This is a genomic window from Nocardiopsis suaedae, from assembly GCF_027706745.1.
GTDB lineage: Bacteria > Actinomycetota > Actinomycetes > Streptosporangiales > Streptosporangiaceae > Nocardiopsis_A > Nocardiopsis_A suaedae.
Genome location: NZ_JAQFWP010000015.1, coordinates 57,672 through 113,781, shown reverse-complemented (window position 1 = coordinate 113,781; position 56,110 = coordinate 57,672). Strand labels below are relative to the sequence as shown.

Genomic DNA, 56,110 nt, shown 5'->3' with positions numbered 1-56,110 from the left:
ACGGGACACCGTCGAGCGACCGCCTCACCGGCTGGTCGGGGGCGGACGCGGTGGTGGCCGACCCCGGCGAACTCACCACCCCCGGCCGCCCGGGGTAGGGACCTACGGCCCACCCCGCACCACCCCGAGACCCTGTCGGCCGCCCGCCGCGGACGGGTGGGATGGAAGGTGAACGGAGGCACCCGCTCTCCGAACGAGAGGGACGGCGGACATGGACGCACGAATCCCGGCAGGGACGGCCCCGCACATCGTGGTCGGCTATGACGGCACGCGCCCTGCGGCGTTCGCGCTGGAATGGGCCGTCCGCGAAGCCCGCCTGCGCGACTGCGACCTCTGGGCGGTCCGGGTACTGGACAACGGGAACGCCCCGCACGCGCCGTACGCCGGCGCGCACGCGCTCCCCCGCACCGGTCCGGCCGAGCGCGAGCTGGAGCACGTCGTGGAGCGGGCCCGGCGCACCTGGCCCCGGGTGCACCACGCCGTCCGCCGCGACGACCTGGCCGCGCGCGGCCTCGCGCGCGCCGCCGAAGGGGCCCAGCTCCTGGTCCTGGGCACGCGCGGCCCCAGCGGCCCCGGCGCTCCCCCGCTCGGGCCCACCGCGTCGGCCTGCCTGCGCATCGCCCCGTGCCCGGTCGTCTTCGTCGGCCTGGAGCGGGCGCCGTGGGCTCAGGACGGCGCCTTTGACGACGCCCCGGCGCGGCGGACGGCCGAGCCGGTCGGCTCCGCGGGCGGAGGTGCGAGATGACTCCCCAGGCCCCCTCGACACGGCCGAACCCGCCGTCGGAGGCCTCCGCCCTCGACGCGGCGGTGCGCGCGGCCGACCAGGCCCCGTCGGTGTACGGGACCCGGCCGTGGACCGTGCGCCGCGTGGACGGCCGCATCACCCTCGGGACCGACCCGGACCGCCGCCTGGCCGTCTCCGACCCCGACGCCCGCCAGCAGGTCGTGAGCTGTGGAGCGGCCCTGTTCACCGCCGTGGCCGCGCTGCGCGCCCACGGGGTGCGGCCCTCCGTGCGGGAGCTGCCCGATCCCGACCGCCCCGGCCTGCTGGCCGAGGTCCGGGCGGCCGGAACCGTCGAGCCCACCGCCGAGGACCGGATGCTGTACGAGTCGGTCGGGCTCCGCCGCACCCACCGGGGCCCGTTCCCGGCGGACGTGGACGATGTGCGCACGGTGCGCGCGCTGGTCGCGGCGGCCGCCGCCGAGGGGGCCGTGCTCAGGCCGCTGGGCGACGAGCGTTTGACGCGCTCCCTGGCGGGGCTGGTCACCGCCGCCGAGTTCCTGCACCGCTGCGAACGTGACACCGGGGACGAGCTCGCGCGCTGGGTGCGCGCCCCGGACGCGGCCGACCCCGACGGGGTGCACGCGGAGGACTTCCCGCCCCCCGGCCGGGTCGCCGACGCGCTCTTCCCCGACCGCGACTACGGGCGCGGGCGGGTACGCGGCCTGCTCGACCCGCACGGCGACGTCGCCGGGACCGCCGCGCTGCTGACCACCGTCGGCGACGGGCGGGCCGACCGCCTGGCCGCCGGGCGCGCCCTGCAGCGGGTGCTGCTGACGGCCACCGCGGGCGGGGTGTCCTCGGCCTTCCACACCCAGCCGCTGGAGGAGCCGCACCTGCGCGCGTTCATCGGGGCGCGCATGTGCGACGGGGCGTACCCGCAGATGGTCCTGCGGCTGGGCCGCCGCCGGGAGGCGCGGCCCCACCGCCTGTTCGCGTCCGTGCAGGAAGGCGGGTGACCGTCCACGGGCCCACCTACGCACCGGGGCGCCCGGAGTAGAATCGGCGCTCGCGCACCGCCGTCCCGTCCCCGGAGCATCGGAAGGTGAGCCCATGGGCGAAGAGCTCCCCGGTCCCGAGCGCGCCCGCGTCCTGCTCCCCCGCCTGCACCTGGACGACCTGCTCTCGGAGCTGCAGTCGCGCATCGACACCGCGCTGCTCACCCGGGACCGCGTGCACTCCCTGCTCGACGCGGTGGTGACCATCGGCTCCGGGCTGGACCTGGAGGCGGTGCTGCGCCGCCTGGTGCAGGCCGCCATGGACCTGGTCGACGCGCGCTACGGGGCGCTGGGGGTGATCGGCCCCGACGGCGGGCTGACCCGGTTCCTGCCGCTGGGCCTGGGCGAGGAGGAGATCGCGCGGATCGAGCACTGGCCGCGCGGGCGGGGCATCCTCGGACTGCTCATCAAGGACCCGCGGCCGCTGCGGCTGCGGCGGATCGAGGACCACCCGGAGTCGCTCGGGTTCCCCAAGGGGCACCCGCCGATGCGGGGGTTCCTCGGGGTGCCGATCCGGGTGCGCGACGCGGTCTTCGGGAACCTGTACCTGACCGAGAAGGCCGGCGGCGGGGAGTTCGACGAGGACGACGAGGCGATCGTGGTGGCGCTGTCCACCGCGGCCGGGGTGGCCATCGAGAACGCCCGCCTGTACGAGGAGACCCGGCGGCGCGAGCTGCTGCTGGACGCCTCCGACGAGGTGACCACCCGGCTGCTGACCGGCACCGAGGCCGACGACGTGCTGGCGCTGATCGCCCGCCGCGCCCGCCGCATGTCCGGGTCGGTGCTGGCGGCGCTGGCCATCCCGCACCCGGACGGCGACGGCCTGGTGGTGGACACCGCCGACGGCGAGGGCGCCGAGCGGGTGCGGGGGCGGGCGGTGGAGCTCGACGACAGCCCCGCCGGCCGCGCCTACCGGGAGGGCGGCCCGGTGTCCCTGCCCGGTGCGGCGGAGGGCGGGTGCACGCTGCCGTTCCTGGAGGGCCTGGAGCTGGGGCCGGTGCTGCTGGCGCCGCTGGGCGGCAAGGACGCCGCGCGGGGCCTGCTGGTGCTGGCGCGGGCGGACGGGGAGGAGGCCTACGCCTCCACCACCGGGCACCTGCTGTCGGCGTTCGCGGGGCACGCGGCGGTGGCCTTGGAGCTGGCCGAGGCGCGGGTGGACGCCGAGCGGCTGAGCGTGCTGGAGGACCGCGACCGGATCGCCAAGGACCTGCACGACGTGATCATCCAGCGGCTGTTCGCCGTGGCGATGTCGCTGATGAGCACGGTGCGGCGGACCAACGACCCGGCGCAGGCCCAGCGGGTGCAGCGGGCGGTGGACGACCTGGACGACACCATCCGCCAGATCCGTTCGACGATCTTCGCCCTGCAGCACGCGGGCGGTGAGGACCGGAGGTGGCTGCGCACCCAGATCCTGGAGATCGCCAACGCGGCCGGGGAGTCGCTGGGGTTCACGCCGGGTCTGCGCCTGGAGGGGCCGATCGACAGCCGTGTGCCCGACGGCGTGGCCGAGCACGTGCTGGCGGTGCTGCAGGAGGCGCTGTCGAACATCGCCCGCCACGCGGGCGCCTCGCGGGCCGACATCCGGGTGCGGGTGGACGAGGACGCGGTGGAGGTGGACGTGGGCGACGACGGCTGCGGCGTCCCCGAGGGCGGGCGCCGGGGCGGCCTGCGCAACCTGAAGGACCGCGCGCAGGCCCTGGGCGGCGCGTTCGCGGTGGGGCCGGGGACGGGCGGCGGCACCCGCCTGCTGTGGACCGCCCCGCTGTCCGAGGAGGGGTGAGCGGCGGCCGCGGGCCCACACGCCCGGCGCCTCACCCCCGCGCGCCCGGCTCCCCCATGCGCAGGGGCACCGTCTCGGCGTAGCGGCCCCCGCCGTCGAGCACCTGGCCCATCAGCTTCATCGTGCGCAGCACGATCCTCCGGTCGGTCAGGCGCAGCCCCGGGAGGCGGGCCTCCAGGCGGCGCTCGACCTCGGGGAGGTCGGCGATCGCCCGCAGCCACACGACCAGCAGCGCGTTCTCCGAGCCCGCGACCGTGCTGCAGAACCGCAGCTCGGGCACGGTCTCCTCCAGGTCCGCCGCCGCCCGCTCCAGCTCCTCGTAGGCCACCGACCCCCACAGCACCGCGGCGGCGGGCCAGCCCAGCTCCCGTCGGGCCACGTCGCACCGCAGCCCCACCGCGCCGCCGCGCAGCAGCCGGTCCAGGCGCCGGGCGGCCGTGCTGGCGCTCACCCCCGCCGCGCGGCCCAGCGCGCCGTACGGCGCGCGCCCGTCCTCGGCCAGCGCCCCGATGATGGCCTGGTCCGCCTCGGTCACCGGCGGCGGCGCCCCCGGCCCCGGCACCGGACCCGCCATGGCCTGCAGGGCGCGGCGCTGTCCGGGGGCGAGCGCGTGCAGGTGCCACCGGCTGGCCTGGAAGGGGATCCTCGTGATCACGTGCGTCTCGTAGGCCACCACGTCGGGGAAGGACCCGATCCAGTCCAGCAGGTACCAGGACAGCTCCCGCGGGTGGCTGACGGTCAGCAGCAGCTGGTGCCGCCCGGCGGTGAACTGGATGCTGAGCGTGCCGGGGTCCTCGGCCAGCGCGCGCGACACCTCCGTGACCGTGCCGTTGCGGCAGGTCAGCTCCAGATAGGCCATGGGTTGGCGGGGCAGCGACGGCGCCGCCGGGAAGGCGGTGACCCGCGCCAGCCCGGCACCGGTCAGGCGGTCCCAGCGGCGGGCGAGCGTGGTGGCGTCGGCGCCCAGCACCGCGCCCAGCCGGGCCCAGGGCGCGCGCGGCGCGAGCTGCAGGGCGTTGATCAGCTGCAGATCGAACTCGTCGACCCCGCGGTCCCGCCCTTCGGCGTGATTGCCGGAATGCTGCATGGGTCCCCCTGGCGCGGCAGGAATCCTGCATTTCGGCCAGCTTAGCGCCGCCCGACTTAGGGTGTGAGCCCTCATCCGGCCGGTGAGCTGCATGTTCTCCCCCCAGTTGCGAGGTGGCCGATGTCGGAGAAGAAGGTCCCCCAGGCCCGGCCGCGCCTCGGTGCGCGCGTGCTGGACGCCGTGGAGCGCGCCGGGAACCGGCTGCCCGAACCGTTCCTGCTCTTCCTGCTGCTGTTCCTGGCCGTGGGCGCCGCTTCGGCGCTGATGGCGGCCCTGGGGACCACGGTGGACCTGCCCGACGGCGGGACCGAGCCGGTCCGGAGCCTGTTCAGCGCGGCGGGCCTGGCCTGGTTCACCACGTCCCTGGTCGAGAACTTCATCGGGTTCCCCCCGCTGGGGGTGGTACTGACCGTGCTGCTCGGGGTCGGTATCGCCCAGCGCTCGGGGCTGCTGACGGCGCTGGTGCGGCGGGCGTTCGGGCGGGCGCCCCGGTGGCTGCTGCCGTACGTGGTCGGCTTCATCGGGGTTTCGGCCAACATCATGAGCGACGCGTCGATGATCCTGGTCCCCTCGCTGGCGGCGCTGGTGTTCGCCGCGGCGGGGCGGCACCCGGTGGCCGGCCTGCTGGGCGGGTTCGCGGCCTCGACCGCGGGGTTCAGCGTGGGGCCGTTCATCACGGGCACCGACGCGCTGCTGAGCGGGATCACCACGGCCGCCGCCGAGCCGGTGGCGGCCCAGACCGCGCCGGTGACCGTGGTGTCGAACTACTTCATCTCGCTGTCCTGCGCGGTGCTGCTGGCCGGGGTGGCCGGGCTGCTCATCGACAAGGTGCTGGAACCGGCGCTGGAGCGGCGCGGGGTGCCGCGCACGCCGGTGGCCGCGGCGGCGCCCGGCGGGGGCGAGGGCGAGGGCGAGCGCGCCGACCTGCGCATGGACCCGGAGCTGTCGCCCGTCGAGCGGCGCGGCCTGCTGTGGGCCGGGGCCGCCCTGCTGGTCCTGGCCGCCGCCGTCCTCGCGGTGGTGCTGCCGGCGGACGCCCCGCTGCGCGGTGAGGGCGGGGCGTTCCTGCCGGAGTCGCCGCTGCTCGACTCGGTGGTGTTCCTGGTGTTCCTGGCCCTGGCCGTGCCGGGGGTCGTCTACGGGCGGGTGACGGGCGAGATCACCGGCGGCGGCGACGTGGCGCGGATGATGGGCGCGGCGGTCAAGGACATGTCCGGATTCATCGTGGTGGCGTTCGTGCTGGCGCAGTTCCTGGCGCTGTTCAACTGGAGCCGGGTGTCGGACTGGATCGCGGTGAGCGGCGCGGGCACGCTGGAGGGCTGGAACTTCACCGGCTACGGCGCGCTGCTCGCGTTCGTGGTCCTGGCCTGCCTGATCAACATCTTCGTCATCTCCGGCTCGGCGCAGTGGGCGGTGTTCGCGGCGGTGTTCGTGCCCCTGTTCGCGCTGCTGGGGTACGAGCCGGGGTTCGTCCAGGCGATGTTCCGCGTGGGCGACTCCTCCACCAACGCCATCAGCCCGCTGAACCCGTACATGGTGGTCATCCTGGGCTTCCTCCGGGCCTACGAGCCCAAGGCCGGGCTGGGCACCGTGATCGCGCGCTGCCTGCCGTTCTCCCTGGCGTTCCTGGTGCTGTGGACGGCGGTGCTGTCCCTCTTCTTCTTCACCGGGACGCCGGTGGGTCCCGGGATGGAGGCGCGCATCGACCCGTAGCGTCCCCCCCGGGCGCACTCGCCCACGCGTTCCCCGATCCCCACGACAACGGAGGTTCCGAGAGCATGCCCGAGCACGCGACCCCGCCGCCGCTTCCCGTCCGCTTCACCGGGGCGCGGTTGATCGACGGCACCGGAGCGGCGCCGGTCGAGGACGCCGTGGTGGCCACGGCCGCCGACGGCACCATCGCCTACGCGGGTCCGGCCGCGGGGGCACCCGCCCCCGCCCCGGGGCAGGAGGAGGTCGGCCTGGGCGGGCGCACGCTCCTGCCCGGCTTCTTCGACTGCCATGTGCACCTCGGCCTGGACAACCCGCGCGAGCTGGTGTGGAACCACCTGGACTCGCACGCCAGCCTCCAGGCGCTCGCGGCGGCCGACCGCATGCGGCGCACCCTGGAGGCGGGCGTGACCAGCGTCCGCGACCTCGGGGGGCTGGACGCCGGGTTCAAGGCGGCCCAGGAGCGCGGCCTGGCGGTGGGCCCCCGGCTGCAGGTGGCCCTGCGGCTGATCAGCGACACCGGCGGGCACGCCGACTTCACCCTGCCCAGCGGCATCGACCCGCACCGGCTGGCCCCCGGCGCGGGCGAGACCGCGGACGGGGTGCACGAGGCGCGGGTGGCCGTGCGGCGGCTGATGCGCGACGGCGCCGACGTGATCAAGGTGTGCGCGACGGGGGGCATCTCCAGCCCGTCGGACGGCCCCGAGGACGAGGGGCTGGGGCAGGAGGAGATCGCCGCGGTCGTGGCCGAGACCGGGCGCCGCGGCGGGCGCCCGGTGGCCGCGCACGCCCAGGGGGCGGCGGGCATCCGCAACGCCGTGCTGGGCGGGGTGTCCAGCGTCGAGCACGGCTACCTGGTGGACGACGAGGGCATCGACCTGATGCTGGAGCGGGGCACGTTCCTGGTGCCGACGCTGGCGACCTTCGACTTCGAGCACCGGCGCCACCTGATGACGGAGAAGGCCTACCGGGCGAAGCAGTGGCTGGCCGAGCGCACGTTCGACCGGATCCCCGAGGCGGTGCGCCGGGGCGTGAGGGTGGCGCTGGGCACCGACGCCGGTGTCAGCGAGCACGGGAGGAACCTGGCGGAGCTGGGGTTCCTGGTGCGGGTCGGGCTGTCGCCGATGGAGGCGATCGAGGCGGGCACGCGGTCCTCGGCCGAGCTGCTGGGCGTGGCCGACCGCCTGGGCACGGTGGAGGAGGGCAAGCTGGCCGACCTGGTGGTGTGCCAGGGGGACCCGCTGCGGGACGTGGGGGTGCTGGCCGAGCCGGACAACGTGGCCGTGGTGGTGCAGGGAGGACGGGTGGTGAAGGACATCCGCGCCTGAGGGGCCTCAGGTAACGGGGCGTCCCTGCTCAGAGCAGGGGCGCCCCGTTCTCGCGTGTCCGGCCGCCCAACTCCCTCACGGAAAGTCTTGTTTTCATCCGTGAGGATGCCCGAGAATCGGAATCACGGAAAGACGTCCATCTACCCGTGAGGTCACCCATGTCCGGTACCGGCTCCCCCGCACGCGTCCCCGTCCGCACCATCGGCGGACCGACCGCGCTCATCTCCTACGGCGGCCTGAAACTGCTCACCGACCCCACCTTCGACTCCCCCGGCGACCACCCCGTCGGCGACGGCATCGTGATCACCAAGACGGCGCCGCCCGCCGCCTCCCCCGCCGGAATCGGCCCCGTCGACGCGGTGCTGCTCTCCCACGACGAGCACCCCGACAACCTCGACCTGTCCGGCCGGGCACTGCTGGCCGACGTCCCACTGACGCTCACCACCCGCAGCGGAGCCGAGCGCCTGGCCGCCACCGCCCGCTCCGTTCGCGGCCTGGCCCCGTGGGAGGGCACCGAGGTGCCCCGTCCCGGGGGCGGGGCGGTGACCGTGACGGCGGTGCCCGCACTGCACGGCCCCGAGGGCGCGGAGGAGGTCCTCGGCGAGGTCATCGGCTTCGTACTCACCGGCGACGGCCTGCCGAAGGTCTACGTCAGCGGGGACAACGCGTCCTTGGACCTGGTCCGCGAGGTGGCCGGCCGGTTCGGTCCGGTGGACACCGCCGTCCTGTTCGCGGGCGCGGCGCGGGCCCCGATGTTCGACACCACCATCACCCTCGACAGCGCCCAGGCGGCGGAGGCCACCCGCATCCTGGGAGCCCGCCGGTCGGTCCCGGTGCACTTCGAGGGCTGGACCCACTTCTCCGAGGGCCGCGCGGAGCTGGAGAAGGCCTTCACCACCGCCGGCCTGAGCGAGCGGCTGCAGTTCGCCTGAGGCCGGGCGCGGGCGCGGGGCCGACCCCGCCCCCGCGCCTATCCGCGCCCCTCCTCCCCCGGGGCCCCGCCGAGGGCCGTCCAGGACCGGAGCAGCAGTTCCACCGCGTCGACCACGGCCTCGTCCCCCACCGCCCCCGGGTCCAGGACGCGCTGGATGAGCAGGCCGTCCTCCAGCGCGTGCGCGATCAGCGCCAGGAACGCCGGGTCCGCGGGGGCCGCCGCACCGCCGCGGTCCAGTTCGCGGCGGACCCCCTCGGCGAGGGCGCCGCGGGCCGCCTGCTCGCGCTCGGCCAGCAGCGGCCGGAGCTCGGGGGTGCGGATCGCGTGCAGCAGCAGCTCCATCCGCAGAGCCAGCCACGAGTCCAGGTTGCGCGCCCGGTCCCGGTTCCACGCGCGCAGGGCGTCGAACGCCTCGTCCCGCGTGGCGGCGCCCGCCGTCGCCTCCCGCACCTCCTCGGCCTCCCGGCGGGTGCGCTCGTTCAGGAGCTCGGCGACCAGCGCGTCCTTGCCCGCGAAGTTGCCGTAGAACGCCCCGCGCGAGTACCCGGCGCGCTCGGCGATCTGCTCGACCGACGCCCCGTTCACCCCGCGCTCGGCGAACAGCTCGGCGGCGGCCGCCAGCAGCCGCCCCCTCGTCCGCCGCCTGCTCTCCTGCCTGGTCAGCCGCTCGGCCACGGCGCTCCTCCCCCGTCCAACTCAAAAACACGTTTGTATTCGGATACGGATCTGTATTAGAAAACAGAAGTGTATCAACCAACGTCCGACGAAGGGGCGCACCGCCATGTCCACGCCGATCCACACGCGCACCGCGGCCGGGCTGGCCGCGGCGGTCGCCTCCGGAGAGCTCACCGCGCAGGAGGCCGTCGAAGCGCACCTGGAGCGCATCGCCGAGGCCGACCCCGCGGTCAATGCCGTGACCACGCCGCTCGCCGACCGCGCCCGTGCCGAGGCCGCGCAGGTCGACCGCCGCCGGGCGGCCGGTGAGCGGCTCGGGCCGCTGGCCGGGGTGCCGTTCACGGTGAAGGAGAACGTCCACGTCGCGGGGACCGCGACCACGTTCGGCGTGCCGCGCCTGCGGGACCTGGTCGCCCGCGAGGACGCTCCCCCGGTGCGGCGGCTGCGCGCGGCCGGGGCGGTGTGCGTCGGGCGCACGAACCTGCCCGACATGACACTGGGCGGAGTGCACACGCGCAGCACCCTGTACGGGGACACGGTCAACCCGTGGGACCCCGGCCGCACTCCCGGCGGGACCAGCGGGGGCGACGCGGTGGCGGTGGCCACCGGCATGGCGCCGCTCGGGCTGGGCAACGACTCCGGCGGGTCGGTACGGGTCCCGGCCGCGTTCTGCGGGGTGGCCGGGCTCAAGCCCGGCTACGGGCGCATCGCCTCGGACCACCGCGTCGGCGGCCGCGAACCGACCCTGGCCGCGCAGATGTTCCCGGTCGACGGTCCGATCGCGCGCTCCGTGGGCGACCTGCGCCTGGCCCTGTCGGTGCTGGCGGGACCGGACGCGGGCGACCCGCGCGCGCTGCCGGTGCCGCTGGAGGGGCCGCCGCTGCCCGGCCCGGTGCGGGTCGGGGTGGCCGCCGAGCCGTTCGGGCCGGGGACGACGGACCCGGCGGCCCATGCGGCGGTGGCGGCGGCCGCCGAGGCGCTCCAGGACGCGGGCTACGCGGTGCAGGACGCCGTTCCGCCGCAGCAGGACGAGGCGCTAGAGGCCTATGCGCGCCTGACCACGGCCGAGTTCGCGCTGGCGCGGCCGCAGATCGAGGAGCTGATGGGCGAGGAGGCCCGCCGCCACATCGCGTACTCGTCCGACCGGAACCCGCCGCCGGACCTGGCCGGGTACGTCCAGGCCGCCGCCGACCGGCTGGGGGCGCAGCGGGCGTGGGCCCGGTTCCAGGAGGAGGTGCCGCTGCTGCTGGGCCCCGTCTTCACGGGCCCGGTCCCCGCACCCGGCGAAGAGCTAGTGGACCCCGGGGCCCACGAGCGGGTGACCCGTGGTCTGGGGCTGTGCGCGGTGACGACCTGTGTCGGTGTGCCCGCGGTGGCCGTCCCGGTGGGCACGGCCGGCGGGCTGCCGCGCTCGGTGCAGGTGATCGGGCCGATGCACCGCGAGGACCTGTGCCTGGAGGCGGCCGAGGCCATCGAGCGGAGGTTCGGCGCACTGGCCCCGGTCGACCCGCGTGGGATTCGGCACACCCGTACCGCGGCCCCGCCCTGGTCGGGGACGACGGGTCCCGCGTGAGACGTGCCACCGGCCCCCGCCCCGGCACGGCCGGTACGGTGGGCGTTTTGCCGCGATTGCGCGGTGTCACCCGTTTCTGTCTCCGGCCGCCGCGCCGACGTCACCGGGCCCAGAGGCCGGGCCGTGCCCCGCCCCCGCCCGGGACGGATCCCCGAGGAGTGTCCTCCATCCCGAATGCCGACGAGCGACGTGCGCCCGTGCCCGGAAGGGGCCGGGTGGACGTCTGGGTCCTCACCGTCAGCGGCGGCCTGCTCACCGCCTTCGTCATCGCCGCCCTCACCGCGCCCACGGCCACCGGGGACGCGGTCGCCGCCGCGTTCACCTGGTCCGCCGGGGCGTTCGGCGCGTACTGGCAGGTGCTGCTCACGGCCACCGCCGCCGTCGCCGCCGTACTGGCCTTCTCCCGCTACGGCAGGGTGCGCATGGGCGGCACCGACGCCCCCGAGTTCGGCGCGTTCCGGTGGGTCGCCATGGTGCTGACCACGCTGCTCGCCGCGGGCGGCGTGTTCTGGGCGGCCGCCGAGCCGATCGCGCACTACACCGAGGCGCCGCCGCAGTACGCCGGAACCGTCGACGGCCCCATGGCCGCGGTCGCCACCGCGCTCGCCCAGAGCTTCACGCACTGGGGCCTGGCGGCGTGGGCGATCGGCGGGTCCCTGGCCACGCTGGTCATGATGCGCGGCGCGGAGAAGGGCATGCCCCTGCGCCCCCGCACCCTCCTCCACCCGGTCATGGGCGAGCGGGTCCGCACGCACTGGCTCGGCTCCGCCGTCGACATCGCGTGCGTGGCGGCGGTGGTCGCCGGGACCGTCGGGCCGCTCGGGTTCCTGGGCCTCCAGGTGTCCTACATGGCCGGGGCGCTCTTCGGCACGGCCGACTCCTACGCGGCGCAGGCCGGGATCATCCTGGGCCTCACCGCGGTCGCGCTGGTCTCGCTGCTCAGCGGCCTCTCGCGGGGCATCCAGCTGCTCAGCCGGATCAACGTGTGGGTGGCGCTGGCCCTGGTCCTGGCCATCGTGGCGCTGGGGTCCGCGGCCTACGTCGCCGACGCCTACCTGCAGGCGAGCGCGGTGTACGCGCGCGAATTCGCCACCATGGCGCTCTTCCGCGGGGACACCGAGTGGCTGGCCTACTGGACCGTGTTCTTCTTCGGCTGGTTCCTGGGCTACGCCCCGATGATGGCGATCTTCATCGCGCGCATCTCCCGGGGGCGCACGGTCCGGCAGATCTTCGTCGGCGCCACCGTGCTGCCCGCGCTGATCACGACGGTGTGGTTCAGCGCGCTCGGCGGGACCGGCCTGTACCTCGAACAGCAGGAGCCCGGCGCGGTGTCCGGACCCTATGCCGAGGACGGGCTCCCGGCGGCGGCGATGGCCGTCATCCAGGCCCTGCCCTACACGGTGGCGCTGGGCGTCGTCATGATCGTGGTCTCGCTGCTGTTCTTCGCCTCGACCCTGGACACCATGTCGTACACCATCGCGGCCGCGTCCATGCGCGGCGGCGAGCCGCTGCCATGGGTGCGGGCGTTCTGGTGCGTCGGCATGGGCCTCGCGGGCGCCGCCCTGCTCGGCGTCGGGGACGGCGGGGTGGACGCGCTGCAGTCCTTCATCGTGGTGGCCGCCGTCCCGGTGGGCCTGATCATGCTGCCGACCCTGTGGACCGCGCCGCGGCTGGTCCGCGAGATGGCCGCCGAACAGGGCATCACCGGGAACCGCTGACGCCCGGGGGCCTCCGGTCGGCGCGGATCCGTCCCGCGGGAACCGTCCGCCGGTCGGCGGCGTCGGAGACCACGGAACCATCCCCCAATGGAAAGGGCGTCGGCGAGCGCCATGGCCAAGCGCAGTTCCCGTGTCAAGAAGAAGCTCGGTCCCGGCGGGGCCGTCACCGTCTTCGGGATCATCGCCCTCATCCTGGGCGCGGTGATGCTCATCGTCGGGACGACCGACTACACCGACCACACCGAGCGGGCCGACGCCGTCGTCTCGGAGCGGCTGGTGGAGGTCACCTACGAGGACGAAGAGCGCGAGCCGGACGAGCGCCGCGAGGAGATCACCGTCTTCGTGGACTACACGGCCGAGGGCCAGGACCTCACCCGGGTCGAGCTGCAGGGCCTGAACGCCGACGACCACTACGAGGGGCAGGAGCTCGCGGTGGCCTACGCCCCCGGCGAGCCCGGCCACGTGGTCACCGTGCCCAGCACCGAGGAGGGCGCCTACGACGTGTTCCTCTACATCGGGATCGCCGCCCTGGTGCTGTCGGTGCCGCTGCTGGGCGCCGGGGCGCTCCTGATCGTCAAGCAGGTCAAGCGGGGCTCAGGGGCGGGCTCGCTCAAGGGTTGAGAAGGGGCACGGGAATGCCATGGCAGGACGCAGGTCCCCCCTCACGAAGAATTTCGGCAGCACCAACGTCTGGCTCGTCGCCTTCGGGGTCGCGCTGCTCATCGTGGGCGTCCGACAGGTCGCCGTGGGCACGACGGACTACACCGACCACACCGGACGGGCCGAGGCCGTCGTTTCGGAGCGGCTGGTCGAACGGGCCGACTTCGACGACCGGCGGGAACAGGAGATCACCGTCTTCGTCGCCTACACGGCGGAGGGGGAGGATTTCACCCGGGTCGAGCTGGAGGGCTTGAACTCCGACGACCCCTGGGAGGGAGACGAGCTGACGGTGGCCTACGCCCCCGGCGAGCCCGGCCACGTGGTCACCGTGCCCAGCACCGAAGAAGGTGCCCACGCCATGTCCCTCTACGGCGGTATCGCGGCCCTGGCCTTGTCGGTCCTGTTGTCGGGGGCGGGCGCGGCCCTCGGTTACCGGCACTTCCGGCGCCGCTCGGGGCGCCCGGATCCGCTCGGGGGATGAGGCGGGCCGGCCCGCCTCAGCCCTGGGCGCCGCCGCTCAAGCCCCGTCGATCACCGGGCGAAGGCGGGCCGCGAACGCCTCCGGGTCGCCGTCCTCGGCGAAGCCCGTATGCCCGCCGGGGAACAGGACCGGCTCCGTCCCGAGCAGCCCCGCCAGGGCGCGCGTGGTCCGGTCGCACAGCTCCCCGGCCGAGTCCTCCCCGATGCCGGGCACCACGTTCACCCCGCCCGAGCGCAGGGCCTCGGCGTCGGGGCGCCACTCCGTCGTCGCCGGCAGGTCGTACAGGAAGAAGCGCCGCTCGTCGGCCACGTCCTGCGGGTCGCGCTCCCCTCCGAACATGTGCTCCAGCGCCCCTTCGGGCAGCCGGATGCCCGCGCTCTCCATGAACGCCGACCAGGCCCCGAGCACGTCGCCCGAACGGTAGATCCCCATCATGCGCTGGGTCGAGGCCCTGCGCTCCTCGCGGTCGTCGAGCAGTTCGCTCAGCGGCGGCTCGTGGGGGACGACGGTGCCCACGAGGTCGGGCCGGGCCTGGGCGAGCGCGAGCGCGGTCACCGCGCCGCCGCTGGACCCGAGGACCGCGGCCGGGCCGGAGCCGACGTGCTCCAGCAGCCGGGCGAGGTCGTCGGCGCGCGTCTCCACCGCCGCCGCCTCATCGGGGTCCTCCAGCACGCTGTTGCGGATGCCGCGCGGGTCGGCGGTGAGCACCGTGTGCCCGTCCGCCAGGTGGTCGGCGAGGAGGGCGAACGGCTCGGCGTTCATCGGCGAGCCGACCAGGGCCACCAGAGGCCCCTGTCCGCGCACCTCGTAGTACAGGCTCGCCCCCGGGACCTTGAGCGTCCCGGTGGTCGGCGTCGCTGCGGATGTCATCGCGTTCTCCTCGCTCTGGACACGGTCGGTCCGTCCGCATGCTTGGACCGGTCCCGGGCGCGGAATTCATCGGTCGCGGGCCGCCGGTGCCGCCGGACCAGCGCCGCCGACGCCCACACCGCCAGAAGGACCCCGGTCGCGGCCAGGAGGGCGTCCGGGACGGTGTTGACGATGCCCTGCGAGGGCCCAGGCGCCCGCCGCCACAGGTCCAGCGCGACCGCCCCGACCGGGACCAGGAGCAGAGCCGGGAACCGGCCCGCGTAGTAGGCGGCGACGGCGACCGCCACCGCTCCGGCGACCGCCGCCGGCAGCAGCGGGGACAGGACCAGGCCCAGAACGCTGCCCGGCAGGCTCGGCTCGGGCACGGGGGCGGGCGGCGGGGGGACGTCCATGGCCGACTCGAACGCCGCGGCGGCCCTGGCGTCGGCGGCCTGGGCGGCATGACCACCGATCCCGTAGGCGCCGAGCGCCGCCACGGCGAACCCGGCGCCCGCCGCCGCGGCCGGCAGCGGCGACCGCACCGCCCCGTACCCCAGCACGGCGTACCCGAGCACGAACGGGCCGAGGGACCACCCCACGTAGGTGTCCAAGAACGTGATGAGCGCGAAGAAGAGCCGCACGAGCAGCGCGGGCGGCTCCGAGCCGCCGTCGCCCCAGGCCGTCGACGGAACGCGGTCGGCGCCCACCGAGGCCAGGCCGATCGCGGCGGCGCCGGCGATCATGACCGTCAGGAGCAGCAGCAGACGACGGCGTTCCACGCGGAGACCTCCCGATGCGGCCGGTTGTCGACGCCAGTGTGCCGGACGTCCGGCGGGGCCGGGGCGGGCGCGTCATCCCCCGGCGTCGCGGCGGCTCGGCGCTCCGGCGCGCAGGCCGTCCATGACCAGGTCGAAGAGGCGTGCGATGCGCTCCTTGCGGTCCTCTCCGGCCCCGATGTGCCACAGCCCCGTGATGGCGAGCATGAAGTCCTCGGGGAGCACCCCGGGGCGGATGGTCCCGGCCTCGTCGTTGGCCCGCAGCAGCAGGGCGATGGCCTCGTTCAGCGGGCCGGGGCCGGGTTTGGCCAACCCTCCGGGCCCACCGAGCGCCTGGCTCAGCGCCTCCGCGAGCCCGGCCTTGGCCAGGGCGAAGCGGGCCAGGCGGTCCATCCACGCGCGCAGCGCCCGGTCCGGCGGCAGCTCCGCGAGCAGCTTCGGGGCCGCGTCGGCGACCTGCCGCATCTCGTGGCTGTAGACCTCCAGGACGAGGGCCCCGCGGCTGGGGAAGTTGCGGTAGAACGTGCCCTGCCCCACGCCCGCCTTCTTGGCGATCGCGCTCAGCGGGACGTCCGGCGACCGGGTCAGCTCCACCAGGGCCACGTCGAGGATGCGGTCGCGGTTGCGCTGCGCGTCCGAGCGCAGCGGCGTGCACCCGCCGCCCGCCCCGTCCGGATGGTCCATATCGCGTCCGCCCACTCCCCGGGAGGCCCAGCGGGCCGCCCTTGCCAAGCGGACAACTGTCCACTAGATTCGCCGTGTCCGGACAGCTGTCCGTTTACTCCTGTCCCCACTGTACCGGGGGGACGTTTCCGCATGAACGGCGGCATCCGGTCACCGATCCCGACCGCCACGACCACGCCCATCGCGGCGTTCCGCGCACCCGCCGCGCCCGCGCCCCGCAGCGCCGCGGCACACCCCCTGTCCGCGAAAGAGGCCGACCATGTCCCCAGCCACCTCCAGCACCGTCACACTGACGGTCAACGGCGAGAAGCACACCGTCGCCGTCGACCACCGCACCACGCTGCTCGACGCCCTGCGCGAGCGCCTCGGCCTCACCGGCACCAAGAAGGGGTGCGACCAGGGCCAGTGCGGCGCCTGCACGGTCCTGGCCGACGGCCGCCGCACCGTCTCCTGCCTCCAGCTCGCCGTGGCCGCCGAAGGGCAGGAGGTCACCACCATCGAGGGCGTGGCCGACGGCGACCGGCTGCACCCGGTCCAGCAGGCCTTCCTCGACCTCGACGGCTACCAGTGCGGCTACTGCACCCCGGGGCAGATCTGCTCGGCCGTCGCGGTCATCGAGGAGCACGCGGCGGGCTGGCCCAGCGCCGCGACCGGGGACGTGCGCCCCGACGCCGGGGCGCCCGAGCTCACCGCCGAGGAGATCGGCGAGCGGATGAGCGGCAACCTGTGCCGCTGCGGCGCCTACGCGTCCATCGTCCAGGCCGTCGCCGCGGCCGCCCGCACGCCCGGAACCGAGGCCGAGGAGGCCACCGCATGAAGGAGTTCGACTACCGCCGCGCCGACGGCGTCCCCGGCGCCCTCGCGCTGCACGGCGCCGCCCCGGAGGCGCGCTTCCTCGGCGGCGGGACCAACCTCGTCGACCTGATGAAGACCGGCATCGAGCGGCCCTCCCTCCTCGTCGACGTCCGCGCCCTGCCGCTGGACGGCATCGAGGCCACCGCCGACGGCGGGCTGCGCATCGGCGCGACCGCCACCAACAGCGACACCGCCGCCCACCCCGAGGTGCGCCGCCGCTACCCGGCGCTGTCCCAGGCCCTGCTGGCCGGGGCCTCCGGCCAGCTGCGCAACATGGCCACCGTCGGCGGGAACCTGCTGCAGCGCACCCGCTGCGGCTACTTCTCCGACGCCACCGGGCCGTGCAACAAGCGGGTGCCCGGCAGCGGGTGCCCCGCCATCGAGGGCGAGCACCGCAACCACGCCATCCTGGGCGCATCCGAGCACTGCGCGGCCACCCACCCTTCGGACATGGCCGTGGCGCTCGCCGCCTTCGACGCCGTCGTCGCCTACGAGACGGCCGAGGGGCCGGGCGAGACGCCGCTGGCCGACCTGTACCCGCCGGTGGGCGACACCCCGCACGTGGAGACCGCCCTGCCCGCGGGCGCGCTCATCACCTCCGTCACCCTGCCGCCCGCGCCCGTGGCCGCCGCCTCCCGCTACCGCAAGGTGCGCGAGCGGGCCTCGTTCGCCTTCGCGATCGGGTCGGTCGCCGCCGCGCTGGAGGTCCGGGACGGCACCGTCCAGGACGTGCGGCTGGCCTTCGGCGCGGTCGCGCACCGCCCCTGGCGGGCCCAGACGGCCGAGGAGGCCCTGGCCGGAGGCCCGGCGACGGCCGAGGCCTTCGCCGCCGCCGCGGACGCCGAGCTCGCCGCGGCCGAACCGCTGCCCGACAACGGATACAAGGTGCCGCTGATGCGCGACCTGGTCGTGTCCGTGCTGACCGAACTCGCCGAGGAGGCCGACGCATGACCGCCACCGCAGAAGGCAAGAGCGCCGTCGGCACCGCCCGCGTCCGCCTGGAGGGCCTGGACAAGGTCACCGGGGCGGCCGAGTACGCCGGAGAGGTCGACTTCGACGGGCTGGCCTACGGCCACCTGGTGCTGTCCACCATCGCCCGCGGGCGCATCCGTGCGGTGGACACCGACCCGGTGCTGACGATGCCCGGCGTCATCGACGTCTGGCACCACGGCAACGCGCCGCGCCTGAACACCGACTTCTCCAACATGCTCGGGCCGGTCGACCCGCTGCTGGCCCTGTTCCAGAACGACCGCGTGCCGCACGCGGGCTGGCCGGTGGCGCTGGTCGTCGCCGAGACGTCCGAACAGGCCCGGGAGGCCGCCGACGCCCTGGCGGTCGACTACGAGCCCGAGCCGCACGACACCGCGTTCCGCGGCGACCGCCCCGACGCCTACACGCCGGCCGGGCAGGAGGACCGGTCCAAGGGCGACATCGAGGCCGGGCTGGCCGCCTCCGCCGTGGTCGTGGACGCCGAGTACACCACGCCGGAGGAGTACCACAACTCGATGGAGCCGCACGCGGCCGTCGCCCGCTGGGAGGGGGGCCGCCTGGAGGTGGTCGACTCCAACCAGGGGACGCTGCTGGTGGCCGGCGACATCGCCCAGCTGTTCTCCCTGGACCCCGCCTCGGTGCGGATCCGGGCCGAGCACGTCGGCGGCGCCTTCGGCAACAAGGGGACCCGCCCGCACCTGGTGGCCGCGGTGATGGCCGCGACCGCCCTCCAGCGGCCGGTGCGGGTCGTCCTCACCCGCCGCCAGATGTTCTCACTGGTGGGCTACCGGCCCCCGACGGCCCAGCGGGTGCGGCTGGGCGCCGACCCGGACGGGCGGCTGCGTGCGCTCGACCACCAGGCGTGCAACCAGACCTCCACCACCAACGAGTACACCGAGCTGAGCGCGCTGCCCGCGCGGACGCTGTACGACGCCGACGCTCACCGCACCGCCCACCGGCTGCTGCGGCTGGACGTGCCGACGCCGACCTTCATGCGCGCGCCTGGCGAGGCGCCCGGCTCCTTCGCCCTGGAGTCCGCGCTGGACGAGCTCGCCGAGAAGTGCGGCGTCGACCCGATCGAGCTGCGCCTGCGCAACGAGCCCGAGGCGGGGCCGCTGTCCGGGCTGCCGTTCAGCAGCCGCAACCTGCGGGCCTGCCTGGAGGAGGGCGCCCACAGGTTCGGGTGGGACGACCGCGACCCGCGCCCGGGCGTGCGCCGTGAGGGGCGGTGGCTGCTCGGCACGGGGACGGCCGCGGCCACCTTCCCGTCGGGGGCGGTCCCGTCCACGGCGGCCGTCACGGCCGAGGCCGACGGGTCGTTCACCGTGGGGGTCAACGCCAGCGACGTCGGCACCGGGGCGCGCACCGCGATGGCGCTGGTCGCCGCGGAGGCGCTGGACACGGACCCGGAGAACGTGCGGATCCGGATCGCCGACAGCGACCTGGGACCGGCGATGATCGCCGGGGGGTCGATGGGCACCCGGTCCTGGGCGTGGGCGGTGTCCGCCGCCGCCCGCGAGCTGCGGGAGCGGCTGGTCCCGGGGGCGGAAGTGCCGCCGGAGGGCCTGACCGCCCGGTCCGACACCGGCGCGGCCATCGGCGCCCTGTCGGCGAAGGAGCGGTACTCCTTCGCCGCGCAGTTCGCCGAGGTGGCCGTCGACCCGGCCAGCGGCGAGGTGCGGGTGCGCCGCATGCTGGGCGCCTTCGCCACCGGGCGGATCGTCAACCCGCTGACGGCGCGCAGCCAGTTCCTCGGCGGGATGGTCTGGGGGCTGTCCATGGCGCTGCACGAGGAGGCCGCCCGGGACCGGGCCTCGGGCGCCGTCGTCGGCGGCGACCTGGCCGGGTACCACATCGCCGCCAACGCGGACGTGCCGCCCATGGAGGCGTTCTGGGTGGACGACCCGGACCCCGACGACCCGGTCGGCATCAAGGGCATCGGCGAGATCGGCATCGTCGGCGCCGCCGCGGCGATCGCCAACGCGGTGTGGCACGCGACGGGCGTCCGCCACCGGCACCTCCCGATCCGCCCCGACCGCGTCCTGGCGGGCGGCCGGGAGGCACCGGGGGCCTGACGGGCTCTCTGGCATCGGCGGGCGGGGGGCACACCCCGTCCGCCGACACATGTCCAGGGCCGCGGAGTAGGAGGCGCGAATCGGCGGGAACCCCCGCCGTTCCGAGGATTCCGCCGACCGGTATAGGCTCTCTCGCGCTGCAGAGGCCACAGGCGGCACCGCTACGGACATACCGGCGGTAGTCGGCCATGGAATCCGAAAGGACCGCATGCATCCCCCACGTGCAAGCAAGGGAGCTTGGTCGCTCGTCTTCGCAGGTTTCGCGGTCTCCATCGGCTTAGGCGGCGCGATCGGCTTGGGCGGGGACATGAGCATGATCACCATCCTCGACACCAGAGACGAACCTCTCGAGGGCACTGATGCGTATTTCGTGGTCGACCTGCTCATGAACCTGAGGCGCCCGGTCGAGTTCCTGGTGCCCACCGCCTTGGGGATCACCGCGATCGTCACCGCCATAGGGTCCCTGCGGGCGGAAGGGGCGTCCGCACAAGCGATTCTGGCCATTCTGCTCGCCGTGATCGGGCCGCTGGTCACCTTCGCGACGTTCATGATCCTCTGGGCGTACGGCACCCACAACGCGCTCATGGCAGGTGAGATGTGACCCCCCGCTACCCGGCGTACCCGCCCCCTCCCGCCCCGCCCGTCGCCGCCGACCGCGCCCGCATCCCGGGGATCGCGGGGCTCTGCGCGGCCGTCGCCCTGCTCATCGCGAACGCCGTCCTCACGAGTTTTCTCCTCGACCTCGCCGCCTACCTCTCGCTCGGGGTCGCCGCGCTGGTCCTGAGCGTCATGAGCTTCCGGAGCCCGGGGAACCGGGTGTGGGCCGGGTTCGCGTTCGTCGTCCTGATGGCGACGCCGGTCGTCGGCGGGATCGTCGACTACGCCGCGGTCATCGCCCAAATCGAATGAAGGCGGGCACCGGTGTCCTGAACCCGGGCTACGCACCGGCCTGTCGCGGGGCGGAGGCGGATCAGCCGCCCTCACGCCCGTTCAGGACGGCGAGGTAGTGGGGACTGTGGATCAGGCCGAGGATGTTCCCGAAGGGATCGACGACCGAAGCGGTGACGAAGCCCTCTCCTCTCGGCGTGACCGGCTGGTACTCCTCGGCGCCCAGGGACAGCAGCCGCTCGAAGGCCGCCTCGATGTCGTCGACGTGCCATGAGGTGACGGAGCCGCCGGGCGCCCGCGATGCACCGGTCGGCTCGAAACGGCGGTCGGTGATGCCCAGCTCGTCGCCGCGGTCCCCGATGCGGAACTCCACGTAGAGCGGGGGGCCTTCGAGCGGGCGGACGAAATAGGGTTCGATGCCGAACACCCGGGTGTACCACTCCGCCGCGGCCGGGACGTCATCGGCCCACAGGCCCATCTGGGCGATCCCGCGCGGAACCGCACGGTCGCGGGGATCGGCGGCCGGCCGGGACGGGGTGTCGTTCGTATCGGTCATGCGCCCACCCTGACACCGATCGAGGTCAGGACGCGTCCTCGTTCCGCACCGACGAGAGGGCCGGAGCGGGACCATGGTCACCGGTACTGTCCGGATGCGGCTGAAGGCCCTCCCCCGCCCCGAGCCCCGCCGTATTCTCGGCTTCCCTCAGACGGCCGCCGAACGGCGGCCCCTCGGCGCCCGAGGGGGAGCCGTGAGCGATACCGACCTGCTGTCCCTCCTGGTGGCCCTCAGCGTGCTGCTCCTCTCCGTGCACGCCCTGGGCACGCTGGCCGAACGGCTGCGACAGCCGCGCATGACGGGCGAGCTGGGAGGCGGGCTCATCCTCGGCCCCACCGTCCTCGGCGCCCTAGCGCCGCAGGCTCACGGGGCGCTGTTCCCGGACACCGGCCCGGTCGCCACCGCGTTCGGCGCGATCGAGCACTTGGGCATGCTCATGCTGATGTTCCTGGCCGGTGCCGAGGTGCGCCGGCTCCTGCCGAGGGAGAACCGGAGGGTCACCGCCTGGATCGTGGTGCTGGGCCTGGCCGTTCCCTTCGGCGTCGGCCTCGCGGCGCTCCAGGTCGTCGACCTGGGCGGCCTCGCCGGGCCCGCCGCCGACCCGGTCGCGCTCTCGCTCGTCGTGGCCAGCGCCATCGCCGTCACCAGCATCCCGGTCATCTCCCGGATCATGCTCGACCTGGGCATCCTGGGGACGTCCTTCGGCGGTGTCGTCCTCGCCTCGGCCGTCGCCGAGGACGTGGTCCTGTACGTGGTGATCGCCGTGGCCCTGGGGCTGGCCCACGCGCACGGCGACGGGCTGACGGGGCTGCCCGGCCTGCTGGGGATCGACTCGGTCCCGGCGATGTCGGCCTATTACGTCCTCACGACCGTGGCGCTGTTCGTGTGCATGCTGACGGTCGTGCCCCGGCTGGCCGCAGCGGCCCTGCACCGCGCCGGGAAACGGAGCGGCGGCCGGGCCCACACCCCCGGCGCGGCGGGGGTGACCGGGGTGCTCCTGGTGGTCGTGTGCGCCGCGGGGGCGTCCCTGCTGGGGGTGCAGCCGATGTTCGGCGCGTTCCTCGCCGGTGTGCTCGCCGCCCGGATCGAGGAGGCGTCGGGGGCGGCGATCGCCGGGGAGCTGCGCGCCTTCGCTCTGGCGTTCTTCATCCCCTTGTACTTCGGCTCCATCGGCCTGGGCCTGGACCTCGGCCGGGACCTGCTGCTCGGCTTCACCGTGCTCTTCATCGCCCTGGCGTGCGCGGTGAAGCTGGCGAGCGTGTACGCGGGTGCGCGCCTGGGCGGCGAGGCCCCGGGCGGTGCCCTGAACCTGGCCTTCGCGATGAACGCCAGGGGCGGGCCCGGGATCGCCCTGGCGTGGCTCGCCTATGAGGCGGGCATCGTGAACGCGCAGCTGTTCACCACGCTCATCGTGCTGGCCGTGGTGACCTCCGTGATGGCGGGCGCCTGGCTCCGCCGCGTCCTCGCCCGGGGCCGCCCGCTGCGCGAGACCAGTAGAACCGCCGGACCGTAGGGGCCTCACCCCGGCCCGCGATCACCACGGCGCAATTCAAGCCCCGCCCTCTGTCCGTGCAGGTAGCAGGGCATTTTGTGTGTCCATGGGAGGGTGGCCCCTACCGGCCAACATTCCAACCCATCCGTCAAGTGGCACCTCGGTCACCTAGAGCGACTGCTTGCGAGCCTGCCCACACCCGAGGCTTCCGCCGTTGAGAGCCCCAAGCAGCGTGAACGAACATCTCGCACCGCTCGTCAGCTCAAGCCTGCCCAGGTAGAAGAACTCCTCGCCGCGTATAAAGCCGGAGCCACCGTCTACCAGCTTGGCGATCGCTTCAGCATTGAGCGTCGCACCGTGAGCAACATCCTCAAGCGCCACGGCATCACCCCACGCTGGCGCCACCTCACCGACGAGCAAATCACCGAAGCCATCCAGTTCTACCGCGAAGGCTGGTCGCTCGCCAAGCTCGGGAAGCATTTTGGTGTCGCGAACAGCACCATCTGTGCCCAGCTCCTCAAGCACAACGTCCCTATGCGCCAGCGGCCGGGCTGGAAGAAGTAAGGTGCTTGCACTCATCTGGCATTGTATATAGCGCTATTGAAAGCCTGCCCGAGCTGTCGCCCCAGCTTGGGCAGGCTTCTTGTCCATCGCACTGCTTCACCCTCTGATACGACCATCGGTGAGAATACCGAAGACGTACGCCGACCCCTGGACAAGGTCTCGAGTCTGCCCTGGACCACTCAGTGGCATGAGTGCATTCGCCTTGACGAAGTCGTTGCGCGGGATGATGCGATTAGTTTTGTCGAGGTGCACCTGTCCGTGTTGCACGCTGAAGGCGAACGGGACACCAGTTTTGGTATAAAATACCTGACTTGCACATGCTTCGATGTTCCGCCAGACATCGTCAAAGGTTGCCATCGATCTACCCGTCTTCCGACCTGGTTTCTCGCAACACCGACCGCCAGTCGTCGCAACCAGTCATCCGACCAACCGTGTTGAGGAGCTCTCGCCGCCAGTGCTCTGCACGCTCCGGGTTCTTCTCTACGTCATCCCTGATGACAAAAAATTGCAGGCCCGTCACAAGGCAGTGCTGTCGTCCCTCACAGTAGGGAATCATCTGGTCCGGGAAGTCTGCCTCGGTCCTCTCGTCTAGCGGGCGCTCGCGCCAGGTGTTGACAGCGAGAATCCCCTTCGGCGCCTTCTCCGTCTCCTCGAGCGCGGTAGCGACCCACTTCTCGAGTTGCGCAGCATGTTTTTCGGCAGCGCTTTTCTTGATCCCCTTCACCTCAACGACAGCATCGCCCTCGGGGAAGGAGACCTTCCAGTCATCCCGCCCAGGAGCTGGTTCGGTGACCGCACCACCGAGGAGTTCAAGTACGCTCTTCACCTCAAGCTCAAGTGCGCGACCGGTCCCCAAGAAAAGCTGATCCTTGGCCTCGGCGAATTCCTTCTGTCGTTGCAAATCGGCTAGCTTGGCTCGCACCTTTTCAATCTGTTTCTGCTGCTTCACGATCTCAACACGAAGCCCCTCTTGCTCGTCCGTCGTATACCGCGCGATCCACTGCGGCCTGCTCATGCTTTTACTACCACTCAGCTGGCTGATCGCAGCCAGGAGGTCAGCCTGGAACTCCGGAGCCTGGGAAAGCCATCCTTCCTCGTCGCTATCTTCATCATCTTCATCGCCAGACTCATCGCGAAGGTCGATGGCTGGAATTAGAATCAGATAGCCGCCACCCTTTGAGCGTAGCATTGAAGAAACGACACGATCTGTACCCGCCACGTGCGCAACCGCCGCCCCAGGCGCATCTTTCACAAACGCATCATACGAGAGATGATTTTTGTACTTTTTGAGCAGATCTACGATCGGACCGGAACCGTCAAACTCGATCCTTGTTCCTGCTGCCGGGGAGAATTTAGTCTGCTCAAGCGGAAACGCCGAAAGTAGATTGAATGACTCCAAGTGTCGGGTGGTGACACGATTCTTCCCGGTGCCCGAGTAGCTGCGATTTCCAGTGTCGACATAGCACAACTGTGGCGGACGAACGATCATAACCAGTGTTCGCCCTGAGTTCAAGTATTCTATGAACTCGACTCGCCGTCGCCTAGCGTCTGATTGGATCCGAACAGAATCATGCTCGTCAAGCGAGGGACGCCCTCGATAGTACTCACCGAATATATGCAACGAGTAGGATCCAAGGCTACTTGCCGGATCCCAGATGACAACATCGTAGTCAAACGCGCTTATGTCACTTGAGAAGGTGGACCTATCAGCCTCGCCATAAACAGGGTCAAAATCCAAGGAGAGCAGTCGCATGACAAAAGTGTATCATTGAGATGATCTCAGTGAGTTTGTTTTTCGAGTTTGTACAGGACGAGGGCGGCCTTCACGAGGTCGCCGATCCTGGAGGGGCTCTTGGTGGTGCGGCGCAGCAAGCGCCAGCGCCCGACGAGCAGCGCGAACGCGCGCTCGCCGACGGCGCGCAGGCCGCGTAGCAGCAGGTTGGCGGCCCTGTTGTCGGCGCTGAAGCGGTCGGGGGCCACGTCCTTGGGGCGTTTGACGGGCACGTGCACACCGGTGCCGGCCCCTTCATAGCCCAGGTCAGCGAAGGTGGTCAGCCCCTGTTTCGCGGCCTTGCGCAGGAGGGGGAGGACGTGTAGGCGGGCGGCGGTGATGTCGGAGACCGATCCGGGCTCGGCTGGGGAGGACCACAGCGGTTTGCCCCGGTCGTCGGCCAGGAGCTGCACGTTGCCTCCGTGGTGGCATTTGTGGCCGCTGTACCAGAGGTCGGTTCCGGAGTCGTCGGGCTTGGGCAGCCGGCAGCGGTCGGATTCGAAGAGTTTCCCGTCCAGGATCACCGTCCTGCCCCGGCTGAGGGCCTGCTCGAGCACTTCGGCCAGCTCGGGCGCGTTTCGCGCCAGCACGTCGGTGCCTTCGCCGATGTAGCGGTAGGCGGTGGCCCTGGAGATGGTGTTGTCCCTGGCCAGGGCCTCGGCGATGGCCGCCTCGCGGAAGTGGCGCAGGACCAGGAGCGCCTGCTTGAAGCAGGTCAGGGCCCGGGCGCCTCGGCGGGTTCCGCGCTCGCGGCGCTCGGCGGCCAGGAGGCGGGAGACTTCCAGGACGAGTTCCCTGGGGACGTCGAGGATGGCATCATGGGTGACCACGTGGAGCCTTTCACGGTAGCCCGGCAGAGTGTCGTTACTTCGCCTTCTACCTGGGGCTCCACGTCTTTGTTCGGGGAACGAGGATAATTACCGGAGCGTCCGTCCTGCGTGTTTTGCGGCCTTCATTCCACATCTTAAGTCGCTGAGATCACCTCACTGTTGAGCTGGTACGAGTTCGCCCGGCGCTACAGCGCCCAGAAGTGGCCGCACATATCCGCAAAGCACCGGAGCAATCTCGCCTTCGCCTTGATGATGGCCACGCGTGGGCTGTTCATCTCTGAGGCGGGAAGGCCCGATGACGCCCTGCTCCACAAAGCGCTTCGCCGCTATGCCTTCAATGCGAAGGCCGGTCCACCGGACGGATGGCCCCCCGAGGTAGCCGCCGCGCTCGACTGGGCGGCGCGCAACACCCATGACGTGTCCCGACTGTCCTTGCCCCCGGTTGTCCGCGCGGCTGTCACCGCGGCGACCACGAAGCTGGATGGCAGCAAGTGTGCTCTCTCGACTCGTAGGCGCAACCACGACGCACTCAAGTCCGCCCTGGACTGGGCTGTCGCGGAAGGCCTACTCGATAGAAACCCTATCGAGCCGCTGGAGAGCGCCACGAAGCGCTCGATCCACCAGGTCGACCGGCGGTGCGTGGTGAACCCGCATCAGGCTCGGGCCTTACTGGAGGCAGTTCGGGCCTACGGCTATGAAGAGGACACGGCGAAGCACCAGGGAATGAAGTCCGATCCAGGCCTGGTCGCCTTCTTCGGAGTGATGTACTACTCCGGGCTCCGCCCCGAAGAAGCCGTCAACCTCCGCAAGCACAACCTGGCGCTACCCGCTCCCGTCAAGCAGGCAAAGGAGGAGACCGACGAGGTCACGCCTCTCTTCGACTGGGGGATGCTCCATCTGGAGCGGTCCACGCCCGATGCTGGCGGCGAGTGGACTGACAGTGGCCATGCCCACGATGAACAGCCCCTGAAGCAACGCGAAGAAGGAGAGGGAAGGTCGGTGCCGACCCCGCCGGCGTTGACCCGCCTGCTCTGGGAACATCTGGAGGCTTTCGGAACCGACTCCGAGGGGCGGCTGTTCACCGGCGTCAAGGGCGGGCCGCTTCCGACCATCACCTATCGCCGGGCCTGGCGATGGGCCTGCGGAAGGCCTTGAGTGAAAGCGAGGTCGCCTCTCCCCTGGCGAGCACTCCCTACGCCCTACGGCACACCTGTGTGTCGACGTGGCTCAATGCCGGTGTCTCCGAGACCCAGGTCGCGCAGTGGGCCAGCCACAGCGTGGCGGTGCTCAAGCGGGTCTACGCCAAGTGCATCGTCGGGGAGGAGGAGAGGGCCATGCAGAAGATCACCGAGGCCCTGCGCCGGAGCTGAACTTCAGCGCGTATTCAGCGCGGCCGACCACCGGCCTCCACCATCGTCCACCGACAACCACCGACGCACGACGAAGCCCCGTCACCTGTCCGTGCAGGTGGCGGGGCCTTTTCTGTGTTCGGGGGAGGGTGGGCGCAACAGGGCTCGAACCTGTGACCTTCCGGTTGTAAGCCGGATGCTCTGACCAACTGAGCTATGCGCCCTCGAACCGGCACCAGGCCGCTCGATCGTTTGAAATGGTACCGGGTCCCGCCGCCTCCTCGGGGCTGGGCGGCGGGTGTGCACCCCCGGGGCCTGGACCGGCCCGGCCTGGGGAGCACACCCGGGGCCGGCTCAGCGGAGCTCGGACAGGGCCTTGCGGTAGTCCTCCAGGTCGCGGGCCTGGGAGATCGGGTTGACGACCTTCCAGCGCACCACGCCCTCCTTGTCGATCAGGAAGGTGCCGCGCACCGCCACGCCCTTGTCCTCGTCGAACACGCCGTAGGCCTTGGCGACCCCGCCGTGCGGCCAGAAGTCCGACAGCAGCGGGTACTCCAGGTTCTCCTTGTCCGCCCAGGCGCGGTGGGCGAACATCGAGTCCACCGACACGCTGAGCAGCTCGACGTCCTCGCCCTGGAAGTCGGAGATGTTGTCGCGCAGCGAGCACAGCTCGCCCTCGCACACCCCCGAGAACGCGAGCGGGTAGAAGACCAGGACCACGTTCTTGCGGCCCTTGAAGTCGGACAGCTTGACCGTCTGCCCGTGCTGGTCCGAGAGCTCGAACTCGGGAGCCTGCTGCCCGGTCTCGATGGACATGCGCATGCCTTCCTAGGTGGCCGGTTCGGCGGCGGGGCGCCGACGGCCCGGCTCGGGCCGGGCGGCGCCCCGCGCGGCCAAGCCTAGGGCAGGCGGAAGGCGACCGGCACGGCGGTCCTCCCCGCCCGGGCACGGCGGTGGCTGCGGCCCGTCAGTGCTTCACCTTCGGCGTCACCAGCCGGGTCCCCGACCAGTCCGTCCCCGCGCTCACGGCGCTGGTCTGCGACAGCCCTGCGGTGGACGCCGCCTCCGCGACGTCGTTCGGCGGCACGTGGCCGTCGCGTCCCGCCTTGGGCGTCAGCACGAGGATGACCCCGCCCCCCTCGACCGAGCCGAGGACGTCCACCAGGACGTCGGTCAGGTCGTCCTCCTCGTCGCTGCGCCACCACAGCAGCGCGGCGTCGACGATGGCGTCGTCGTCCTCGTCGACGAGCTCCTCGCCGGTGACTTCGGCGATCGACGCGCGAAGCTGCTCGTCCACGTCGTCGTCAAAGCCGAACTCCTGCACCACCTGACCCGGCTTGAATCCGAGTCGGTCGGCCAGGCTACGGTCGCTTTGCGCCTGGCCCGCGGTCGCGCTCACGAAAGTCCTCCTCTGAGAATGTTCTCCTGCCGGCCCGCCCACCGGCCGCACCGCTTCCTCGCGGTCGCTCGCGGCCGGGTCGTTCCCGCTTGTTGCTGGCTAAGTTCACACGCTGGGGACCTCATCCGTCAACGCGTGCCCTGATGCCGCTGGCACCTACCATCCTGCTCACTCCTCCGAGCCCGTCAAGAAGGAGAGCCGCACCGTGCGCCGCGGGTTGTCCACGTTCAGGTCGACGACCGCCACCGACTGCCATGTGCCCAGGGCGGGGCGGCCGTCCAGGACCGGCAGCGTGGCGTAGGGCGCGATCATCGCCGGCATGACGTGCGAGCGCCCGTGCCCCGGTGAGCCGTGCCGGTGCCGCCACCGGTCGTCGGCCGGCAGCAGGTCGCGCAGGGCGGCCAGCAGGTCGTCGTCGGAGCCGGCGCCCAGCTCCATCACCGCGACCCCGGCCGTCGCGTGCGGCACGAAGACGTTCAGCAGCCCGTCCCCTCCGGCCTCGGAAGTGAAGGAGACGCACTCCGCGGTGATGTCGAAGACCCCTTCGGAGTCCCCGGTGCGCAGCTCCAGTGTTCTTGTCCGCATGCGGCAACGGTTACCCACCCGCACGGCGTGTCGAACCACTTCAGGGCCGATTCGCCCGCATCCGCCCCGACGCGCCGCCCCTTCGGCCCCGGCCCCGCGGGTCACCGGCGGCGTGACGGGCGGCCCAGGGGCGCGCCATACTCGGCTGCGAGGCCGCCGGGCGACGCGGCGGCGAGGATGAGAGGTGGACGTGGGAGCCGACCTCCGGCTGGGCCCGGTGCTGCGCAAGACGACGCCGACGACCGCGACGGTGTGGGTGGAGACCGGGGCGCCCGGCGAGGTGGCGGTCGCCGCGGGCGGGGCGCGGGCGCGGTCCCGCACGTTCACCGTGCACGGCCACCACTACGCCCTGTGCGAACTCCAGGGCCTCGCGCCGGGCACCAGCACGCCCTACACGGTGGAGGTGGACGGCGCGCGCGTCTGGCCCGACCCGGCGTCCGAACACCCGCCGAGCCTGGTGCGGACCCCGCCCGAGGGCCGTGAGGCGCCGGTGCGCCTGGCGTTCGGCTCCTGCCGCACCCCGATCGACCACTCCCCCGGCGCGGTGCGCCGCTACGGCTCCGACATGCTGCGCGCCTACGCGCGGCGGCTGGCCCGGCTGCGCCGGGACGGAGGCGACGAGGGGGACGAGGGGACGGACCGCGGAGGCGCGGGCGCGGCGGAGGAACCCGCGGCGCTGCTCCTCATCGGCGACCAGGTGTACGCCGACGAGCTCCAGCCCGGCATGAAGGAGTTCCTTGCGCGCCGACGCGCTCGGGAGGCCGGGGCCGGTGGCGGTGGCGGCGCCGCCACCGGCCCGGGGCCCGACGCGCACGCGCGCGCCGAGGCACGGCCGCCCGAGGACGAGGTGGTCTTCTTCGACGAGTACGCCGAGCTGTACCGGCGCTCGTGGAGCGACCCCGACGTGCGGTGGCTGCTGTCGACCGTGCCCACGCTCATGCTGTTCGACGACCACGACGTGCGGGACGACTGGAACACGTCGGGCGCCTGGCGCGCGGAGATGGACGCCTCGCCCTGGTGGCGCCACCGGGTCGTGTCGGGCCTGGGCTCGTACTGGGTGTACCAGCACCTGGGCAACCTGACGGCGGAGCAGCGGGCGGAGGACCCGCTCTACGGCGCGGTGCTGAAGGGGGAGGACGCCGCCGACGTGCTCGACGCGGCCGCTCTCGGCTGGCACGAGGAACCGCAGAGCAGGGTATGGAGCCACGAGCACCGTATGGGCCCTGCGCGCCTCCTGATGGTGGACACGCGTGCGGGCCGGGACGTGGCCGATGCGCAGCGCAGGGACATCCTGGGCGCCCCTGGGGCGGCCTGGCTCGACGAGCGCCTCACCGGGGACGCCGACCACCTGCTGGTCGCGTCCACCCTCCCTTTCCTCCTCCCCAAGGCGGTGCACCGGCTGGAGGCGTGGGACGAGGCGCTCGCGTCGGGGGCATGGGGCGAACGGCTGCGCGGACCCGCGGAGAAGCTGCGGCGCGCGCTGGACCTGGAGCACTGGGCGGCGTTCGGGCGCTCGTTCGCCTCGGTCTCCCGCGCGCTCGTGGAGGTGGCCTCCGGATCCCGGGGGAACCCGCCCGCGACGGCCCTGTTCCTGTCCGGGGACGTCCACTTCTCCTACCTGGCCCGCGCCCGGCCGTCACGGCGGGCCGCGCGCGAGGGCGCCCCCGGGGGCGGGACGCGCATCGCCCAGCTCGTGTCGTCGCCGCTGTGCAACCGGCTGCCGACGAAGTTCCGCTGGGCGGCGCGGCTGTCGGCGGCGGCGCCGACGGCGTGGGCGGGCTGGATCATGGCCCGCACGGCCGGGGTGCGCCCGCCGCTGCTGGAGTGGGGGCTGGACGAGGGGCCGTGGTTCGACAACGCCATCGCCGAACTCGCGCTCGACGGCCGCCGCGCCGAGGTGGTGTGGATCAAGGGGCGGGACGGCGCCTCCGGGGACCTGGCGGTCGACGAGGACGGGCCGTACACGCTGTAGGCGGACGCGAACCCGGCCGCACGAGGGGCGGTCGCCCCCGGCGGCGGGTCAGGGCACCTGGTAGTCGGCGTCGCGGGCGTCGGTGACGGCCATGTGGCCCGGGGCGTGGCCGATGGCGAACTCCGGCGCCGATGCGGCGACGGCCGCCTGCGGAGTGACCCCGCAGGCCCAGAAGACCGGCACCTCGCCCGGACGCACCTCCACCGGGTCGCCGTAGTCGGGGCGGGACAGGTCGGCGATGCCGAGCCCCGCCGGGTCGCCGACGTGCACGGGCGCTCCGTGGACGGCCGGGTAGCGGGAGGTGATCCGCACCGCGTCGGCCACGCGGTCGGCGGGGATCGGCCGCATGGACACCACCAGCGGCCCCGACAGCCGTCCGGCGGGGCGGCAGGGGCGCGAGGTGCGGTACATGGCGACGTTGGTCCCGGCCTCGATGTGCCGGACGGGAATGCCGACCTCCAGCAGCGGCGCCTCGAAGGTGAAGCTGCACCCGATGAGGAAGGACACCAGGTCCGGCCGCCAGTGTTCGGAGGCGTCGGCGGTCTCGGCCACGAGGCGGCCGTGCTCGTAGACGCGGTAGGCGGGCAGGTCGGTGCGCAGGTCCCCGTCGAAGAGCGGGGCGGCGGTGCGGCCGTCCTCGGCGACGTCGAGCACCGGGCAGGCCTTGGGGTTGCGCTGGGCGAAGAGGAGGAAGTCGAAGGCCCAGTCGCGGGGCAGCGCGATGAGGTTGGCCTGGGCGTACCCGGCGCTGACGCCGGAGGTGGGCACCCGCAGCCCGCCGCGGAACAGGGCCCGCGCCTGGTCGGGCGCCAGGGACGCCGCATCGTCGGGAAGGGTGGGTGTGGGCATGTCCTCTCCTCACATTGACGTCCTCCCGGGCCTGAAGGCCGGGGATTCCCTACCACCCGCAAGGTGCGGGTCTCGCCGGGTTCCTGCTTCGACCAGGACAGCGGGCCAGGCCCGTCTTACACCCTGTCCACAGGCGTTTCAGCTCTCCGCCCGTCCGGCGGCGAGCACGTTCCTAGCGGCGTTGACATCCCGGTCATGGCGGGCGCCGCATGAGCACGACCAGACGCGCACCTTCAACCCCTCCAGGCCCTTGGGCCCGGCCAACGACCCGCACTCCGAGCACATCTGCGTACTGGGGAAGAACCGGTCCGCCTTGGCGAAGGCGCGCCCGTAGCGTGCGGCCTTGTACTCCAACATGCGCACGAACGCCGAGAACCCCGCGTCCGCCCACGACTTGGCGGCATTGCCGCGCAGCAGACCCGCCAACGACAGGCCCTCGACATAGACCGCTTGGTTGTCGCGGATCAGCCGTGTCGAGAGCTTGTGTTGGAAGTCGGACCGCTGAGCGGCTACACGTGCGTGCACCCGCGCGACCTTCACACGGTGTCTGGCCCGGTTGTTCGACCCTTGGGCCTTGCGGGAGTGCGCGCGCTGCACGCGCCTGAGCTTGCGTTGGGCGCGCCGGAAGAACCTCGGTGAACAGACCTTCGTGCCGTCGTCGAGGATCGCGTAGGCCGACAGCCCGAGGTCGATCCCGACATCGCCGGTGCTCTCCGGCAGCGGCTCGTCGTCGGTCCCGACGACGAAGGATGCGAAGTACCGGCCGGCCGCGTCCTTGATCAGGGTGACCGACGACGGAGCGGAGGGCAGGTCCCGTGACCACCGCACCTTGAGAGCACCGACCTTGGGAAAGACCAGCTTTCCGTTGTGGATGCGCAACTCTTTGCCCGCGCACCGGACCGCTTGGCGGTTGTCCTTGCGGGACTTGAACCGGGGGTGCCCGAGCTTGCCTCCCTTGCGCGAGCCCGACCGGGACTCGCGCCAGTTCTTATAGGCGGTACCGAGGTCGCGCACGGACTGTTGCAGGACCGAGTGCGATACCTCGCCCGGCCACGCCCGCTCGGGTGTGCGCTTGGCTTCGGTGATCACCTTGCGCTGGATCTCGGCGTTCGAAGGGCGCCGCCCGGTCCGGTCTTTGACCTGTTCGGCGTAGCGCAGCCCGTCGTTGAACACCACCCGCGCGCACCCGAACAGCCGGGCGAGCGCTATGCGCTGTCCGGGGGTCGGGTACACACGGTACTGGTAGCGAAGCTGCATGGCGGTGGTGATCCTAGCGGGAGGGCCGGACATTCTTTGAAAGCGATCCACCCCCGGCCTGAAGGCCGGGGCACCCTCGCCAAGGACCTCGGTGGTTCGTTCCCGCCGCCCGGTTCGCCGACCACGGTCGGTGGGCGTTCTCCCACTCCGGCACGGCGGCGCCGACCGACCGCCGCGGCGTACTCCGGCGTACTGCGCCTCCCATGCGCCCTTCCAGCGGAGACCGGCGGACGCCGCCCCTCGGGGGTGAACACCGCCCTTGCACGGTGCGACCTCCCCCTCGCTTGGGTGTGCACCGGCGTCACGGCTGCGCGGCGAACGACAGCCTCGTGCCCGGGCGGGCCTGGGCCGCGCGGGGCAGGTCGGCCGAGCGCACCACCGCGATCACCGGGTAGCCGCCGGTCACCGGGTGGTCGGCCAGGAACAGCACCGGTTCGCCGTCCGGCGGGACCTGCAGCGACCCCGACACCATCCCCTCGGTCGGCAGTTCGCCCCCGACCGCCCGGGGCAGGGCCGGGCCCGCAAGGCGCATGCCCACCCGGTCGCTGCGGCCGGTGACCTCGAACTCCCCGCCCAGCAGGGACTCCACCGCCTCGGGGGCGAACCAGTCGTCGCGCGGACCGAGCACCACGCCCAGCTCCAGCCGGTCCCCGCCCACCGGCGGCTCGGGCACCGCGTCGAGCACGGGGAAGGCGCGCGGCGGCTCCCCCACCGCGAGCACGTCCCCCGCGCGCAGGGGTTCGGGCCCCAGCCCCGACAGCACGTCGGTGCTGCGCGAGCCGAGCACCGCGGGCACGTCCACGCCCCCGCGCACCGCGACGTAGCTGCGCAGCCCCCGCACGGGCGGGCCCAGGCGCAGCTCCTCCCCGTCCCGGAGGCGCAGCACTTCGGCGGTCGCGGCGCCACGGCCGCCGACCCGCACCGGGCACGGGGCGCCGGTGACCGCCACCGTCACCTCGCCGCGGGCCCGCAGCGCCAGGCCGCCCATGGTCGCCTCCAGGGCCGCCGCCCCCTCCGGGTTGGCCAGCAGCCGGTTGGCGCGGGCGTAGGAGGCGGCGTCCGCCGCCCCCGACGCGCCGACCCCCAGGGCCGCGTGGCCGTGCCGCCCCGCATCCTGCACCGTCGCCAGCGGCCCCGGCGCGAGCACCTCCAGTGCCCGGTCCGCCACGTGTCCTCCCCCTCCTCGTCGTCGTTGCCCGGCGCGCCCGCCGGTGGTCCGGCCGCTCCTCGCCGAGCCGTCGCCGGCCCTCCGCGCGCCCTCCCGGGCCGCCGCGTGGATCCGGCCGTGCCCCGGAGGCCTCCTGCGTCCCGCCGGGCGGTGTGCCGCGACGCCTCCGCCGGAGCGGAGGGGCCCCTCGGCACCCGATGCACGGTCCTATCAGGCCGCCGCCGTCCTGGCCGGTGTTCCCGACGGCACCCCCGCCCTGCTCAGACCTCGCGGAACCGGACCCGGGTGCCCGGGACCAGCAGGCCGGGCGGGTCGCGGTCCAGGTCCCACACGACCGCGTCGGTCCGCCCCAGCAGCCGCCACCCGCCCGGGGAGCTGCGCGGGTAGACGCCGCCGAACCCTCCGGCCAGCGCCACCGACCCGGCGGGAACGCGGGTGCGCGACTCGCCGCGGCGCGGCACGTCCAGCCGCCGGTCGTCGCCGACCAGGTAGCCGAACCCCGGCGCGAACCCGCCGAAGGCCACCGTCCAGCGGGCGGCGGTGTGCGCGCGCACCACCCCGCGCTCGGTCATTCCGGTGATCTCGGCGACCTCGCCCAGGTCCTCGCCGTCGTACTGGACCTCGATCTCCACCTCGCCGCCCTGCGGCAGGGCACCGGGCCGGGGGCGGAGCCGCCGCACCGCCTCGGCCGCGGCCCGCGCCCCGCCGGGGGCGTCCGGGGCGACGCGCAGGAGCACGGTGCGTGCGGCGGGCACGGTCTCGACCACGCCGGGGACGGGGTCCTCGCCGAGGGCCGCCTGCAGGGCCAGGGCCTCCCCCAGGTCGGCGACCTCGACGAGGACGCCGGAGTCACCGCAGGTCAGAACGCGCACGACGCCTCCCGGGGGAGGTGGGCTGCGGCGGGCACCGCCCGAAGGGGGCGCACGGCGGCTCGGTCACGCATTCCCGCTCCCGCCTTCCTCCCCTTCCGGCACGCCGCCCGCGAAGGGCGCGAGCTCCATGCCCTCGGCGCGCAGGGCTTTGGCCACCGCCCGGGCGGTCTCCACCGCACCGGGGGTGTCGCCGTGCACGCACAGCGACTCGGCCTCGATCCGCACCGGGGTGCCGTCGACGGCCGCGACCGGCTCGCCGCGCACGATGCGCACGCAGCGTTCGGCGATCTCGTCCGGGTCGTGCAGCACCGCCCCCTGTTCCCGGCGCGACACCAGCGTGCCGTCCGGTGTGTAGGCGCGGTCGGCGAAGGCCTCCCGCACCGGCCGCAGTCCGGCGTCCTCAGCCGCGCGCAGCCACGCCGAGCCGGGCAGGCCCAGCACCGGCAGGCCGGGGGCGGCGTCGCGGACCGCGGCGGCCACGGCGGCCGCCTGGGCCTCGTGGTGCACGATCGCGTTGTACAGCGCCCCGTGCGGCTTGACGTAGGCGACCCGCCCGCCCGAGGCGCGGGCGATGCCGTCCAGGGCGCCGATCTGGTACAGGACGTCGTCGGCCAGCTCCTCGGGCGCGGTGTCGATGAACCGGCGGCCGAACCCCGCCAGGTCCCGGTACCCCACCTGGGCGCCGATCGCGGCCCCGGTGCGCACCGCGCCGCGGCAGGCGCGGCGGAGCACGGTCGGGTCGCCGGCGTGGAAGCCGCAGGCGACGTTGGCGCTGGTGACGATGGTCAACAGGGCCTCGTCGTCACCGAGTTCCCAGCGGCCGAAGCTCTCGCCCAGGTCGGCGTTGAGGTCGATGCGCACGGGCGCTCCCTCCTCTTTGTCGTCGCGCTCGTCGTCGCGGTCGGGGTGGTGCGGAGCCAGGGCGGGGCGCCCAGGGGCGCCCCTGGACCCCGCTCCGCCGTGTCAGCCGGCCCAGAGGCCGGCGATGCCGGACAGCGCGTTCCAGCCCATGTACACGGTCAGCACCCACACCGCCGCGCCGAGGGCGAGCAGCCAGCGCGGGTAGCGGTAGCCGTGCAGCAGGTCGCCGGAACGGCGCCAGCCGACCCACAGCATCAGCGCCAGCCCCACGGGCAGGATCAGGCCGTTGATGGCGCCCGCCAGCACCAGCAGCGTGTCCGGGGCCTTGCCGAGCAGGAGGTAGACCGCGGCGGAGACGGCGATGAACGCGGCCACCACCCAGGTGCTGCGCCTCTCCAGCTTCTCGGAGAAGCCGGTGATGAAGGTGGCCGAGGTGTAGGAGGCGCCGATGACCGAGCTGATCGCCGCCGCCCACATGATCATGCCGAACAGGCGCAGGCCGACCTCGCCGGCGGCGTGCTGGAAGGCCGCGGCGGGCGGGTTGGCCGTGTCGGCGATGGCGGCGCCGCCGCTCACCACGCCCAGCACCGCCAGGAAGAGCAGGATGCGGACGACGCCGGTGACGACGATGCCGGTGACCGAGGCGCGGGAGATGGCGCGCACGTTCTCGCGTCCGGTGACCCCGGCGTCGATGAGGCGGTGCGCCCCGGCGTAGGTGATGTAGCCGCCGACGGTGCCGCCGATGATGGTCACGATGGCGGTGAACTCGTCGCCGCCGAGCGGACCGGGGGCCACGGCGCCGCGCAGCGCCTCGCCGACCGGCGGGGAGGAGGTGAAGGCCGCGTAGAGGGTCAGCGCGATCATCAGGACGCCGAGCACCACGATGATGCGGTCCATGGCCATCCCGGCGCGCTTGCTCAGGAAGAGGGCGATGGCGATGAGGGCGGAGACGGCGCCGCCGATGCGGGTGTCGATGCCCGCGAGCGCGTCGAGGCCCAGGGCGGTGCCGCCGATGTTGCCGACGTTGAAGACCAGGCCGCCGAAGACGATCAGCGCCGCGAGCGCGTATCCGGCGCCCGGGAGCACCTTGTCGGCGAGGGCGGGGGCGCGCTGGCCGGCCACGCCGATGACCCGCCACAGGTTCAGCTGCACGGCGATGTCGACGACGATCGAGACGAGGATGGCGAAGGCGAAGGCCGCGCCCATCGTCACGGTGAACTCGGTGGTCTGGGTGATGAAACCGGGTCCGACGGCGCTGGTGGCCATCAGGAACATGGCTCCCAGCAGGACACCGCGCCCGCGGCGGGCGGGGGTGGTCGTGGTGGTGCTCATGCGGTCCTCGCTCGTCTGGGGATCCCGCGGTGGGGGAAGGACTGGACCCCGCACGGTCGTCATGAGGATTGTTGAACAATTCACCGATCGCGCGGGCGGACGTCATCGTACCCCCGACGAGCGCTCCAGGCCACACCCCTTCGTGAACCCGGTCACCGCCGCCCCCGCACGCCCCGCGCCGCGGGCGTTCGCGGATTCCGACAGAATTGGGGGTGGGCCGGGGCCGCGGCGCCGGACCGGCCCCATGGACCGGGACGCGGAACGACCGAGGGAGCGGGGACCGAGGGTGGCGACGAGCGAGGGGCTGGAGGCGCTCTCCGGGCTGCGGGGTGCGCTGGAGCGGTCGAGCACCGCCGAGCGCGTGGCGGACGCGCTGCGCGAGCGGATCATCGACGGCGCGCTGGCCCCGGGCGCGCGGTTGTCGGAGGAGGCGCTCGGCCAGGCCCTGGGGGTCTCCCGGAACACGCTCCGCGAGGCCTTCCGGCTGCTCGGGCACGAACGGCTGCTGGTGCACCGGTTCAACCGCGGCGTGTTCGTCGCCGAACCGGAGCTGGCTGACGTGGTCGACCTGTACCGGGTGCGGCGCGCGCTCGAACTGGACGCGGTGCGCCGCGCCGACCGGTCCCCGAAGGGCGCGGTGGCCCGGGTGGGCGCCGCGGTCGAGGAGGGCGAGGCGGCCGCGGGGCGGGGCGACTGGTGGGGGGTGGGCACCGCCAACATGCGGTTCCACCAGGCGCTGGCGGCGCTGGCGGACAGCCCCCGCACCGACGAGGTGGTGCGGCGGCTGCTGGCGGAGCTGCGGCTGGTGTTCCACGCGATGGCGGCCCCGCGTGATTTCCACGTCCCCTACGTGGCACTGAACCGCCGGATCCACCGCCTGCTGGAGGAGGGGCGCCTGGAAGAGGCGGCGGAGGAGCTGTCCGACTACTTCGACGTCGCCGAACGCCAACTGGTCGAGGCGTTCTCGGAGGAGCCCGAGGGGGTCGGGGAGCCGGATCCCCGTTGATCTCGGGAAATACGACGCTCAAACCGCGCTCGTAGCGTCGTTTTTCCCGAGATCAACAACGGAGGGGCGGGACTTCGGACTCGGCCTAGGAACGCCGCCCGTACCCTCCCCCGCCCGGGGTCTGGACGACCAAGTGGTCGCCCGGCTCCATGCGCACCGACGCGCACCCCTCCAGCTCCTCCACGGTGCCGTCGGCGCGCTCCACCAGGTCGGCTCCGCACGCGCCCGGACCGCCGCCCGCCGCACCGTAGGGGGCGCGCCTGCGGTTGCCCGTGAGCGTGCTGACCGTCATCGGCTCCAGGAACACGATGCGCCGCACTCCCCCGTCGCCCCCGCGCCAGGCGCCCGCCCCGCCGCTCCCCTTCCGCACCGAGAACTCCTCCAGGCGCACGGGAAGCCGCATCTCCAGCACCTCGGGGTCGGTCAGCCGCGAATTGGTCATGTGCGTCTGCACCACCGACGCCCCGGCGAAACCGTCGCCCGCGCCGGACCCGGATCCCACCGTCTCGTAGTACTGGAACCGCTCGTTCCCGAAGGTGACGTTGTTCATCGTGCCCGCCCCCTCGGCCTGCACGCCCAGCGCCCCGTACAGCGCACCCGTCACGGCCTGCGACGTCTCGACGTTCCCGGCGACGACGGCCGCGGGGTAGGCCGGCGCGAGCATGCTCCCTTCGGGAACGACGATGCTCAGCGGCACCAGGCACCCGTCGTTGAGCGGGATGTCGTCCCCCACCAGCGTGCGGAACACGTACAGCACCGCGGCCCGGGCCACCGACGACGGCGCGTTGAAGTTGGTCGCCAGTTGCGGCGAGGTCCCGGTGAAGTCGATGACGGCGGACCGCGCGTCCCGGTCCACCTCCACCCGCACCGCGATGACGGCGCCCGAGTCCATCTCGTAGCGGAACTCCCCGTCCCCCAAGGCGTCGATCACCTGCCGCACCGCCTCTTCGGCGTTGCGCTGCACGTGCCCCATGTAGGCCTGCACGACATCAAGGCCGAAGTGGCCGATCATCTTTCCGACCTCCTCGACACCCTTGGCGTTCGCCGCCACCTGCGCCCTGAGGTCGGCCAGGTTGGTCTCCGGCGCGCGCGAGGGGTACCGCGCCCCCTCCAGCAGCGCGCGCGTCTCCTCCTCCAGGAAGCGCCCCTCCCGCACGAGCAGGTGGTTGTCGAACAGCACCCCTTCCTCGTGCACGTCGCGGCTGAACGCGGGCATCGACCCCGGGGTGAGCCCGCCGATCTCCGCGTGGTGCCCGCGCGAGGCCACATGGAACAGCACCTCGCCGCCCTCGGCGTCGTACACCGGTGTCACCACCGTCACGTCCGGCAGGTGGGTGCCCCCGTGGTAGGGGTCGTTGACCGCGTACACGTCCCCGGGGCGCATCCGCCCGGCGTTGCGCTCGACCACTTCACGCACGGTCGCCCCCATGGACCCCAGGTGCACCGGCATGTGCGGGGCGTTGGCGATCAGGCCGCCGCCCGGGTCGAACAGGGCGCAGGAGAAGTCGAGGCGCTGCTTGATGTTCACCGACTGGGCGGTGGCCTCCAGCCGGGCGCCCATCTGCTCGGCGATGGACATGAAGAGGTTGTTGAACACCTCCAGCATCACCGGGTCCGGGCCGGTGCCCAGGGCGGTGCGCGGGCGGGGGCGCACCCGGCGCAGCACCAGGTGGCCGGTGGGTTCGGCCCGCGCCGCCCAGCCGTCGTCGACCACGGTGGTCGCGCCGTCCTCGGCGACGACCGCCGGGCCGGTGACGTCGGTGCCGGGCGGGAGGGCCGCGCGCCGGTGCAGCCCGACGGTGCGCCACCGGCCCGCGACGTGCATCCGCACCGGCTCGGGGGGTTCGGGGGAGGGCGCCGGGGCGGGCGCGGGGTCGCCGGTGTCGGAGGGGGCGACCGCCTCGACCTCCACGGCCTCCACCACCAGCGGGCGGTCCATCAGGAAGGAGTAGGTGCGCCGGTGCTCGCGCTCGAACTCGGCGACCATGTCCGGCACCACCCCGAGGGCGACGGTGACCGGGGTGTCCGTGCCGTCGTAGCGCAGGCGCGCCCGCCGCCGCAGCTCGATGCGCGCCTCCGGGACGCCCTCGTCGCGCAGGTGCGCCCGGGCGTCGGCGCCGAGCCGGTCGGCGAGGCCGTCGAGGGCGGGGGCCGAATCGGGGCCGAGGCGCTCCTCCACCGACTGCTCGCGCATGGCGGTGGTGTCGGCCAGGCCCATGCCCAGCGCCGACAGCACACCGGCCAGCGGCGGCACCAGCACGGTGCCGATGCCCAGGGCGTCGGCGACCGCGCAGGCGTGCTGGCCGCCCGCGCCGCCGAAGGTCGTCAGGCAGTACCCGGTGGCGTGCCGCCCCTTCTGCACCGAGATCTTCTTGACCGCGTTGGCCATGTTCTCCACGGCCACCTTCACGAATCCCTCGGCGACCTGCTCGGGGGTGCGGGTGTCGCCGGTGCGCTCGGCGATGCCCGCCGCGAGCCCGGCGAAGCGCTGGCGGACCGCGGCGGTGTCCAGCGGCGCGTCCCCGCCGGGGCCGAAGACGCGGGGGAAGTGGTCGGGCTGGATGCGGCCGAGCATGAGGTTGGCGTCGGTGACGGTGAGCGGGCCGCCGTTGCGGTAGCAGGCCGGCCCCGGGTCGGCCCCGGCCGAGTCGGGGCCCACCCGGTAGCGGCCGCCGTCGAAGCGCAGCACCGAGCCGCCCCCGGCGGCCACGGTGTGGATGTCGAGCATGGGCGCGCGCAGCCGCACCCCGGCCACCTGCGCCTCGTGCACGCGCTCGTAGGCGCCCGCGTAGTGGGAGACGTCGGTGGAGGTGCCGCCCATGTCGAAGCCGATGACCCGGTCGAACCCGGCCGCCCGGGAGGTGCGGACCATCCCGACGATGCCGCCGGCCGGTCCGGACAGCACCGCGTCCTTGCCGCGGAACCGCCCGGCCTCGGCCAGGCCGCCGCTGGACTGCATGAACATCAGCCGCACCCCGCCCGAGCGCTCGGCGACCCGGTCGATGTAGCGCCGCAGCACCGGGGACAGGTAGGCGTCGGCGACGGCGGTGTCCCCGCGGGGGACGAGCTTCATCAGCGGGGAGGCCTCGCTGGACAGCGACACCTGGGAGAAGCCCAGGCGGTGGGCGAGGTCCCCGGCGGCGCGTTCATGCTCGGGGTGGAGGTGGCTGTGCATGCACAGGACCGCGACCGCGCCGATGCCGTCGTCGAGCGCGCGCCGGAGGTCGGCGGCGAGCGCGTCCAGGTCGGGCGGGCGCACGACGGTGCCGTCGGGGGCGATGCGCTCGTCGTAGGCGATGACCCGCTCGTACAGGGGGTCGGGCAGGCGGATGTGCCGGTCGAAGATGCGGGGGCGGGCCTGGTAGCCGATGCGCAGGGCGTCGGTGAACCCGCCGGTGACGACCAGCGCGGTGCGCTCGCCCGCCCGTTCGAGGAGGGCGTTGGTGGCCACCGTGGTGCCCATGCGCACGGACTCGACGGTGTCGGGGCCGACAGGGCCGCCGAGCAGGGCGGTGATCCCGGCGACCGCGGCGTCCTCGTACTCGGCGGGATTGTCCGAGAGGAGCTTGTGCGTCCTGATCCGACCGTCGGGCGCACGGGCCACGACGTCGGTGAAGGTGCCACCGCGATCCACCCAGAACTGCCAGCGTCCTGTCGTCACGCGGACGTCGTACCCGGAGGCCCCCCGCCCGATGCGCCCGAGGAGGCCGGGGCCCGTCAGCGGGGCACCGGCCGAGCCCCCCGCACATCGGGACGCAGGGCCATTGCCCATCCGGCATACGGCGGCGGCCGGCCGCGCTCCCCCTCGGGATGGGGCGCGCCTGCGGGGCGCCTTCGGCCGGGAAGCCCGGCAGCAGGTCCGACGGCTCGGGGCGGTCACCGCTGGGCGCGGCCAGGCGGCTCGGCAGTCCGGTCGCGGTCTCGGCCTCCTCGTCGGCGTCGGCGTCCTTGTCCTCGGCGTACCCGGTCGAGCCCGCGGCCGTCGCCGCCGTCGCCCCCTCGGCGCGCGCCGTGCGGTAGGCGCGGATCCGCGCCGCCAGCGCGGTCGCGACCGGCCACTCCACCGGCGCGGGCTGGGCCAGGCCCGCCCAGAGGTAGGCCTTGGTGCCCCAGGCCTCCATGGCCCGCCGGGCCCGGGTGATCACGAAGAACGTCGGTGCCGCCAGCACCAGCTGCGGCCAGGCCAGCGCGAGCGCGGTCAGCAGCGGCAGCAGCCCGCCCCCGGCCACGGCGAACCCGGCGCCCACGGCGACCGGGGTCAGTGCCAGGGCGATCCGCAGCGAGGTGATCTGCCGGAACCGGTGCAGCGACCGGCGCACGGAGGCGCCGGTGGACAGGCCCTCGGGCAGCGGCGTCGGCTGCACCACCGAGGCCAGCAGCAGCGAGGCGACCGCCACCGAACCCGACGCCAGGATCCACACCCCGGCCGCGGACAGGTGGCCGCCGACCATCAGCGCCACCACGGCCAGAACGGGAACGGGAACCGGAACGAAGAACAGGACCTTGCGCCAGAGCTGCCCGGACTCGGTCGGCGCGAGGACGGCCTCGGCCGCCTCGCCGTAGAGACGCTTCGCCGTCTCCCACAGCCTCTTCACCACTGCAACGCCCCCACACCATCACATGGCCGTCATCGGTGCGGCCGCCCCTCCGCGTCCCCGCGCCGGCCGCTCGCCGGTAGAGGACGCCGCCGCCTCAAGGGAGGTTCACTCCCCGAACGGGAGAAGAGAGGCGGAACACTCCTCTCATCCTCTCCTGCGTGAACGTCCGCGGCAACCGCCGCGTTCCAGCACGCTCGCGCCGATCGAACACCTCACGACAGGTCTATCGCACCACGGGTCAACCGGGGATAAAACAGAGCTCCGGGGGGCATTTCAGGGCCGAAGGTCACACCGGCGGGAGCGGGGGGCGCGGGACGCCGCGAGTGGCGTGCGGGGCCTCTGGGCCCCGGCAGCGCTCCCCCTCGGGCTCCCCGGCCCCTACCTGTCGGCGCCGCCCTCGGCGAGGCGGCCCAAGGTGACCGCGACGCGCAGGATGAACGACCCCCGCCCGTCCGCGGGCATGTGCCCGGTCAGCTCCGCGATCCTGCTCAGCCGGTACCGCACCGTGTTCGGGTGCACGAACAGCATCCGCGCCGTCGCCTCCAGGGACGAGGCGTGCTCCAGGTACACCGACAGCGTGTCCAGCAGCGGCGACCCCGCCGTGCGCAGCGGCTCGTAGATCTCCTCCACCAGCTGCTTGCGCGCCGCCCGGTCCCCGTCCAGGGCGCGCTCGGGCAGCAGGTCCTCGGCGAGCACCGGGCGCGGCGCGTCCGGCCAGGCCACGGCCGCCCGCAGCCCGTTGACGGCCGCCGCCACCGACGTCCCGGCCGCGCGCAGCTCCCCCACCGGCGGGCCGACCACCACCGGGCCGGGCGCGAACAGGCCCGCCAGCGGCTCGGCGGCCGCCATCGGCACCTCCCCCTCGGCGGTGCCCGCGGCGAGCTTGGCGCCGACCCCGAGCACCAGCACCACCCGGTCGCCCTGCTGCCCGGCCAGCACGTCGTGCCCGGCCCGGCGGGCCGCCCCGCGCAGGTCCTCCATGACGGCGCGGCCGTCCTCCCCGGCCTCCCCCGCGACCGCCACCACCGGGGTGCGCGACCAGCTCAGCGCCGACCCCCAGGTCTGCAGCCCCTCGTCGCGGTCGCCGTGCAGCAGCGCGTCGACGATGAGCGCCTCCAGGCGGGCGTCCCAGGCCCCGCGCGCCTCCGCGGCGCGGGCGTAGACCTTGGCCGAGCTGAAGGCCACCTCGCGGGTGTAGCGCAGCACCGCCTCGCGGAGCTGCTGCTGCCCGCCGGGCGCCGCCAGCTCCTCGACCTGGTTCTCCACCACGTCGATGACCACCCGGATCATGTCCACGGTCTGCTGGAGGCTGACCGAGCGGGTCAGCTCGCGCGGCGCCGTGCCGAACACCTCGACGGTGATGGCGGGGCGGCCGCGCCCCGGGGTCTTGAACCAGTCGACGAAGGCCGCCACCCCGGACTGGGCGACCAGGCCCACCCAGGAGCGGTCTTCGGCGGACATGCGGCGGAACCAGGACAGGCGGCTCTCCATGCGCGCCACCGCGGCCGTGCCCAGGTCCCCCATGGACTTCTCGAGCCGCTTGACGGTCTCGGCGCGGACGGCGTCGTCGCCGGAGCGGGCGGCGTCCTGCGCCGCCTCGGCCCGGGCGGCGTCGTCCCCGGGACGGCCGGGCCCGGCGCCGTCCTCATCCGCCGCACGGTCGCGGCCGTTCTTCTCGGTGCTCACCCCTCCAGAGTGGCATCCGCTCCGCGCACTCCCCGCCATCGCCCGGCTGACCGGGGCTTTGTGGACTACTGACAAACGCCGTCTCGTAAACTTCGTCGTTGTCCTCATCCAGATGGTGATGTCCTACAGGGCAAGGTTGATGCCGTGCTTGTAATCGTTGCTCCGGGCCAAGGCGCCCAGGTTCCCGGATTCCTCTCCCCGTGGCTCGAAGCGCCCGGCATGGCCGAGCGCTTCGAGGCCTGGTCCAAGGTCGCCGGGCTGGACCTGGTGCGCTACGGCACCACCGCCGACGCCGAGGAGATCCGCGACACCGCCGTCGCCCAGCCCCTCCTGGTGAGCGCCGGGCTGGCCGCGGCCATGTCCCTCTTCGGCGACCTGGAGACCGCCGCCGCCCGCGCCGACGCCGTCGCCGGGCACAGCGTGGGCGAGTTCACCGCCGCCGGGCTGGCCGGGGTGCTCGCCCCCGAGGCGGCCCTCTCCCTGGTCGCCGAGCGCGGGCGCGGGATGGCCGAGGCCTCCGCGGCCGCGGACACCGGCATGACCGCCGTTCTGGGCGGCGACCGCGACGAGGTCCTGGCCGCCATCGCCGGTGCCGGGCTGACCGCCGCCAACGACAACGGTTCGGGGCAGGTCGTCGCCGCCGGCACCGCCGAGGCGCTGGCCGCGTTCGCCGAGAACCCGCCCAAGGGCGCCCGGCTGCGGTCGCTGTCGGTCGCCGGGGCGTTCCACACCGAGCACATGGCCCCGGCGGTGGAGCGCGTGCGGCAGGCGGCCCAGGCCGTCTCGCCCGCCGACCCGCGCACCCGCCTGCTCACCAACCGCGACGGCTCGGTCGTCGCCGCCGGCCGCGACTACCTCGACCTGCTGGTCTCCCAGATCAGCTCGCCGGTGCGCTGGGACTCCTGCACCGCCTCCCTGGCCGACCTGGGGGTGACCGCGCTCATCGAGCTGCCCCCCGCCGGAACCCTGGTGGGCCTGGCCAAGCGCTCCCTGCGCGGGGTCGAGCGGCTGGCCGTCAAGACGCCGGAGGACCTCGACGCGGCCCAGAAGCTGGTCGCGGAGCACTCCGGCACCGCCGCTTCGGAAGGTCCGTCCCGATGAGCACCGCACTGCCCGTCCCCGCCACCCCCGGGGGCGCACGGATCCTCGCCTTCGGCGAGCACCAGCCGGCCACCGTCGTCACCAACGACGACCTCGCGCAGCGGGTCGAGACCAGCGACGAGTGGATCCGCAGCCGGGTCGGCATCGAGGAGCGCCGCATCGCCGACGACACCGAGTCGGTGGAGTCCATGGCGGTCACCGCCGGGGGCAAGGCGCTGGCGGCGAGCGGGCTCTCCCCCGACGACATCGACCTGGTGATCGTCGCCACCTGCACCCAGCGCGACCAGATCCCCAACGCCGCCGCCACCGTCGCCGCGCGGCTGGGCATCGGCGCGCCGGGCGCCTTCGACGTCAACGCCGCCTGCGCCGGGTTCTGCTACGCCACCGGCCTGGCCGCCGACGCCGTGCGCGGCGGTTCGGCGCGCAACGTGCTGGTGGTGGGCTCGGAGAAGCTCTCCGACTGGGTCGACTGGGAGGACCGGTCCACCTGTGTGATCTTCGCCGACGGCGCCGGCGCCGCGGTGGTGGGCGCCGCCCCCGCCGAGGAGAACGGCGTCGGGCCGGTGGTCTGGGGCAGCTCCGGCGAGCGCGCCGACAAGATCTACCTGCGCGAGAACCGCTACCTCTACCAGGAGGGCCAGGCGGTCTTCCGGTGGACCACCACCGAGCTGCACAAGGTGGCGCTGCAGGCCCTGGAGCGGGCGGGGGTCGACCCCTCCGAGCTCACCGCGTTCGTCCCGCACCAGGCCAACCTGCGGATCGTGGAGGCGATCGCGCGCAAGCTGGGGGCGCCGCAGGCGCTCATCGCCCGCGATATCGTCTCCGCTGGCAACACCTCGTCCGCGTCCATCCCGCTGGCCATCGCGCGCATGGGGGGACGGGGCGAGCTGCCGTCGGGGAGCACCGTGCTCACCCTGGGATTCGGCGCCGGACTGACCTACGCGGCGCAGGTCCTGCGCATCCCCTAGAGCCTGGCGGCCGCGGTCCGTCCGCGCGCGATCGGGCCGCGACGGCGACGTACACGGCCCCGGAAGGCTCCGGGGCGCACCGAGAAGGAGTTACCGCAACATGGCGCAGCACACCGAGCAGGACATCCTGGCCGGCCTCGGCGAGATCGTCGACGAGATCGCCGGGGTCCCCGCCGCCGAGGTCACCGCCGACAAGAGCTTCGTCGACGACCTCGACATCGACTCGCTCTCCATGGTCGAGATCGCGGTCGCGGCGCAGGACAAGTTCGGCGTCGAGATCCCCGACGACCAGCTCAAGGACCTCAAGACGGTCCAGGACGTCATCAACTTCATCCAGAAGTAGTGCGCCCGCCCGGCGGCGGCGCCACCGCGCCGCCGCCGGGGCATCCGCGCATCCGCCTCCACATGCCCCGGCGCGCCGCCGGGTACGACCTACCATGACGCGAAGGGCGAAAGGCCGATGAACAGCACCGAAGTCGTCGTCACTGGCCTGGGCGCCACCACCCCGCTGGGGGGTGACGTCTCCACGACCTGGTCCGCCCTCCTCGAAGGTCGGTCCGGCATCAGCGAGATCACCGAGGACTGGGCGCAGGAGCTGCCCGCCCGCATCGCCGGGCGCGCCGTCCAGGACCCCTCGGAGAAGCTTCCCCGACAGCGGCTGCGCCGCCTCGACCGCACCCAGCAGTTCGCGCTGATCGCCGCGCAGGAGGCCTGGCAGGACGCCGGGGCCCCGGACATCGACCCGGTGCGCCTGGGCACGGTCGTCTCCTCCGGCATCGGCGGCATCCTGACCATCCTGGAGCAGTACGACACCTTCCGCGAGAAGGGCTGGAAGCGCGTCTCGCCGTTCACGGTGCCGATGCTCATGCCGAACAGCCCCTCGGCGGCGGTCGCCCTGGAGTTCACCGCCCGCGCCGGTGCGCACGCCCCGGTCAGCGCCTGCGCCTCCAGCAGCGAGGCGATCGCCGACGCGATCGGGATGATCCGCTCGGGCCGCGCCGACGTGGTCATCGCGGGCGGAACGGAGGCGGCGATCCATCCGCTGAACATCGCCTCCTTCGCCTCCATGCGGGCGCTGTCCACCCGCAACGACGACCCGCAGGCGGCCTCCCGCCCGTGGGACACCGGCCGGGACGGCTTCGTCATGGGCGAGGGCGCGGGCATCGTGGTCCTGGAGTCGGCCGAGCACGCCGCGCGCCGCGGCGCCCGCGTGTACGCGGTGGCGGCCGGTGCCGGGTACTCCGACGACGCGCACGACATCGTCGCCCCCGAGCCCGAGGGCGAGGGGCAGGCGCGGGCCATCACGATGGCGCTGGAGGACGCGGGCATGGCCCCGGCGGACGTGGCGCACATCAACGCGCACGCCACCTCCACCCCGACCGGCGACGTGGGCGAGACGCTGGCGATCCGCCGCGCGCTCGGCGACGCCGCCGCCGACCGGGTGGCGGTCACCTCCACCAAGTCGATGACCGGCCACCTGCTGGGCGGCGCCGGGGCGGTGGAGTCCATCGCCACCGTGCTGGCCCTGCACGAGGGCCGCATCCCGCCGACGATCAACATCGAGGAGCTGGACCCGGACGTGTCCGTGGACATCGTCCGCGACAAGGCCCGCGACATGCCCGCGGACGCGGTGGGGGCGATCAACGAGTCCTTCGGGTTCGGCGGCCACAACATCGCCGTGGCCTTCCGCCGCGCCTGAGGCGCCGGTACAGCGATCGAAAGGGGCCCACCGGCCGCGCGCGGCCGGTGGGCCCCTTTTCCCGTTTCCGGCCGGCGTCAGGCCTCGGGGGCCGCCTCGTCCACCGGGGCGGTGTCGGGCACGCGCGCCGTGCCGTTCGCCGTGCCGTTCGCCGAGCCGTTGACCCGCGGGGTTGCGCCGTCCGCCCCGCCGACCGCGCCCGCCCCTCCGGGCCGGGCGCCGTTCACCTTCTCCCCCGGGGCGCGCTCGGCCCAGGGCGGGGGCTGGAACGGCGCCAGCTCCGGGCGCTTGGGCTCGCGGCCGTCGCCGGAGGAGCGGCCCATGGCCCGCCGCCCCAGCCACGGCACCAGGTACTCGCGGGCCCAGCGCATGTGCTCGCGCCGGCGCAGGATCCGCGGCAGGCGCACCGTCGGGGTCTCCCACGGCCGCGCCCACAGGTCGCGTGGGCCCATCGGCTGCCCGAGCACCTCGGCGATGCGGGCCGCCACGATCCGGTGGCCGTCGCCGTTGAAGTGCAGCCGGTCCTCGTTCCAGGCGCGGGGGTCGTTCAGCGCCTCCATCGACCACAGGTCGACGATGTCGGCGCCGGTGCGCTCGGCCATGGCGCGCAGGTGCATGCTGAACACCGCGATGCGCCCGCGGTAGATGCGCAGCACCGGCACCCAGCCGGTGTCGTGCCCGGACAGCAGCACCACCCGGACGCCGGCCCGCCGCATGGTCAGCACCGCCTGCTCCAGCTGGGCGGCGAGGGCGTCCAGGTCGGTGCCGGGGCGCAGCACGTCGTTGCCGCCCGCGTGCACGGTCACCAGGTCGGGGCGCTCCTCCAGCACGCGGTCGAGCTGCTCGCCGGTGATGTGCCGCATCCGCCGCCCGCGCACCGCGAGGTTGGCGTACCGGAACCGGGGCTCGTCCGCGGACAGGTGCTCGGCCAGGCGGTCGGCGAAGCCCCGGTAGCCCCCGTCGGGTGCGACGTCCTCCAGCCCCTCGGTCAGGCTGTCGCCGATGGCCATGTAGGAGCGGACGACCGCCGGTCCCTCCGCCCGCTCTCCTCCAGGGGGATTCATCTGCAGGTCAGTCACTTCCACCTATCATGCGGACTCGGGCGTTGACGCGCGGCACGCCGCGTCGGGATCGGGGACGGAGCACGCGCTTGCGGAGGACCGCCACGTGTGCCTCTCGCAACACCGACGAGCACGTGTCAAAGGAGAAAGGCAGGGGTACGGCGTGCCCGACAAGCATACCGCCGACCGCCGACGCCGGGCCGGGGCGACGCCTGACCGAGACCGGCGGAGGTCCCGACCGTGACCTGGCGCAGCCCCCGGCGGCGCACCCGAGAAGAGACGGGCATCTCACCCCATGACCAGCAACGACAGCGCAGACGCGGACGCCGGGTTCCCCGCCAACCCGGTCGAGGAGGCCCTCGGGCGGGCCCTGCGGGACGCCCCGGCCGAGGCCGAGACCGCCGGGGCCGCGGACGGCTCCGGTGAGGACGGCGCGGAGGCGGGCGGCCCCGAGGCGGGCGGCGCCGTGCGGGCGTTCCTGTCCGCCTTCGCCGAGGGCAGCGTCTGGGTGCCCGTGCCCGAGGGGTCGGGGACCCAGCAGGACGGGTCCATCGCCCTGCCGTCGCTGGAGCTGGAGGGCCGCGTGTACATCCCCGTGTTCACCTCCCGCTCCCAGTACGACGAGCGGAGCGCGGAGGTGCCGTGCGCGGTGCTGGCCGTGCGCGACCTGGCCTCCGCGCTGCCCGAAGGGGTGGGACTGGCGGTCAACCCCGGAAACGGGCCGAGCGTTCCGGTACCGGCGGAGATGGTCGCCACTCTGGCCGGGGAGTGACTCCGGCGCCCGGAGGCGCACCGGCCCGGGGAACTGGGCCCCGGTGCGCCTCCGGGCCGTGCTCCCGCCCGCTTCCGGGAGTCCGCGGGGTCCTGCGCACAGCGGGGATGCGGCCGTCCGGCGGCCGCGCCCTACCCTTCCGCGCCGCGCCGACGTACGATCACCCGCGGGCGCGCTGGGCGCCCGTGTCCCCCGCCGGCCCAGGCAGTCGCAGGACAGCGGGCACCGAATCCGGCAAGGGCGCATAAAGTGGAACACCGGCCGACCGCTCCGGCTCCCTGCGGCGGCCCACGTCCCTGCGCCGTACCCCTGGAGGTCGAGGTCCACCGCGGATGAACGCCATCTCCCCGATCTGCCTGACCGACCTGGCCCCGGCGCTGCGCTGGAGCCGCCCTGAGGACCTCACGCCCTACCTGGGGCACAGCCGCCTGGTCGACGGCTGGTGGCGGTCACTGCCGCTGCCGCGCGCGCTGGACATCGCCGGGCCGCCGTGGCTCGCGCACAACCTCGCGCTGCTCATGTCCGAGTACTGGGACCACATACCCGTCGGCGACTTCCTGCCGGTGCTGCGCGCCCTGCCGGTGGACCTCGACGAGGTCGCCGAACCGGTGCGCGGCGCCCTCCTGGCGACCGCCGGCGACTGGGGGACCCTCATCGGGGCGCCCCCCTCGGCCGTGGCCGACTGGCCCTTCCCCGCCGACTGCGGGCCGGTCGAGGTGATCGGCTCGGCCGTCTGGCAGGCGCTGCGCCCGTTCTGCGGCGAGGCGGCGCGCACCGGGCCGCTGCCCTCGCCCGCGCTGATGATCGAGGCGGTGCGCACGGTCGCCCACTGGCTGCCCGACGGCGCCCCGGACCGGGTCCGCCGCGCCCTGGCGTACCTGTCCGCGGCCACCGGCGCCGACCTGGAGGAGGGGCCGCCGCCCGAGGCGGTGTCCGCGCCCGGGCGGGGCGGCGCCGACGTGCCGCAGAGCCCTGCGACGCGGGCCATCCGCACCCTGCGCGCGCTGCGCAACCAGCACGCCCGCGAGCAGGAGCGGGAACAGCCGCAGGAGCCCGACCACGGGGCCGAGCGGGCACCCTCCCGCGACGCCGACGGGGCCGGGGACGGGGCGGGGCTGGGCGCCCACCCGATGGTGGACCTGCTGGAGGAGTTCCTCCGCGGGTGGAGCCCGCTGGAGCGCACGGTCGCCGCCGAGCGGCTGTTCGCGGCCGACCCGATCAGCATCCGCCTGCTCGCCGACCAGAGCGGCGCCGACATCGGGGACATCCGCAACGCCCAGCGCAGTGTGGAGGAGCGGCTGCTGCAGTGGCTGTCCTCGTCCGGGGGCGAGCCGGTCACCCGGCACCTGCGGGAGCTGTCCGAGGAGCTCGGCGCGGCCACCACCATCGACACGCTCATCGGGGCCCACCCCGACCACCCGGTCACGGTGCCGTCGCTGAAGGCGCCGCTGTGGCGGGTGCTCATCACCTTCTTCACCGACCGGCGGCTGCACAACGGGTGGCTGGTGGCCGACGACCCCGAGCGGATGCGCTGGCAGACGCGGGAGATGCTGGGGGACGCCCCGACCCTGGACGACGCGGCGGTGCGGCTGGACCGGATCGGGATCCGCCGCCGGTCGCTGCGGGCGTGGCTGCAGAGCACGCCGGGCATCGAGCTGCGCGACGGGCGGGTGCTGATCGACCCGTCGCTGCCGCCCGAGGGCCCCGCCCCGGCGCCCGCCTTCGGCGGCCGCTCGGAGCTGTCGGAGGAGGACGGCTCGACCACCGCGGGCGGGCTGCCGATCCGCCGGCGGCCGGGCGCCGCGCACGAGGCGGGGGCGGATCGGCCGGAGGCCCCGGGCGTGGCCGCCGCCGCGCCCGCCCCGCCGGGGGTGGCGACCTCGCCGCGGTGCTTCCGCGCGCCGGACGGGCGGTGGTGGCACCGGGTGGACATCGGACCGGAGCACCTCAACGGCGCCCCGGTGACCGTGCCCCCGGGGTACGCGACCCACCTGGGGCTGCAGCCGGGGCGCCTGCTGTGCCTGACCGCGCCCGGCGCCGACCTGCTGGTGCTGGTGTGGCGGGACGAGGCGGCCTTCGACTCCCTGCGGCCGCTGCTGCGGCGGCTCTCGGCCCAGCCCGGCGACCGGGTGTTCATCACCGTGGACGGCGACCGCCTCGACGCCCGCCGCCTGCCCGCCGCCGACCTGGGCGGCCACGGCCCGACGGGCAGGGCGCTGCACCTGATCGGCTACACCGCCCCGGCCCCGACCGACGAGGCGCTGCGGATCATCGCCCGCAGGATCACCGAGGAGGAGGACCCCGGGCCGGACCCGCGGAAGCTGCTGGACATGCTCTCCCAGCGCGGAGACGAGGACATCGCCGAGGAACTGCGCCAGAGCCTGGCCGCCCCGCACTGACCGCTCCGCTGTCGGCCCCACCCGCGATGATCTCGACGGGAGTGGTGTCATTCCGGCGGTTGTGACAGCACTTCCGTCGAGATCATCGCGGGAAAGGGAAGGGCCGGGGCGCCTTTCGGCGTCCCGGCCCTCGGTGTCCGCTCCTGAGGGAGGTCGGTCCGGCGGGGGCTCTCCCCCGGACCTCTCAGACGTTGAAGCCCAGCATCCTCAGCTGGTCGCGGCCGTCCTCGGTGATCTTGTCCGGGCCCCACGGGGGCATCCAGACCCAGTTGATCTTGACCTCGCGGCCGAACTCGTCCAGGGCGCTGGTGGCCTGGTCCTCGATGACGTCGGTCAGCGGGCACGCGGCGCTGGTCAGGGTCATGTCCAGGGTGATGCTGGCATCGTCGGCGTTCACCCCGTACAGCAGGCCCAGGTCGACGACGTTGACGCCCAGCTCGGGGTCGATGACGTCCTTGAGGGCCTCGCCGATCTCCTCGGCCAGGGCCTCCTGGCCCAGCCCCTCGCCCGGCCCGCCCTGGACCGCCTGCTCCGGGGCCGCGGTCTCGTTCTCACTCATGAGCCACTCTCCGGTCCGTCCCCGTCCGCACGGGGGTCGCTTCCCAGGGATTGCACGGTCGCGTCCTTCCACGCCATCCAGGCGAGCAGGGCGCACTTGATACGGGCAGGGTATTTCGACACCCCGGCGAACGCCACCGCGTCCTCCAGGACGTCCTCGTCCGGCTCGCCCTGGCCCTTGGAGTGCATGAGCTCGTTGAAGGCGTCGAGCATCTCCAAGCCCTCGTCCACCGTCCGCCCGATCAGCAGGTCGGTCATGACCGACGCGCTGGCCTGGCTGATGGAGCAGCCCATGCTGTCGTAGGACACGTCGGCGACCTTCGCCGCGCCCCCCTCGCCGGAGCCGGGCGCCAAGTGCACCCGCAGCGTCACCTCGTCCCCGCAGGTGGGGTTGATGTGGTGGGCCTCTCCCTCGAAGGGCTCCCGCAGCCCCTTGTTGTGCGGGTTGCGGTAGTGGTCCAGGATGATCTCCTGGTACATCGCGTCCAAGCGCATGTTCCGGCCCTTCCTAGCGCGCCTCGACGGTCCCGAAGAACCGCTGCGCGGTGCGCACGGCCTCGGCCAGCGCCTCCACGTCCGCGAGCGTGTTGTACAGGTAGAACGAGGCCCGCGTGGTGGCCTGCACCTGGTACCGCCGGTGCAGCGGCCAGGCGCAGTGGTGCCCCACGCGCACCTCCACGCCCTCGTCGTCGAGCACCTGCCCCAGGTCGTGCGGGTGGATGCCCTCGACGGTGAAGGAGACCGCGCCGCCCCGGTCCACGGTGTCGGTGGGGCCGACGATGCGCACCCCGTCGATACCGCCCAGCAGCTTGACCGCGTACTCGGTGAGCCGGTGCTCGTGCTCGGCCACCCGGTCCATGCCGATCGCCGACAGGTAGTCGCACGCCGCGGCCAGCCCGACCGCCTGCGGCGCCATGGGCACCCCGGCCTCGAACCGCTGCGGCGGCTCGGCCCAGGTGCTGTGGTCCATGTGCACCACGCCGATCATCGACCCGCCGGTGATGAACGGCGGCATCGCGGCCAGCAGCTCGGCGCGCCCGTACAGCACCCCGATGCCGTTGGGCCCGAGCATCTTGTGCCCGGAGAACACCAGGAAGTCGCAGTCGAGCTCGCGCACGTCCACCGGCATGTGCGGGACCGACTGGGCGGCGTCCAGCAGCACCAGCGCCCCCACCTGGTGGGCGCGCGCGGTGACCTCCCGGACCGGGTTGACCGTGCCCAGCACGTTGGACTGGTGGGTGAGCGCCACCAGCTTGGTGCGCTCGTTGACCAGGTCCTCCATGTCCGACAGGTCGAGCCGGCCGTCCTCGGTCAGCCCGAACCAGCGCAGCGTGGCGCCGGTGCGCCGACACAGCTCCTGCCAGGGCACCAGGTTGGCGTGGTGCTCCATCTCGGTGACGACGACCTCGTCGCCGGGGCCCACGGAGAAGCGCCGGTAGGGCTCGTCGGCCGTGGCCGCGTTGCCCATGGCGTAGGCCACCAGGTTGACGGCCTCGGTGGCGTTCTTGGTGAACACCACTTCGCCGGCGCCGGCGCCCACGAAGGACGCGATCGTGGACCGCGCCGCCTCATAGGCGTCGGTGGCCTCCTCGGCGAGCTGGTGCGCGCCGCGGTGGACCGCCGCGTTGTGGCGCTCGTAGAACTCCCGCTCGGCGTCGAGCACCTGGCGGGGCTTCTGCGATGTGGCCCCGGAGTCGAGGTACACCAGGGGGCGCCCGTCGCGGACGGTCCGGGACAGGATCGGGAAGTCCCCCCGGACCGCCTCCGCGTCGAGCGGCGCGTGCTCGCCTCGGATCACTGCTCAGCGCCTGCCTTCACGAAACGCTCGTAGCCCTCGTTCTCCAGCTGGTCGGCCAGCTCCGGACCGCCGGACTCGGCGATGCGGCCGTCGGCGAAGACGTGCACGAAGTCGGGCTTCACGTAGTTGAGGATGCGGGTGTAGTGGGTGATCAGCATGATGCCCACGTCGGTGTTGGCCTTGGCCCGGTTGATCCCCTCGGAGACCACCTTGAGGGCGTCGACGTCGAGGCCGGAGTCGGTCTCGTCGAGGATCGCCATCTTCGGCTTGAGCAGCTCCAGCTGGAGGATCTCGTGGCGCTTCTTCTCGCCGCCGGAGAAGCCCTCGTTGACGCCGCGGGCCGCGAAGGACGACTCGATGGACAGGTCCTTCATGGTGCCCTGCAGCTCCTTGGAGAACTGGCGGAGCTTGGGCGCCTCGCCGCGCACCGCGGTGACCGAGCTGCGCAGGAAGTTGGACATGGACACGCCCGGGACCTCGACCGGGTACTGCATGGCCAGGAACAGGCCGGCGCGGGCCCGCTCGTCCACGCTCATCTCCAGCACGTTCTCGCCGTCGAGGAGGACCTCGCCCGCGGTGATCTCGTACTTGGGGTGGCCGGCGACGGCGTAGGCCAGGGTGGACTTACCGGACCCGTTCGGGCCCATGATGGCGTGGGTCTCACCGGAGTTGATGGTCAGATCCACGCCCTTGAGGATCTCTTCGCGCTCGTCGGCCCCGATCAGGACGTCGGCGCGCACCCCGCGGATTTCGAACTTCGTCATC

General features: G+C 73.6%; 53 protein-coding genes and 1 tRNA gene (1 of these 54 running past the window's edge). 29 read left to right on the top strand and 25 right to left on the bottom strand.

Features of this window, described 5'->3' with window-relative positions; translation table 11 throughout:
- The 4 genes from O4U47_RS10775 to O4U47_RS10760 all read left to right on the top strand — a co-directional run.
- Window positions 1-98, top strand: partial view of an HAD family hydrolase gene (locus O4U47_RS10775; RefSeq protein WP_270677642.1) — the 3' portion only. Its footprint begins 706 nt before the window's first position; 98 of the gene's 804 nt are visible here — the last part of the coding sequence; its start codon lies beyond the left edge, outside the window; its stop codon occupies window positions 96-98.
- A gap of 113 nt (window positions 99-211) precedes the next feature.
- Window positions 212-745, top strand: coding sequence for a universal stress protein (locus tag O4U47_RS10770; protein ID WP_270677640.1), 534 nt, complete (start codon window positions 212-214; stop codon window positions 743-745).
- A complete protein-coding gene (locus O4U47_RS10765; protein ID WP_270677638.1) occupies window positions 742-1,740 on the top strand; it encodes an Acg family FMN-binding oxidoreductase in 999 nt (332 codons plus the stop codon). The genes O4U47_RS10770 and O4U47_RS10765 overlap by 4 nt, the downstream gene beginning before the upstream one ends.
- A gap of 94 nt (window positions 1,741-1,834) precedes the next feature.
- The gene (locus tag O4U47_RS10760; RefSeq protein ID WP_270677636.1) at window positions 1,835-3,559 is read left to right on the top strand and encodes a sensor histidine kinase; all 1,725 of its coding nucleotides are present in this window, start codon (window positions 1,835-1,837) and stop codon (window positions 3,557-3,559) included.
- A 31-nt stretch (window positions 3,560-3,590) separates the two neighbouring features.
- Here O4U47_RS10760 and O4U47_RS10755 read toward each other — a convergent pair whose 3' ends face one another.
- Entirely contained in the window at window positions 3,591-4,646 is a 1,056-nt protein-coding gene (locus O4U47_RS10755) for an Lrp/AsnC family transcriptional regulator (RefSeq protein WP_270677634.1), read from the bottom strand.
- A gap of 120 nt (window positions 4,647-4,766) precedes the next feature.
- Between O4U47_RS10755 and O4U47_RS10750 the strand changes: the two genes are divergently transcribed.
- From O4U47_RS10750 to O4U47_RS10740, 3 genes are all read left to right on the top strand, one after another.
- Window positions 4,767-6,359 (top strand): AbgT family transporter, encoded by a 1,593-nt coding sequence (locus tag O4U47_RS10750; RefSeq protein WP_270677632.1) that lies wholly within the window; start codon window positions 4,767-4,769, stop codon window positions 6,357-6,359.
- A gap of 65 nt (window positions 6,360-6,424) precedes the next feature.
- Window positions 6,425-7,684 carry a metal-dependent hydrolase family protein gene (locus O4U47_RS10745; RefSeq protein ID WP_270677627.1) on the top strand — a complete coding sequence of 420 codons (1,260 nt, stop codon included), beginning with the start codon at window positions 6,425-6,427 and terminating at the stop codon, window positions 7,682-7,684.
- 158 nt (window positions 7,685-7,842) lie between these two features.
- Entirely contained in the window at window positions 7,843-8,616 is a 774-nt protein-coding gene (locus O4U47_RS10740) for an MBL fold metallo-hydrolase (protein WP_270677626.1), read from the top strand.
- Window positions 8,617-8,654: 38 nt separating this feature from the next.
- On the opposite strand, the gene O4U47_RS10735 is transcribed toward O4U47_RS10740, so the two are convergent.
- Window positions 8,655-9,293: a TetR/AcrR family transcriptional regulator gene (locus tag O4U47_RS10735; protein WP_270677625.1), complete on the bottom strand. Its 639-nt coding sequence runs from the start codon at window positions 9,291-9,293 to the stop codon at window positions 8,655-8,657.
- A 106-nt stretch (window positions 9,294-9,399) separates the two neighbouring features.
- Here O4U47_RS10735 and O4U47_RS10730 point away from each other — a divergent pair, with 106 nt between their 5' ends.
- The 4 genes from O4U47_RS10730 (at window position 9,400) to O4U47_RS10715 (ending at window position 13,725) form a co-directional block, all read left to right on the top strand.
- Entirely contained in the window at window positions 9,400-10,866 is a 1,467-nt protein-coding gene (locus O4U47_RS10730) for an amidase (RefSeq protein ID WP_270677623.1), read from the top strand.
- Between the two features lie 215 nt (window positions 10,867-11,081).
- Complete coding sequence (locus O4U47_RS10725) at window positions 11,082-12,584, top strand: BCCT family transporter (protein WP_270677621.1); 1,503 nt, start codon at window positions 11,082-11,084, stop codon at window positions 12,582-12,584.
- Between the two features lie 87 nt (window positions 12,585-12,671).
- Entirely contained in the window at window positions 12,672-13,205 is a 534-nt protein-coding gene (locus O4U47_RS10720; RefSeq protein WP_270677619.1) for a DUF3592 domain-containing protein, read from the top strand.
- Window positions 13,206-13,224: 19 nt separating this feature from the next.
- Complete coding sequence (locus tag O4U47_RS10715; protein WP_270677617.1) at window positions 13,225-13,725, top strand: DUF3592 domain-containing protein; 501 nt, start codon at window positions 13,225-13,227, stop codon at window positions 13,723-13,725.
- Between the two features lie 36 nt (window positions 13,726-13,761).
- On the opposite strand, the gene O4U47_RS10710 is transcribed toward O4U47_RS10715, so the two are convergent.
- From O4U47_RS10710 to O4U47_RS10700, 3 genes are all read right to left on the bottom strand, one after another.
- Window positions 13,762-14,595 (bottom strand): alpha/beta fold hydrolase, encoded by an 834-nt coding sequence (locus tag O4U47_RS10710; RefSeq protein ID WP_270677614.1) that lies wholly within the window; start codon window positions 14,593-14,595, stop codon window positions 13,762-13,764.
- The gene (locus O4U47_RS10705) at window positions 14,592-15,353 is read right to left on the bottom strand and encodes a hypothetical protein (protein ID WP_270677613.1); all 762 of its coding nucleotides are present in this window, start codon (window positions 15,351-15,353) and stop codon (window positions 14,592-14,594) included. The genes O4U47_RS10710 and O4U47_RS10705 overlap by 4 nt, the downstream gene beginning before the upstream one ends.
- Window positions 15,354-15,425: 72 nt before the next feature.
- Window positions 15,426-16,034, bottom strand: a complete 609-nt coding sequence (locus O4U47_RS10700; RefSeq protein WP_270677611.1) for a TetR/AcrR family transcriptional regulator — start codon at window positions 16,032-16,034, stop codon at window positions 15,426-15,428.
- Window positions 16,035-16,293: 259 nt separating this feature from the next.
- Here O4U47_RS10700 and O4U47_RS10695 point away from each other — a divergent pair, with 259 nt between their 5' ends.
- The 5 genes from O4U47_RS10695 (at window position 16,294) to O4U47_RS10675 (ending at window position 20,863) form a co-directional block, all read left to right on the top strand.
- A complete protein-coding gene (locus tag O4U47_RS10695; protein ID WP_270677609.1) occupies window positions 16,294-16,851 on the top strand; it encodes a (2Fe-2S)-binding protein in 558 nt (185 codons plus the stop codon).
- Window positions 16,848-17,840: an FAD binding domain-containing protein gene (locus O4U47_RS10690; RefSeq protein WP_270677606.1), complete on the top strand. Its 993-nt coding sequence runs from the start codon at window positions 16,848-16,850 to the stop codon at window positions 17,838-17,840. Before O4U47_RS10695 ends, O4U47_RS10690 begins: the two co-directional genes overlap by 4 nt.
- Entirely contained in the window at window positions 17,837-19,954 is a 2,118-nt protein-coding gene (locus O4U47_RS10685; RefSeq protein ID WP_270677604.1) for a xanthine dehydrogenase family protein molybdopterin-binding subunit, read from the top strand. The genes O4U47_RS10690 and O4U47_RS10685 overlap by 4 nt, the downstream gene beginning before the upstream one ends.
- 313 nt (window positions 19,955-20,267) lie before the next feature.
- On the top strand, window positions 20,268-20,555 hold the full coding sequence (locus O4U47_RS10680) for a hypothetical protein (RefSeq protein ID WP_270677602.1): 288 nt from the start codon (window positions 20,268-20,270) through the stop codon (window positions 20,553-20,555).
- Entirely contained in the window at window positions 20,552-20,863 is a 312-nt protein-coding gene (locus tag O4U47_RS10675) for a hypothetical protein (protein WP_270677601.1), read from the top strand. The genes O4U47_RS10680 and O4U47_RS10675 overlap by 4 nt, the downstream gene beginning before the upstream one ends.
- A gap of 61 nt (window positions 20,864-20,924) precedes the next feature.
- On the opposite strand, the gene O4U47_RS10670 is transcribed toward O4U47_RS10675, so the two are convergent.
- The gene (locus O4U47_RS10670) at window positions 20,925-21,398 is read right to left on the bottom strand and encodes a VOC family protein (RefSeq protein ID WP_333563641.1); all 474 of its coding nucleotides are present in this window, start codon (window positions 21,396-21,398) and stop codon (window positions 20,925-20,927) included.
- A 193-nt stretch (window positions 21,399-21,591) separates the two neighbouring features.
- Here O4U47_RS10670 and O4U47_RS10665 point away from each other — a divergent pair, with 193 nt between their 5' ends.
- Entirely contained in the window at window positions 21,592-22,911 is a 1,320-nt protein-coding gene (locus O4U47_RS10665; RefSeq protein WP_270677600.1) for a cation:proton antiporter, read from the top strand.
- Between the two features lie 336 nt (window positions 22,912-23,247).
- Window positions 23,248-23,454, top strand: a complete 207-nt coding sequence (locus tag O4U47_RS10660; RefSeq protein ID WP_270677598.1) for a helix-turn-helix domain-containing protein — start codon at window positions 23,248-23,250, stop codon at window positions 23,452-23,454.
- Between the two features lie 361 nt (window positions 23,455-23,815).
- Here O4U47_RS10660 and O4U47_RS10655 read toward each other — a convergent pair whose 3' ends face one another.
- A complete protein-coding gene (locus tag O4U47_RS10655) occupies window positions 23,816-25,207 on the bottom strand; it encodes a hypothetical protein (protein WP_270677596.1) in 1,392 nt (463 codons plus the stop codon).
- Window positions 25,208-25,233: 26 nt separating this feature from the next.
- The gene (locus tag O4U47_RS10650; protein ID WP_270677594.1) at window positions 25,234-26,055 is read right to left on the bottom strand and encodes a transposase family protein; all 822 of its coding nucleotides are present in this window, start codon (window positions 26,053-26,055) and stop codon (window positions 25,234-25,236) included.
- Window positions 26,056-26,214: 159 nt separating this feature from the next.
- On the opposite strand from O4U47_RS10650, the gene O4U47_RS10645 reads away from it, so the two are divergent.
- The gene (locus O4U47_RS10645; protein WP_270677593.1) at window positions 26,215-27,210 is read left to right on the top strand and encodes a hypothetical protein; all 996 of its coding nucleotides are present in this window, start codon (window positions 26,215-26,217) and stop codon (window positions 27,208-27,210) included.
- Entirely contained in the window at window positions 27,207-27,425 is a 219-nt protein-coding gene (locus tag O4U47_RS10640; protein WP_270677591.1) for an integrase, read from the top strand. Before O4U47_RS10645 ends, O4U47_RS10640 begins: the two co-directional genes overlap by 4 nt.
- Window positions 27,426-27,554: 129 nt before the next feature.
- On the opposite strand, the gene O4U47_RS10635 is transcribed toward O4U47_RS10640, so the two are convergent.
- From O4U47_RS10635 to O4U47_RS10620, 4 genes are all read right to left on the bottom strand, one after another.
- Window positions 27,555-27,628: transfer RNA gene (locus O4U47_RS10635), tRNA-Val, on the bottom strand.
- Window positions 27,629-27,758: 130 nt separating this feature from the next.
- Window positions 27,759-28,220, bottom strand: a complete 462-nt coding sequence (locus O4U47_RS10630; protein WP_270677590.1) for a peroxiredoxin — start codon at window positions 28,218-28,220, stop codon at window positions 27,759-27,761.
- Window positions 28,221-28,371: 151 nt separating this feature from the next.
- A complete protein-coding gene (locus O4U47_RS10625) occupies window positions 28,372-28,803 on the bottom strand; it encodes a DUF3052 domain-containing protein (RefSeq protein WP_270677588.1) in 432 nt (143 codons plus the stop codon).
- Between the two features lie 168 nt (window positions 28,804-28,971).
- A complete protein-coding gene (locus tag O4U47_RS10620) occupies window positions 28,972-29,388 on the bottom strand; it encodes a YjbQ family protein (protein WP_270677586.1) in 417 nt (138 codons plus the stop codon).
- 184 nt (window positions 29,389-29,572) lie between these two features.
- On the opposite strand from O4U47_RS10620, the gene O4U47_RS10615 reads away from it, so the two are divergent.
- Window positions 29,573-31,360, top strand: coding sequence for a DUF7800 domain-containing protein (locus O4U47_RS10615; protein WP_270677585.1), 1,788 nt, complete (start codon window positions 29,573-29,575; stop codon window positions 31,358-31,360).
- A gap of 48 nt (window positions 31,361-31,408) precedes the next feature.
- Here O4U47_RS10615 and O4U47_RS10610 read toward each other — a convergent pair whose 3' ends face one another.
- The 6 genes from O4U47_RS10610 to O4U47_RS10585 all read right to left on the bottom strand — a co-directional run bounded on the left by O4U47_RS10610 (window position 31,409) and on the right by O4U47_RS10585 (window position 37,699).
- Entirely contained in the window at window positions 31,409-32,209 is an 801-nt protein-coding gene (locus O4U47_RS10610; RefSeq protein ID WP_270677584.1) for a putative hydro-lyase, read from the bottom strand.
- A 138-nt stretch (window positions 32,210-32,347) separates the two neighbouring features.
- Window positions 32,348-33,466, bottom strand: coding sequence for an RNA-guided endonuclease InsQ/TnpB family protein (locus O4U47_RS10605; protein ID WP_270677582.1), 1,119 nt, complete (start codon window positions 33,464-33,466; stop codon window positions 32,348-32,350).
- 301 nt (window positions 33,467-33,767) lie between these two features.
- Complete coding sequence (locus O4U47_RS10600) at window positions 33,768-34,634, bottom strand: 5-oxoprolinase subunit C family protein (protein ID WP_270677580.1); 867 nt, start codon at window positions 34,632-34,634, stop codon at window positions 33,768-33,770.
- 260 nt (window positions 34,635-34,894) lie between these two features.
- Window positions 34,895-35,506, bottom strand: a complete 612-nt coding sequence (locus tag O4U47_RS10595) for a 5-oxoprolinase subunit B family protein (RefSeq protein ID WP_270677579.1) — start codon at window positions 35,504-35,506, stop codon at window positions 34,895-34,897.
- Between the two features lie 63 nt (window positions 35,507-35,569).
- Window positions 35,570-36,367 (bottom strand): LamB/YcsF family protein, encoded by a 798-nt coding sequence (locus O4U47_RS10590; RefSeq protein ID WP_270677578.1) that lies wholly within the window; start codon window positions 36,365-36,367, stop codon window positions 35,570-35,572.
- 102 nt (window positions 36,368-36,469) lie between these two features.
- On the bottom strand, window positions 36,470-37,699 hold the full coding sequence (locus tag O4U47_RS10585; protein WP_270677576.1) for an NRAMP family divalent metal transporter: 1,230 nt from the start codon (window positions 37,697-37,699) through the stop codon (window positions 36,470-36,472).
- A gap of 286 nt (window positions 37,700-37,985) precedes the next feature.
- On the opposite strand from O4U47_RS10585, the gene O4U47_RS10580 reads away from it, so the two are divergent.
- Window positions 37,986-38,705, top strand: a complete 720-nt coding sequence (locus tag O4U47_RS10580; protein WP_270677575.1) for a GntR family transcriptional regulator — start codon at window positions 37,986-37,988, stop codon at window positions 38,703-38,705.
- 85 nt (window positions 38,706-38,790) lie between these two features.
- On the opposite strand, the gene O4U47_RS10575 is transcribed toward O4U47_RS10580, so the two are convergent.
- A complete protein-coding gene (locus tag O4U47_RS10575) occupies window positions 38,791-42,366 on the bottom strand; it encodes a hydantoinase B/oxoprolinase family protein (protein ID WP_270677573.1) in 3,576 nt (1,191 codons plus the stop codon).
- A 443-nt stretch (window positions 42,367-42,809) separates the two neighbouring features.
- Between O4U47_RS10575 and O4U47_RS31270 the strand changes: the two genes are divergently transcribed.
- Window positions 42,810-43,268, top strand: a complete 459-nt coding sequence (locus O4U47_RS31270; RefSeq protein ID WP_408638955.1) for a hypothetical protein — start codon at window positions 42,810-42,812, stop codon at window positions 43,266-43,268.
- Window positions 43,269-43,681: 413 nt separating this feature from the next.
- Here the strand turns inward: O4U47_RS31270 and O4U47_RS10565 are convergent, their stop codons facing one another.
- Entirely contained in the window at window positions 43,682-44,989 is a 1,308-nt protein-coding gene (locus O4U47_RS10565) for a PucR family transcriptional regulator (RefSeq protein ID WP_270677572.1), read from the bottom strand.
- Window positions 44,990-45,208: 219 nt separating this feature from the next.
- Here O4U47_RS10565 and O4U47_RS10560 point away from each other — a divergent pair, with 219 nt between their 5' ends.
- From O4U47_RS10560 to fabF, 4 genes are all read left to right on the top strand, one after another.
- Window positions 45,209-46,090 carry an ACP S-malonyltransferase gene (locus O4U47_RS10560; RefSeq protein WP_270677652.1) on the top strand — a complete coding sequence of 294 codons (882 nt, stop codon included), beginning with the start codon at window positions 45,209-45,211 and terminating at the stop codon, window positions 46,088-46,090.
- The gene (locus tag O4U47_RS10555; protein WP_270677569.1) at window positions 46,087-47,058 is read left to right on the top strand and encodes a beta-ketoacyl-ACP synthase III; all 972 of its coding nucleotides are present in this window, start codon (window positions 46,087-46,089) and stop codon (window positions 47,056-47,058) included. Before O4U47_RS10560 ends, O4U47_RS10555 begins: the two co-directional genes overlap by 4 nt.
- Before the next feature lie 100 nt (window positions 47,059-47,158).
- A complete protein-coding gene (locus O4U47_RS10550) occupies window positions 47,159-47,401 on the top strand; it encodes an acyl carrier protein (protein ID WP_270677567.1) in 243 nt (80 codons plus the stop codon).
- A gap of 117 nt (window positions 47,402-47,518) precedes the next feature.
- Entirely contained in the window at window positions 47,519-48,757 is a 1,239-nt protein-coding gene (gene fabF, locus O4U47_RS10545; RefSeq protein WP_270677566.1) for a beta-ketoacyl-ACP synthase II, read from the top strand.
- A 77-nt stretch (window positions 48,758-48,834) separates the two neighbouring features.
- Here the strand turns inward: fabF and O4U47_RS10540 are convergent, their stop codons facing one another.
- Complete coding sequence (locus tag O4U47_RS10540; protein WP_408638954.1) at window positions 48,835-49,836, bottom strand: SGNH/GDSL hydrolase family protein; 1,002 nt, start codon at window positions 49,834-49,836, stop codon at window positions 48,835-48,837.
- A gap of 277 nt (window positions 49,837-50,113) precedes the next feature.
- Here O4U47_RS10540 and O4U47_RS10535 point away from each other — a divergent pair, with 277 nt between their 5' ends.
- Entirely contained in the window at window positions 50,114-50,590 is a 477-nt protein-coding gene (locus tag O4U47_RS10535; RefSeq protein WP_270677565.1) for an SseB family protein, read from the top strand.
- Between the two features lie 332 nt (window positions 50,591-50,922).
- Complete coding sequence (locus O4U47_RS10530) at window positions 50,923-52,989, top strand: hypothetical protein (RefSeq protein WP_270677564.1); 2,067 nt, start codon at window positions 50,923-50,925, stop codon at window positions 52,987-52,989.
- Window positions 52,990-53,173: 184 nt separating this feature from the next.
- On the opposite strand, the gene O4U47_RS10525 is transcribed toward O4U47_RS10530, so the two are convergent.
- Genes O4U47_RS10525 through sufC form a run of 4 tightly spaced genes read right to left on the bottom strand, consistent with a single transcriptional unit; the run spans window position 53,174 to window position 56,109 of the window.
- Window positions 53,174-53,548: a metal-sulfur cluster assembly factor gene (locus tag O4U47_RS10525; protein WP_270677563.1), complete on the bottom strand. Its 375-nt coding sequence runs from the start codon at window positions 53,546-53,548 to the stop codon at window positions 53,174-53,176.
- A complete protein-coding gene (sufU, locus tag O4U47_RS10520) occupies window positions 53,545-54,042 on the bottom strand; it encodes a Fe-S cluster assembly sulfur transfer protein SufU (RefSeq protein WP_270677562.1) in 498 nt (165 codons plus the stop codon). The genes O4U47_RS10525 and sufU overlap by 4 nt, the downstream gene beginning before the upstream one ends.
- 13 nt (window positions 54,043-54,055) lie before the next feature.
- On the bottom strand, window positions 54,056-55,345 hold the full coding sequence (locus O4U47_RS10515) for a cysteine desulfurase (RefSeq protein ID WP_270677561.1): 1,290 nt from the start codon (window positions 55,343-55,345) through the stop codon (window positions 54,056-54,058).
- Window positions 55,342-56,109 carry a Fe-S cluster assembly ATPase SufC gene (gene sufC / locus O4U47_RS10510; protein ID WP_270677559.1) on the bottom strand — a complete coding sequence of 256 codons (768 nt, stop codon included), beginning with the start codon at window positions 56,107-56,109 and terminating at the stop codon, window positions 55,342-55,344. The genes O4U47_RS10515 and sufC overlap by 4 nt, the downstream gene beginning before the upstream one ends.
- Between the last annotated feature and the right edge of the window lies 1 nt (window position 56,110).

What these genes read in the sequence shown, in the direction of transcription:
- O4U47_RS10770 (WP_270677640.1), top strand. Translation starts at nt 212, where the DNA reads ATGGACGCACGAATCCCGGCAGGGACGGCCCCGCACATCGTGGTCGGC.
- O4U47_RS10765 (WP_270677638.1), top strand. Translation starts at nt 742, where the DNA reads ATGACTCCCCAGGCCCCCTCGACACGGCCGAACCCGCCGTCGGAGGCC.
- O4U47_RS10760 (WP_270677636.1), top strand. Translation starts at nt 1,835, where the DNA reads ATGGGCGAAGAGCTCCCCGGTCCCGAGCGCGCCCGCGTCCTGCTCCCC.
- O4U47_RS10755 (WP_270677634.1), bottom strand. Translation starts at nt 4,646, where the DNA reads ATGCAGCATTCCGGCAATCACGCCGAAGGGCGGGACCGCGGGGTCGAC.
- O4U47_RS10750 (WP_270677632.1), top strand. Translation starts at nt 4,767, where the DNA reads ATGTCGGAGAAGAAGGTCCCCCAGGCCCGGCCGCGCCTCGGTGCGCGC.
- O4U47_RS10745 (WP_270677627.1), top strand. Translation starts at nt 6,425, where the DNA reads ATGCCCGAGCACGCGACCCCGCCGCCGCTTCCCGTCCGCTTCACCGGG.
- O4U47_RS10740 (WP_270677626.1), top strand. Translation starts at nt 7,843, where the DNA reads ATGTCCGGTACCGGCTCCCCCGCACGCGTCCCCGTCCGCACCATCGGC.
- O4U47_RS10730 (WP_270677623.1), top strand. Translation starts at nt 9,400, where the DNA reads ATGTCCACGCCGATCCACACGCGCACCGCGGCCGGGCTGGCCGCGGCG.
- O4U47_RS10720 (WP_270677619.1), top strand. Translation starts at nt 12,672, where the DNA reads ATGGAAAGGGCGTCGGCGAGCGCCATGGCCAAGCGCAGTTCCCGTGTC.
- O4U47_RS10715 (WP_270677617.1), top strand. Translation starts at nt 13,225, where the DNA reads ATGGCAGGACGCAGGTCCCCCCTCACGAAGAATTTCGGCAGCACCAAC.
- O4U47_RS10710 (WP_270677614.1), bottom strand. Translation starts at nt 14,595, where the DNA reads ATGACATCCGCAGCGACGCCGACCACCGGGACGCTCAAGGTCCCGGGG.
- O4U47_RS10700 (WP_270677611.1), bottom strand. Translation starts at nt 16,034, where the DNA reads ATGGACCATCCGGACGGGGCGGGCGGCGGGTGCACGCCGCTGCGCTCG.
- O4U47_RS10695 (WP_270677609.1), top strand. Translation starts at nt 16,294, where the DNA reads ATGTCCCCAGCCACCTCCAGCACCGTCACACTGACGGTCAACGGCGAG.
- O4U47_RS10690 (WP_270677606.1), top strand. Translation starts at nt 16,848, where the DNA reads ATGAAGGAGTTCGACTACCGCCGCGCCGACGGCGTCCCCGGCGCCCTC.
- O4U47_RS10685 (WP_270677604.1), top strand. Translation starts at nt 17,837, where the DNA reads ATGACCGCCACCGCAGAAGGCAAGAGCGCCGTCGGCACCGCCCGCGTC.
- O4U47_RS10680 (WP_270677602.1), top strand. Translation starts at nt 20,268, where the DNA reads ATGATCACCATCCTCGACACCAGAGACGAACCTCTCGAGGGCACTGAT.
- O4U47_RS10670 (WP_333563641.1), bottom strand. Translation starts at nt 21,398, where the DNA reads ATGACCGATACGAACGACACCCCGTCCCGGCCGGCCGCCGATCCCCGC.
- O4U47_RS10655 (WP_270677596.1), bottom strand. Translation starts at nt 25,207, where the DNA reads ATGCGACTGCTCTCCTTGGATTTTGACCCTGTTTATGGCGAGGCTGAT.
- O4U47_RS10630 (WP_270677590.1), bottom strand. Translation starts at nt 28,220, where the DNA reads ATGTCCATCGAGACCGGGCAGCAGGCTCCCGAGTTCGAGCTCTCGGAC.
- O4U47_RS10620 (WP_270677586.1), bottom strand. Translation starts at nt 29,388, where the DNA reads ATGCGGACAAGAACACTGGAGCTGCGCACCGGGGACTCCGAAGGGGTC.
- O4U47_RS10610 (WP_270677584.1), bottom strand. Translation starts at nt 32,209, where the DNA reads ATGCCCACACCCACCCTTCCCGACGATGCGGCGTCCCTGGCGCCCGAC.
- O4U47_RS10605 (WP_270677582.1), bottom strand. Translation starts at nt 33,466, where the DNA reads ATGCAGCTTCGCTACCAGTACCGTGTGTACCCGACCCCCGGACAGCGC.
- O4U47_RS10585 (WP_270677576.1), bottom strand. Translation starts at nt 37,699, where the DNA reads ATGAGCACCACCACGACCACCCCCGCCCGCCGCGGGCGCGGTGTCCTG.
- O4U47_RS10560 (WP_270677652.1), top strand. Translation starts at nt 45,209, where the DNA reads ATGGCCGAGCGCTTCGAGGCCTGGTCCAAGGTCGCCGGGCTGGACCTG.
- O4U47_RS10555 (WP_270677569.1), top strand. Translation starts at nt 46,087, where the DNA reads ATGAGCACCGCACTGCCCGTCCCCGCCACCCCCGGGGGCGCACGGATC.
- O4U47_RS10550 (WP_270677567.1), top strand. Translation starts at nt 47,159, where the DNA reads ATGGCGCAGCACACCGAGCAGGACATCCTGGCCGGCCTCGGCGAGATC.
- fabF (WP_270677566.1), top strand. Translation starts at nt 47,519, where the DNA reads ATGAACAGCACCGAAGTCGTCGTCACTGGCCTGGGCGCCACCACCCCG.
- O4U47_RS10535 (WP_270677565.1), top strand. Translation starts at nt 50,114, where the DNA reads ATGACCAGCAACGACAGCGCAGACGCGGACGCCGGGTTCCCCGCCAAC.
- O4U47_RS10530 (WP_270677564.1), top strand. Translation starts at nt 50,923, where the DNA reads ATGAACGCCATCTCCCCGATCTGCCTGACCGACCTGGCCCCGGCGCTG.
- O4U47_RS10525 (WP_270677563.1), bottom strand. Translation starts at nt 53,548, where the DNA reads ATGAGTGAGAACGAGACCGCGGCCCCGGAGCAGGCGGTCCAGGGCGGG.
- sufU (WP_270677562.1), bottom strand. Translation starts at nt 54,042, where the DNA reads ATGCGCTTGGACGCGATGTACCAGGAGATCATCCTGGACCACTACCGC.
- sufC (WP_270677559.1), bottom strand. Translation starts at nt 56,109, where the DNA reads ATGACGAAGTTCGAAATCCGCGGGGTGCGCGCCGACGTCCTGATCGGG.